Source organism: Halomonas qinghailakensis (assembly GCF_025820815.1).
GTDB classification, from domain to species: Bacteria; Pseudomonadota; Gammaproteobacteria; order Pseudomonadales; family Halomonadaceae; genus Vreelandella; species Vreelandella qaidamensis.
This window is the reverse complement of record NZ_CP096973.1, coordinates 2,876,416-2,934,086: the sequence shown is the minus strand read 5'-3', so window position 1 is coordinate 2,934,086 and position 57,671 is coordinate 2,876,416. Positions and strand designations below refer to the sequence as shown.

Below are 57,671 nucleotides of genomic sequence, written 5' to 3'. Positions count from 1 at the left end.
CACCACTCCCATTAGTTATTTCTTCATGAAAATTTACTGCATGAACACCAATAAAGGCTTTTCTTTTTAATTTCTCAATCCATGAAATCATATTTTTTATATAATCAGGTGGATAAAGAATGTCATCATCTAAAATAAATATGTAACCTTCTTTTTTTAACCACCTAAATTTACCACTTGCTTTAGGCTGGCCGTCATAATCCAATATATAATGTAAAGCATTAGAAGTATCTTTCTCAAAGAGAAGATCATTTATTACTTTAGGTGGCTTTTCATATCTATTCAGATAAACACAAAAATTGTCAACTTGATGAAACACAGAGTCAATTAGATCTTTTAAACAATTTTCTCTAGGAGGGTATGTTGCTAACGAGGCATGAACTACAGTGTCACCTTCTATCAATTCACGTGGTGTCGAATTAGAAAACAACTTTTCTGTCTCTAAAGAGATACTGTCAGCATCAGGAGATTCGACTTTTATACTAACAGAATTATGAAGCGCAGCATTTATTGTAAAAGCAGTACCCTCGCCCGAAAAACCTCTATAAAGTATCTTTTTATTTGACAAAAGACTTTCAACTTGCAACTCTTTTTTTTGCCCCGAAGCGGCAGAGTCGCATTTTATTAGAACTCTATATGTGCCTTCATCAGGAAATATCAAATTAGAGACAAATTTATCTTCATTTAGGTTTTTTACCAAGTCAAAACTATTTTTGGATGATTCTAAAACATAGCAATTTTTATTTATAATGTTTTCACGAATTGATTCTAGTCCCCAGCACTCAGTTCCTAGTTCGTGCAGAGCAGCAGTATGGGATGAAGCCTTTTCTTTAACTAATTTTTCCCAAATAGATGATGTATCGCCTTTAATTTCTTTACTTAAGTCAGTCAGCCATGATGGGGGTCTAGCAACACACTGAACAGGAATATTATTACGTCTGCATACTTTAGCAAGGGAAATATCCACCATATGTGGATAAACATCTTCTTTTAAAAACTTACCATGCAACAGACTTGCTTTAAAAGCAGATGTACCTGACCCAATTACATCTACATATTCATCATGATCTAACGCCTTCTTAAAATGATAAAGAACTCTATCTTCTTTGTAGTTATTAAATTTTCTCTGGAGTAGAGTGCCATGTACTCCAATAACACTCAGGAAATTATTTTCTTCAAGTTTCTTAGAAAGGCAATGTACATAATCAGGTGGATATTTTATATCGTCGTCAAATGTAAAGTATAATGCTTTATCGATATAATCATCTATTTCTCCAGAGAACAATGGTAAAAATTTCCCTCCAGCACCTAAGCCAGGAAATTTTTCTGTAGATAGTATCCTTACTTTCTTGTGCTCTAAAACACATATAGGAAGGCTATCTTGTGGACCATATTTATCAGGGTAAATATAGAGCTTATCTACTTGATTAATAATAGACTCAAAGGATTTTTTTAAGACATCAACTCTAGAAGGGATTGTACACATGCAGCCAATTATAGTTAAATCATTTACATTAGATACTTTTAGCTTATTGGGAAGACGATAAGGGCTTCTTAACATTGGAAAGTCAAAACTTTCTTTGCAACCTTCTAAATTATTAAAAAACCTTTGCTGAACGTCAAAATGCGATAAGTACCTTTTTCTTGGATATGACAATGATTTAGACTTATCTTGTACCGAATGATTTATTTCATTATGAGTTAATGAACCTGTCATTTGTGCCGCATAATAAGTGGGACACTGCAAGTGACTCATCACTTCCTTACTGATAAACTTTTTTAGCCTTAGTGCAAACTCTACATCACCAGCTCTACTTGTTAAATCAAAGTAACCAATTTTTTCAAAAATTTCTTTCTTAATAAAACTGGTAATAAAACCATAATGCTCAAGCTTTCCGTGTGTTTTAATTTCTTTGCCTGAACTTGGATTAAAACGTATATAATTTGACGTCACAACAGACTTAATATCTGCAGCTTTTTTTCTATGAAGCTCTATGCGTAAATGATGAGAAAAATCATCAGAATCGTTAAAGGTTATAAAATTTCCTTGTGCAGCTTTAACCCCATACGATCTAGCGAAATAAGTACCCATATTTACATTTAATCTATAAAGCTTTATCCTATCGTCATTTTTGCTTAGCTTTAAAACTTCTTCTGCGGTCGAATCGTCACTTGCATCATCAACTACAATTATTTCAATATTTTCATAGCTTTGGTTAGTCAATGAAAGCAATGTCTCCTTTATATACTTTGCACAGTTTCTTGCAGGCATAATTATTGAAACAAGGTCATTAAAAATAACACCCTCATCTACTAGTTGATTTTTAAGCTCCTCTGTAACATTTAAATACAGCTCTGTTTTCAAAAAATCTTTATATGTTATTACTTCACACTTTTCTTCTTGTATATTTTTTAGTTTATAAGAACGCCCTAAGCATTTACCATATTTAACATAATGATCGAAAGGCTCCATATCTGATTTCATAACATCAGGGTATTTTTCAACATAGTATAAACTATCAAATGTATTTTTATCCATCTCAAACCTTTAATTATAAATAAAACTTTTAGTAGAATTTACATATAAAATCATAGACTACGAAGCTGCTAAAAAAATCAAAAAATTATAATCTAACCACATCAGAGTCTTTATCTGAAAGAATATTTTTCATATCTAATAATGTGCAACCATTTTTCCCAAATTTGTACACATCATCTCCAAGCTGCTTAAAACTCTCATGTGCCACAGCCAAAATTATTGCATCATACTCTAGCTCAGATATATTTTTTATTAAGTTTAATCCATATTCAAGAACAACCTCTTCGGGATCTGCATATGGATCATAAATATCAACTGTCATACCATAGTTTTTTAACTCAGTTATAAGATCTATAACTTTAGTGTTTCGAATATCTGGGCAGTTTTCTTTAAACGTCATACCCATAACCAGTACTTTTGCTCCCTTTATTAACTGACCTTTATGAATCATGGCCTTTATCAATTTGGAGGCGACAAAGCGAGCCATGCCATCGTTGATTTCACGCGCTTTGCGGATCATATCGGGAATGTGCCCCACCGACATAGATTTGTGTACCAAATAGTATGGGTCCACCCCAATGCAGTGGCCACCGACCAACCCTGGTTGCAGTTTAATAAAGTTCCACTTTGTCGCTGCGGCTTCAATCACATCGTGGGTATCTATCCCCAAGAGGCTAAAGATCATGGAAAGCTCGTTGATAAGCGCTATGTTGACATCGCGCTGAGTGTTTTCAATGATCTTAGAAGCTTCCGCTACTTTAATGCTGCTGGCCTTGTGGGTGCCTGCTTCAATAATGGTGCCGTACAGTTGATCTACAAAATCGGCGATGTCTGGCGTAGAACCAGAGGTGACTTTCATGATTTTGGTCACCGGTCGTTCTTTGTCACCTGGGTTGATGCGTTCCGGGCTGTAGCCTGCATAGAAATCCTGGTTGAACACAAGGCCTGAGACCTTTTCAACCACCGGTATGCACTCTTCTTCTGTTGCCCCTGGGTAAACTGTGGATTCGTAAATCACCACGTCGCCTTTGTTGACAACACGCCCCAGCATTTCAGATGCTTTGACGAGAGGTGTTAAGTCGGGTTGGCGATGGTCATCGATAGGTGTTGGAACCGTCACAATCAGGACGTTTGCCGCTTTTAGATCATCTTCATTACAGCTGAAGGTAAGATTGGGGGCGGCAGCCAGCTCGGCTTCACTCACTTCACGCGTGTTATCCTTACCTTGTTTTAACTCTTCAATACGGCCCGTTTTGATATCAAAACCAAGGGTTGGGAAGTACTTGCTGAACGCGACTGCCAAAGGTAACCCAACGTAACCTAAGCCTAAAATAGCAATTTTGGTGTTTTCCATTTGCATGGTGCTTCGTTCTCCTGAATAAGTTTGCAATGCGTTAAATTATATTAGTGCTGATAAGTTAGGCAGAAACAGCGCTATCTTTTTCTTCTAACATACGGGTAAGAATGGCTAGCTCTTCAAAGCGCTCGTTGATGTTGGCGTCTTTTTCACGTAGCTGACGTTCCATATCGCGCATTTGATCTTGTAATTTTTTAACTTCTTTACTTTCAAATAGCATTTGAAACGGAGGTACCTGTTTTCCCTCTGCTATTTGCAAATATTTTTCACATAAAACGATATTTGCGTGAAAAATTGATTCACCGTAATGATTTGCTGCTTTTTGATATAGCTCTTTAGACGCCGCGTAATCACCTTGACGAAAAGCATCATGGGCGCGTTTAACGAGATCTTTTTCCATGGTCGGCTCGTGGTTAAGTTTTAAGTTGATATTCGCTACTACTCATGTTTTGTTTACCCAGTGCCCCTACTTCCGTCATTGCCGACAAAAACACTCATGTCACTCCCATGCGGGGTTATCGGGATTCCACCTTGCTCTTATCCGCAGAGGCCGGGGTACTAACAACAAACTGGGTTCCCGCTAAGGGCATGCGGGAATGACAAGAAGGTGGCATGCGGATATAACGGTTCTAAATTCTGCAATAAATATTAGTAAGAACGCATCACCTAGCCTTCCACTCTTAGGCTGTAAGCGTTGGGGAGCGTTAGCCATTGACAGGGGCGCTGACGGGTTTCAAGCAGTTTATCCCAGCTTTCTTTCAAACTGGTTTCCTGCGGGTGCTGGTTACCTTCCAGCACCATATCCAGCCGCTGGGTGGGCAGTTGTTGTAGCAATAGGGCTAGTGCTATTTCGCGGCTGTGGCCGGCCTGCGGCAGGTCTTCGCCTACTATCACCAGTACCCGGCCGTTTTCAGATAGCCATTGATTAAGCCGCTGCAGCGTAGGCTCTACTGCGTAGAACAGCGCGGTTTGCCCATTCGCTTGGCACTCTACCCAGGGGGCATACACTGTATTAACGGCCCTGGCCGTGCCTTTGTTGTGTAGACGTTGCTTTAAGGCTTCGCTGGCCGCGTTTTGATGCTCAATGCTGACAATGGCTTGTGGTAGGTCCGCATGAGAGAGCGTGACTTCGTTCTCTGTTGATTCGTGCGGGCTACTTTGGAGCCTAGGCGCTTGTGAACGGATGTTGAACATTCCTTGCGCCATCAACTCTGTGGTGTGCGCACTACCCAACACGACGACAGCATCATGTTGGGTGGCGTCGTAGTGCTCTAGCAATGCTACCGCGTAACCGGGGGGGAGCTGAGTACTTACCGGGCGCTGGCCATGCTGTAGGTAGTGCGTTAGTGCGTGTTCATCGCGCTGCTGGCGGGCACTGCGCGTGACATGTTGGCCAAGGGCGTTGGTGGTTTGCTGAATGTAGCTGCGCTGTTCGCCGAACAGGGACTCCAGCTTGCTTTCCAGTTGCCCAAAGCGTTCATTACTTTGTTGTAACGTGGTGAGCTGTTCGCTGAGCTGGCGGATGGTGATATCTTTTTCTTTTAGCGTTTGCTGGGCTTCTGTTAATTGGGCTTGAGACTCTTCGTGCTGCTTTTTGCGATTGGCAAAATAGTTTATGTATTTTTCGCGCTCTTCTTCACTTGCCTTTAGCTTTTCTTCCAGACTGGCCGCCTGCTCTGCCTTAACTGCCAGTTCATTTTGCAGGCTTTTTAGCTTTTCAGCGCGCTCTTCTGCTTGCTGTTTGCGGCCTACAAACCAGCCGTGGGTTTCTTCAAATTTGTGCTGCAGTTCTTGATGGGCTGTTTTTTCCGCCTGACGCTGCTCTTCTACTTGTTTTAGCTTGCTTTCGGTAGCCGCCAGCGTTTGTTGCGTATTGGCCTGTTGCTGTTGAGCCTGTTTCAGCTGCTTTGCCGTTTCACTCTGTGTTTGCTGATGCTGTTGGCTAGCTTTCTGCGCTTGGTTTAGCTGTATTTGCAGCGTTTCGGTTTCTTCTTTTAGTTGCTGACACTGTGCATGAGCTTCAGCCAGCTGGTTCGCTTTCTCTTTCAGCTGCGCTTGTGCTTGCTGCGCCGCTTCTTCCGCTTTTTGCTGGTGTTTTTTGCTTTGCTGTTGACTGGCTTCTAGCTGTTGCTGACGTTCTTGCAGCTGTTGTTTTAGGGCGGCTACTTCTTCTTGCTGCTGCTTGAGCTGAGTATGTAGTTGCGCTAGCTGGTCGGTTTTTTCTTTCAGCTGCGCTTGTGCTTGCTCCGCCGTCTCTTCCGCTTTTTGCTGGTGTTTTTTGCTTTGCTGTTGACTGGCTTCTAGCTGTTGCTGGCGTTCTTGCAGCTGTTGTTTTAGGGCGGCTACTTCTTCTTGCTGCTGCTTGAACTGAGGGTGCAGTCTCGCTAGCTGGTCAGTTTTTTCTTTCAGCTGCGCTTGTGCTTGCTGCGCCGCTTCTTCCGCTTTTTGCTGGTGTTTTTTGCTTTGCTGTTGATTGGTTTCTAGCTGTTGCTGGCGTTCTTGCAGCTGCTGTTTCAGAGCTGCTGTTTCTTCTTGCAGGCTTAGCAGCTGATCTTTCAGGGGATGACGGGTGAGTTGCCAATGCGGCCAGTCTGGGTCTTGCTGATTGACGTCAGTGATATCGAACCCTGCTTCTGCCAGTTGCTGCAGAATGTCTTTTGCCGCAATGCTACCCTGGTAATAGGGTTCTGGGTTGGCATATAGGTGCAATTGCTGAAACTGGTTGAGCTGGCCTGTTTCAATCAGTTCTTTAAGAATAGCCCCCTCTTCCCCGGGTGTTTGCAGCACAAGCTGGGCCCGTTCACCTTGCGCTGGCCCGTAATCGGCTAGCAGCTGGGTTGGGGTAAGGGTAGCCACACTGTGCGTTGCCGTAGTTTTCAACCCAGGGAACAGGCTCTTAAGCCCTGTGGCTGGGCGCAGGCTATTTGCTTCGGGCAGGTTATATTCATACAGCTGAGTGTTGGCCGAGCTTGGCGTGACAGCGGCTTCCACAATGGTAAGGGTGGCATCATCTGCTGCTTTATGACGTAGCTGCTGTGCCAACATGGGGTTTGGTTCTACCAGTACAATGCGCGTGGCACCACTCTTGCGCCACTGGGGGAGTTCACTTGCCTGGCCAGCCCCTATATGAAGAATCATCGACATGGTGTTGGTTTACCCCTTTTCAACCGGTTGCTGTGTTGGAGCGGGTAGTGAGGCCAAGGCACCCGGTCGGGTCGCTCTGTTTTCCTTCTGGCCATAGCGGATATAGTGAACCAGGGGGTTCAGGCCACTGTTTGTTACATCTTGGTAGTACAGCAGGTACCAGCTAGTATCAAATACTTCGCTGGGATTACGACCTTCGTACGCGCCCATCTTGAGATAGTGCTCGATGGGATCTATGGCAGCTTCAGCAATATCGGGATAGGCCTGCAGGTACCATTCCGCATCGAACAGGCCAGAGTTCGCCACTTGTTTTTTCTGCTGCTGAAGCTGTTCAGCACGCACTTTCTTATTCTTTTTGCCATGGCTATTAAGCGGGCTGACCAGCTTCCAGCGGGGGCTTTTGGTAATGCTATTAAGCTCTTTGTTTAGGTCGTAAATACGCCGGTTGGCTGACGCTAGGGCCAAGGCGCCTTCACGCTCGGCCTGCTGGTATTTGTACTCCCAGTCTGACTGGTGTTTTCTGGCCGCTGCCAGCTGGTTTTTGACTTCTGACATGTTGCCGTTCAGTACTTTGTTACTGCGTTCTAGGCCTTCCATTATTTCTCGCAGCTTAGCGAGGCGGCGTTGTAACAGCAGGTTCTCTTTCTGGCTGGCATGATGGGCGTTAACGCTGTGCTGGTGCTGTTGTTCGCTGTATTTAAGCTGGGATTCTCTTCTGGCCAGTTCTTTTTCTTGCTCTTTCGCTTGCAGGAACTTGGCCTCGAACGCTTCCTGCACCAAATGCAGCTGCTGTAGAAGTAGTTGGTTTTCGTGTTCTACATTTGACAGGCTGGCTTCCGCTTCCTGCTGTGCTTTTCTATGCTGGCCTTCCAGTGCTAACTTTTCGGCTTTCGTTTGTGCATGATCAGTTTGCTCCTTTTGCAGCATTACTTTTTGCTTTTCAGCGGCTTCACACTGTTTTAAAAGCTCAGTTTTTTGGGCCTGGAGGTCTGCTAGCTGTTTTGCTTGGTCTTTATGGGTGGCATTTAACGCCTTTAGCTGATGCTCTAGGGTAGATTTTTCAGCGTTAATCTTGGTAAGCGCCAGCTGCCCTTTTTTTAGGGCGCTCTGGAGCTTTTCTTGCTCAGCGTTAACTTCTTTGATGATAGATTGGTCTTTTTGCTGCGCTTGCTTGAGAGATGCATGCTCTTTTTCAAGTTGCTGATGGGCTTTTTGGCGAGCTTCTAACTGATGTTGCAGGCTTGCCTTTTCGGAGGTGGCTTCTTTACCTGCCGTTATGTGGCGCTCAAGCTCTTCTTGGACTAGATGCAGCTGCTCAAGCAACAGCTGATGCTCTTCACTGGCATTATTGAGTACGATTTCCTGCGCTTTTTTGGCCGACTGCAGCGTGGTGTGTTCTTTTTCCAGCGTAGCGTTTAATGCTTTGAGTGCAGCGTGATCGGCCTGTTCTTTTTTCAGTTGGCGCTGAAGCGCTTCACGTTCGGCTTGAGCGCTGTTGATGGCCGTTTGGTCTTTTTGCTGTGTTTGCAGCACGTTAGCGTGCTGCGCTTCAAACGTTTGGTACTCTTCTTTAAGCGCTTTATGTGCTTGTGCTAGCACTTGGCTGCTTTCACACTGTTGGAAAAGTGCCGTTAATTCTGAGTAAAGGTGATCAATCTCTTGTACTGGTGCAGTTGCTGACTCACCAATGGGCAAGGTACATGCTTCCAGCTGAGCCAGTAACAGGGGTAGTTCATGGCTTTGATGAACCGCCAGGGTAGCCAGCATCCAATAGTAAGGGTTAGCTTCTGCTGGCGGGTGTTGGCTATCTGACACTTGGCCTTCAGGCAATTCAATCTGCTGCTGCCAGTGGTTCCCTAACGTGATGGCACTTTGCGACATGCTTTGGCGGGCAGCATCGATATTGATGAGCACCACTCGCTTTCGGTTAGCTTTGAAGCACTCTATCATCGCCTTTGTGTGAGCCACCCATTGTGACAGCACTTCTGTGGGTGCGGCTCCCTGCTCCATGGCGTTTGCCAGCGTTTGTTGGGGGCTGGCATACGCTAACAACAACATTCCTTCTGCAGGCATCTCGCTTGTTAGGTCAATGCTGTGTGGCTTTGACGACTCAATCGATGTTGGAGTTACACAACCTAGGGCTTTCAGCAAAGGGGCCAGGCATTGCCAGTTGCTATAGGGGGTTGTGCCGAAAGTCACTGTCATTCAAGAAAGCTCCGTTTTTCACTTATCACGACGTAAAGAGAGTGGTTCAGTCAAATGTTCTAGCATCTTTGAAGCGCGCACCTAGGGCATCTTTTTCTGAGACCCCTGGCTGTTTGTTGTCCACCAACGGCCAGTCTATTGCTAACGTGGGATCATCCCAGCGAATACAGTATTCATCACCAGGGTTGTAGTAATCGGTACACTTATACTGAAATTCGGCTTCTTTACTGGTCACGTAGAAGGCGTGGGCAAAACCTGGTGGCACCCAGAGTAACTGCTTGTTCTCTGCGCTCAGCATGGCGCCTACCCACTGGCCAAAGGTGGGGCTGCTTTTGCGTAAGTCTACCGCTACATCAAACACTTCCCCCCGGGTCACGCGTACTAGCTTGCCTTGGGGCTTTTCAAGCTGGTAGTGCAGGCCACGTAAAATGCCGTGACTAGAAAGGCTGTGGTTATCCTGAACGAAGGTGTGGTTGCCGCAGTGCTGTTCAAATTCAGATTGGCGGAAGGTTTCCATGAAGAAGCCACGCTCATCGCCGAACACTTGGGGGGTGAGCAGTACCACATCCGGTATGGCAAGTTTTTCGTAATGCATAGCTGGTAGACCACCTAAATTAGCAGCGTTTTAATTGGCCACGGAAAACACGGACAAGGTCAAAACCAAAAACTAATAAATTAAAAAACCAAAAAAGAATTTAAAGTTTTGTCCGTGCCGTCCGTGAGTGTCCGTGACGAAATAGGTTTCCCGTGAGGGTCCGTGGCTAGATATTATCGTTTGGTTACCAAAAGGCGCTGTAGATACTGGCCGTATTGGGTTTTAGAGAGCGGTTTTGCCAACGTTGCAAGGTGTTCATCACTTACCCAGCCTTGCTGCCAAGCAATCTCTTCTAGGCAGGCAATTTTGAGGCCTTGACGGTGTTCGATGGTTTGCACGTATTGGCTGGCATCTAGCAAGCTGTCGTGGGTGCCGGTGTCTAGCCAGGCAAAACCACGGCCCAGGCGCTCTACGCGTAGATCGTCACGCTCAAGGTAGGCGTTATTAACGCTGGTGATTTCCAGCTCTCCGCGCTCGGAAGGCTTGACGTTTTTGGCAATTTCCACAACGTCGTTGTCGTAGAAGTAAAGACCCGTGACGGCGTGCGCTGATTTCGGCTTGGCCGGTTTTTCTTCAATGGAAATCGCTTTGCCGTCTGCGCAGAACTCCACCACGCCAAAGCGTTCGGGGTCTTTTACCAGGTAACCAAATACGGTGGCACCGCTGGCTTGCTGGTCTGCACGCTTTAGCTGCTCGGAAAAGTGCTGGCCGTGGAAGATGTTGTCGCCCAGCACTAAGCACACGGGGCTGTCGCCAATAAATTCTTCACCAATAATAAAGGCTTGAGCTAAGCCATCAGGGCTTGGCTGTTCGGCATACTGTAGGTGGATACCAAAGTCTTCCCCAGTACCCAGTAAGTTCTGGTATTGGGGTAGATCTTCAGGTGTAGAAATAATAAGGATATCGCGGATACCCGCCAGCATAAGTACTGAAATCGGATAGTAAATCATTGGTTTGTCGTAGACAGGCAAAAGCTGTTTGGAGACACCGCGGGTAATGGGATGCAGACGAGTGCCTGAACCACCGGCGAGAATGATGCCTTTACGCTGTGTTGATTGGCTCATATTGGCCCCTTGCTGTGTTACAGAATATAAGTTTAGCCACGGCTCCTTGCGGAAGACATGGACAAGGTCAAGGTAGATTCCCGATTCCCCACTCGGGAATGACGGTGGTGGGGTTGTCGGGAATGGCGACTACTGACTGCCATTCCCGTGTGCCCGCTGCCTTGTCATTCCCGCGTGCCTGCCGTCTTGTCATTCCCGCGTGCTTTTAGCGGGAATCCAGTTTGATGTTAGTACGCTGGCCTCGGCGGGTAAGGTCAAGTTGGATTCCCGATTACCCCACTCGGGAATGACGGGGGGGTGGAGTTGTCGGGAATGGCGGCTACTGACTGCCATTCCCGTATGCCCGCCGTCCTGTCATTCCCGCATGCCCGCCGTCCTGTCATTCCCGCGTGCTTGCCGCTCTGTCATTCCCGCGTGCTTTTAGCGGGAATCCAGTTTGATGTTAGTACGCTGGCCTCGGCGGGTAAGGTCAAGGTCAAGGTGGATTCCCGATTACCCCACTCGGGAATGACGGGGGTGGGGTTGTCGGGAATGACGGTGGTGGGGTTGTCGGGAATGACGGTGCCCTGCTGTCCTGTCATTCCCACGTGCCTGCCGTCTTGTCATTCCCGCGTGCTTTTAGCGGGAATCCAGTTTGATGTTAGTACGCTGGCCTCGGCGGGTAAGGTCAAGGTGGATTCCCGATTACCCCACTCGGGAATGACGGTGCCTTGCTGTCCTGTCGTTCCCGCATGCCCTTAGCGGGAATCCAGTTTGATGTTGGTACGCTGGCCTCGGCGGGTAAGGTCAAGGTGGATTCCCGATTACCCCACTCGGGAATGACGGGGGTGGGGTTGTCGGGAATGACGGAGCCCTGCTGTCCTGTCATTCCCGCGTGCTTGCCGTCTTGTCATTCCCGCATGCCCTTAGCGGGAATCCATTGTGGTTCTGCTAGCTAAGTTAAAGTATGTCAGGGTAGAGGTCTTTCCAATGTGGGTTGTGATTTTCGATTAATTGGATTTTCCACGCCCTGTTCCATTTTTTGAGTTGCTTCTCGCGCTTTATAGCCGCTTCCATATCACTTGCTTGTTCAACGTATACGAGTTGGTTGATTACATACTTTGCTGTGAAACCTTCGTATAACTGTTGCTTGTGCTGCCATACTCGCTGGGCCAGGTTGCTGGTCACACCGATATAGAGTGTGCCGCGTTTTCCGCTGGCCATTATGTATACACAAGGCTGTTTTTGCATGACGTGTTAACGATCAGGCTATTGATCCAGATATTCACGCAATGTCAGCCCCAGCTGGCTTTGCCAGGTGGGCATGGTGATGCCTAGTGCGCTTTCTAATTTACCTAGCGCCATGCGTGAGTTCAGCGGGCGTTGGGCGGGGGTTGGGTAATCAACCGTGGGGATGCCTGCGGTGCCTTCGGGGGTAATCGCGAGAATTTCCCCTGCCTCGCGGGTTTGGTTGAAAATTTCGCTGGCGAAGCCTTGCCAGCTGGTTTCACCTCTGGGGACGAGATGATAGATCCCAGAAGGAATGTGCAGTGTGAGGATTGAATCGTTAAGCGCACACCCTAATGCTGTTACCTGAGCGATTAGCCGGGCGGGGGTTGGCGCGCCGATTTGATCGTTGACAATGCTTAGCGCTTCCCGCTCGCGGCCCAGGCGTAGCATGGTTTTCATAAAGTTGTTGCCACGGGCGGCGTATACCCAACTGGTGCGAAAAACCAGGTGGCTGGCACCGCTGTTAACCACTGCTTCATCCCCTTCTAGCTTAGTTTGGCCGTATACGCTTAACGGGCCAGTGGGGCTGTCTTCTTGCCAGGGGTTTTCACCGTTGCCTGGGTAAACGTAGTCCGTTGAGTAGTGCACCAGGGGGATGCCCTGCTTGGCTGCATATTCCGCTAACTGCGCGGGTAGCTCGGCATTTAGGTGCCTGGCCTGCTGTGGCTCGCTTTCGGCTTTATCCACTGCTGTGTAGGCCGCCGCGTTGAGTATTAAGCCAGGCTGGTGTTTGGCAAGGTAAGTACCTACTGCTTCGGCGTTGGTTAAATCGAGTTCTTGGCGTGTCGGGGCCAGGATAGTGCCGAAAGGGGCAAATTGGCGCTGTAGTTCAAAGCCTACTTGGCCGTTACCACCGGTGATGAAGATATTCATGAAATACTCCCCAGTCGTTGGCCTTGGTAACTGCCGTCTTGCACGCGTTTCCACCAGGTTTCGTTGGCGAGGTACCACTGCACGGTTTTGCGTAGGCCGGTTTCGAAGGTTTCTTCTGGTGTCCAGCCGAGTTCTCGTTCAATTTTGCTGGCATCAATAGCGTAGCGTACGTCGTGGCCGGGGCGGTCGGTGACGAAGGTAATGAGCTCACGGTATGACTGTTCTTGTGGCACTAGCTCTTGGAGCAGGTCACACAACGTTTCAACAACGGTGAGGTTGGCTTTTTCGTTATGCCCGCCGATGTTGTAGGTTTCGCCAATTTCGCCTTCTGTGGCCACTTTGATTAAAGCGCGGGCGTGGTCTTCCACATATAACCAATCGCGGATTTGCTGGCCATTGCCGTAAACCGGCAGCGGCTTACCTGCTAGGGCGTTGAGGATCATCAGCGGGATTAGTTTTTCTGGGAAGTGATATGGCCCGTAGTTGTTGGAGCAATTGGTCACCAGTGTGGGCAGGCCGTAGGTGCGTTGCCATGCGCGCACTAGGTGATCAGAACTGGCTTTGCTCGCCGAGTACGGCGAACTAGGTGCATAAGGCGTGGTTTCGGTAAAGAGGTCGTCAGTGCCTTCCAAATCGCCATACACTTCATCTGTACTAATGTGATGAAAGCGAAAGGCTTCTGCCTTAGCTGCATCCTGCTGTTGTAGGGTTTTCCAGTACCCGCGGGCCGCTTCTAGCAATACGGCCGTGCCTACCACGTTAGTTTGAATAAACTCAGCGGGGCCGTCGATGGAGCGGTCTACATGACTTTCTGCGGCTAGGTGCATCACTACATCGGGCTGGTGCTGTTCAAACAGCTGCTGCATGGCCGAGGCGTCGCAAATATCTGCTTGCACAAAGGTGTAGCGTTCGTTGTCTTCCACACTTGTCAGCGACTCAAGGTTACCCGCGTAGGTCAGCTTATCGAGGTTAATCACCCGGTGCTGGGTGTTATTGATCAATTCACGTACTACTGCTGAGCCAATAAAACCGGCACCGCCGGTGACAAGAAAGGTTTTAGACATCCGTATTTCCTTTACTATTTTGCTGATTTGGTATGGTTGGCGGCTCGTCTTGTTGAGCAGCTTCTAAAGCTTCTAAATGTTCGCGGGCACTTATAATTTCTTTCTGTCGCAGAACCACGTCTTTTTCGATTAGGTGCAGTAGCCTGGGCAAGAATTGCTGCTCTTTTGCGGTGACAAGATTCGCTTTTGCCTTTTGAAGTTTTTGTCGGCACTGTTGAAGGTGTTTTTTTGCACCAGGAATATCACTTGGTAAATGTTGAGCGTTGACAGCTGCCGTTTTATTCGCAGCATTAGTTGGTATTGATTGACCTGTTTGCCGAGTGGATTTTTTGGCATCCGAGTCTTTGTGGTAATCACTAATGGCTGTTTTTACATCGTCGTACCAAAAGGCTTCACCCTCCTTTAGGTACACGCCTGCTTGGCAGAGATCTTTTAAAATCCCTTCGGAGTGAGAGACCATAATAATAGACGCTTGGCCTACTTTAGATTCAAAAAGTGCTTTGGCTTTTTCTTTGAAAGCTCGGTCGCCTACTGCGGTTGCTTCGTCGGAAATATACACGTCAAAATCGAATGAAAGTGACAGCCCAAATGAAAGCCTCGCGCGCATTCCCGAGGAGTACGTACGGACAGGTTCATCGAAGGCATCGCCTATTTCAGCGAACTCTTCTACAAAGGCAATCACGTGTTTTACTTCATCAGGCTTGCAACCTTGTGCGCGGGCAACGAACTTTACGTTTTGCCGCCCAGTCATGTTGTTTTGCATACCACCGGCTAACCCCACTGGCCAGGAAACGCGGCTATGGCGTATCACTTCACCGCGCTCTGGGGAGTCCATACCGGCAATCAAGCGCAGCAATGTGGATTTACCCGCGCCGTTGGAGCCAATCAACCCAACACTTACCCCTTGTGGAATAGTCAGGTTGATGTTTTTCAGTACCCAATCACTGCCATGATGGTTGTGGTAGCGCTTATAGAGATTTTTAACTTCTATCATGTGATTTGCTTTTAGAAGTGCCGAGTGGGGAGGTTAGTCACTGCCGAACAAATCGCGGGTATACACTTTTTCTGCTACGTCTGCTAATTCGCTGGCCATGCGATTGCTTAAGATTAAGTCAGCTTCCTGCTTGAACGTGTCTAGCTCCTTAATCACTCGGGAGTTGTAGAAGTGATCTTCCTCTAGGGCTGGTTCATAAACGATAACGTCAACCCCTTTTGCTTTAAGGCGTTTCATAACGCCTTGCATGGCGCTGGCGCGAAAGTTATCAGAACCCGTTTTCATAATTAGCCGGTACACACCTACCACACGTGGGTTGCGCTTTAGCACCGCTTCGGCAATGAAGTCTTTGCGAGTGCGGTTGGCATCCACAATGGCTTGAATCATGTTGCTGGGTACGTCTTGGTAGTTGGCGAGTAGCTGCTTGGTGTCTTTGGGCAGGCAGTAGCCACCATAGCCAAAACTGGGGTTGTTGTAGTGCTTGCCAATGCGTGGGTCTAGCCCCACCCCTTCAATGATTTGCCGCGTGTCTAGGTTGTGGGTTTCGGCATAGGTGTCTAGCTCATTAAAATACGCGACACGCATGGCTAAGTAGGTATTCGCAAACAGCTTGATGGCTTCTGCTTCGGTGCTGTTGGTTAGCAGAATAGGCGCATCTTTTTTAATCGCCCCTTGCTTTAACAGGTTGGCGAATTGCTCTGCTCGCTCGGAACGCTCACCTACAATAATTCGTGAAGGATAGAGGTTGTCGTAAAGAGCTTTGCCTTCACGAAGAAATTCGGGTGAGAAAATTAGGTTCTCTGTCTTGAATTTTTTGCTGGCGCTCGCCGTATAGCCCACCGGCACGGTCGACTTGATTATCATGACCGCGTGGGGGTTTACGTTGATCACTTGCTGTATCACGGCCTCCACGCTTTGGGTGTTAAACGTGTTGGTACTGGGGTCGTAGTCCGTGGGTGTGGCAATAATGACAATATCGGCATTGGCGTAGGCGTGTTCAGCGTTGGTGGTGGCCTTGAAGTGAAGGACTTCACGCTGAAGAAATTGGCTGATCTCGGTGTCTTCAATAGGTGATTGTTTTAGGTTTAGCTGGTCTACTTTTTCTTTAACGATATCTACCGCAGTCACGCTATTGTACTGAGCTAGCAGCATGGCGTTTGAAAGGCCTACGTACCCTGTTCCTGCTACAGCAATATTTTTCATAGGATCTCAAGCATTAACATTGTGTGACTGATTTTGGGCGGCTGCGCCGCCATTGCTGTACCACCCAGGGTTTTGTAGCGCGTGGTCAGCGAAGCGCACCCATAACCGATTAAATGCACAACTTTTGTAGCGCGGCGTAAGCGTTAGCGCACCCGCGGGTGCAGCGCGAAGCGGTGCTGTTTTGCAGCCACCGGCTTTACAGGGCGGCTGCGCCGCAGAATGTGGGAAGCTGCTTTAGCGAGCGATGGCGGTGCCGCTAGTCTAATTGTAGGAGGCCGCTTCAGCGGGCGATGGCGGCGCAGCCGCCCTTGAGACGCCCAGGCATAGTAGCTTGTATCATCGCGAGCTGAAGCTCCCTCCCACACAACACCGTGCCGCTAGTCTATTGTAGGAGGCCGCTTCAGCGGGCGATGGCGGCGCAGCCGCCCTTGAGACGCCCAGGCATAGTAGCTTGTATCATCGCGAGCTGAAGCTCCCTCCCACACAACACCGTGCCGCTAGTCTATTGTAGGAGGCCGCTTCAGCGGGCGATGGCGGTGCTGGTTACTTTCAATTGATAACCGTCAGCGGCTTGTTTTTACGTGCGTACATTGCTTCTAGCTCATCTTTTAGCGCATTTTTTGCAGTTTGATCGCCGTGTACCAAACGAATGGTGTGGGGCCAGCGGCGCATGCGTTTTACGAAATTGAGCAGGTCTTTTTGATCGGCGTGGGCTGAGTAACCGCTGATGGTGGTAACCCCTGCTTTGATGTCGATACGTTGGCCGTCTATTTCTACCCAGCCACCCTGTGGGCCGTAGTGCTGGATGGCTCGCCCTGGTGTGCCAGCACCTTGGTAGCCAACAAACAGTACTTGGTGGCGTTCATCGCTTAGCATGGCTTTTAGGTAGTTCATAATGCGCCCGCCTGCACACATACCGCTGGCGGCAATCACTACCGCTGGGCGGCCCGTTTTTGCTAGGTATTGAACCGTTTGTTCGTGGGCTTCGTGGCTTTCTACCGTATAGAGATTTTCAAAATTGAGCGGGTGGCGGCCACTGCGCAGGCGGCGATGGGCTTCTTTGTCCCAGTAGGGTTTTAACTGGCGGTAAATACGGGTAAAGCGGGCGGCCAAGGGGGAATCGACGATAATTTCTAGCTGTTGCCACTGGCTGTTCTTGCTGCGCTTGGCTTCATAAATAATACCTTCCAGCTCGTAGAGCAGCTCTTGAGTTCGGCCGATGCTGAAAGCGGGCACCATCACTGTACCGCCGTTGATGAGCGCTTGTTCTATGGCGTTTTTGAGCGTGGCACGGCGTTTGCGGCGGCCTGCATGCTGCCGGTCGCCGTAGGTGCTTTCTAGTACTAGCTGGTCGCAGCTGTAGGGCGATGTTGGTGCAGGTAGCAAAGGTGCATAGGGTGCACCGAGATCGCCACTGAAGACAACGCGCTCTTTGCGGCCATTGGCGTGCTGGTGAGCCACTTCAACATAGCTTGAGCCGAGTATGTGCCCTGCCCGCTTCAGCTTGATGCGCGTGGTGATGCCTTGATTGGTTTCTTTACGTTCATCTACCACGGTGTGCCACTTGCCGTAAGGCACGCTGACAATTTGTGATTGAAGCTGCGCTTGGAAGCGCTGGATTAGCTGGGCATTGCGGGTGAAGCCGATTTTTAGGGCGTCTTCAATCACCAGCGGTAGCAGTATGGCCGAAGGGATGGAACAGAGGATGGGGCCTTTGAACCCTGCGGCCAATAGGTAAGGCAGCCGCCCGACGTGGTCGATATGTACGTGGGTAATGACCAGCGCTTTAAGGGTGCTGATATCAAATTCAATTTGCAGCTGTTGGAAGCTGTCTTCTCGCGCGTCTTCGCCTTGAAACAGGCCGCAATCTACCAGCAGTGAGTGGTGTGTATTAAGAATAAGCTGGTGGCAGCTGCCGGTAACCCCCGTAGCACCACCATGGTGGATGATATCTAACATCGAAAATTCCTTTTTCGGTGGTGCTGTTGGGGGCTTTGCTGGTGTTGGTACGGTGCCGTTGGGCGGCTTCGCCGCCATTGCGGGTGCCTCGGTTTCGCTCGTTCCTCGCGACCTCGTTACACCGCACTACGTGTGCATTGACTTTGTAGCGCGTGGTCAGCGAAGTGCACCCATAACCGATTGAATGCACAACTTTTGTAGCGCGGCGTAAGCGTCAGCGCACCCGCGGGTGCAGCGCGAAGCGATGCTGCTTTGGAGCCACCAACCTTACAGGGCGGCTGCGCCGCCGTTGCGGGTGCCTCGGTTTCGCTCGTTCCTCGCGACCTCGTTACACCGCTCTACAAGTACAGATACAACCGCTGTTACGTCAGCGCACCCGCGGTGCAGTGTTCAATATAAATACAACGTTAGATTTTAGGCGGCTTGATTTTTCAAAAGTGGCCACGCCCCTTGCTTGGAGGCATCTAAAATAACGATTTCTGTGATTGTCCCGTCTTCTGCATAGCTAATATGCGTATTCCAGTTTTGAGACACTTCTTTGACGGTCGTTTTTTCTGACAAATGCAGCACTAAAATATCGTCAGCCTCATCGTAAGTAGTACGCATTACTTTTCCTCCCACTCAAAATGATGCATTACCGTTTTCACTACCATTTTGTCTTCTAGGACGGCTGCAAACCATAAAAGATTGTCTTGCCTATTAACAAAATGTTTTGCCACCCAGACTCGTACAGCATCTTTATGCTTAACCATACCTGCTTCTATCAATTCGATTAACTCGTCATCACTTATGTTTCTAGCAGCCATTCTTTCGCTGGCATGACGCGTAATGTGTACTTCTGAGTTAAATCGGTGGCTGTACATTGTTAAGGCTAGCTCACTTTCACATCAGGCGATGTAGCACGAAGTGGTGCTGGTGTTAGTTCGGTGCTTTTGGGCGGCTTCGCCGCCATTGCGGGTGCCTCGGTTTTGCTCGTTCCTCGCGACCTCGTTACACCGCACTACAAGTACAGATACGACCGTGTTACGTCATTGCAACCAGGCTACAAAACCTATCCTTTAATCTCGGTGGTCTTTCACGATCATGATGATCATGCTGAGAATGAAGGCTAGGAAGATGGTGATGATGGCGAAAACGCTGCTGTTATAAAGCCGGTTAGGCTCTGTTGGGTACTCTGGGAATAGCGGGCTTTGCAATACGCTAACCTGTTTGAGTTGGCGAGCGGCTTCTAAGCGGGTGTTTTCTAGTGCAGCTAGAGCACTGGAGTAAGTTTCCTGGGCGAACTGGGCCTGCAATTCCAAGGTTTCATACTCAGCAGAGATGCGGTTAAGCGAATTGCCCGCCGCTTGCGCTAGGCGGTCGCGCTGTTCAACAATTTGGTCGCGGAGCGCGGCGATGCTGCGCTCTACCTGGCGGAGCTCTGAAGATTGCGAGCTTTGGAAACTTGCTAGCGCGTTGCGCTGAGCCTGGAGGCGGGCTAGGTCACCTTCAAGCGTAGCGACTACTTGATTGATGCTTTCCACCGTTGATGTTGGCGATACTAAGCCATATTCGTTTTGGAAATCGAGTAGTTCAGAACGCGTATCGCGAAAGCGCTCTTCCAGGCGCACCATTTGCTGCTCTAAGAAACGAACCTGCTCTTCTGCTAGCCGATGACCCATTGCATTCATATGGTCCTCACCCGCTTCCAGTAGCAGTGAAGCCATATCGTGGGCGAACTCCGGCGTATAACCTTGAACATGGATATTGAGTACGCCTGCATATTCGTCTAGTTCGACGTTTACCCGGCGTAGATAGTATTTGTGCAGGTCTTCAATAGGCACATTAGGATCACGCAGTTTGGCAAAAATATCGCCATGCTCGTTGTAATGCTGACGAATGCCTAACTGTTCATCTAGCAAACGCAACATATCTACCGACAGCAAATGTTCACGTAGCAGTAACAGGTCGTGTGTGTTACCGCTTCCTCCGCCCATCAATGAGGAGAGGCTAAATTCTGGCGTCGCTATTTGAGGACTTTCTAGCACCACCGTTGCCCGGGATACATAACGCTCTTCCGCCCATACAAACCAATAAAAACTGACAAGTGCAATGGCAATAAAGGCTACCGCCCACTGAGGCGACTTTTTGACAAACCGAGTGATTGAAACGCGCATGAATTATTTAGCCTTTAACCGATCAACAAAACGAAGGTGCATTACTAGCCCTAGGGCATTTAATGAAAGTGTGACTAACCAAAAGTAGAGCATGCTGGTACCGTGCACTACTTCATAGTTTTCAAAAAAGCCTAAGCGAAGCGTTTCTAGCCCATGGGGAATAGGGTTAAGCATTAAGTATTCCAGCAACCAATGAGGCATTTGATTCAAAGGTAAAATAACGCCTGAAATAATTAATAGCGGCAGCGATAGCATACGAATTACTTTGCCGACTTCAGGCACCATGGTGGCCACTACCGAAGTGACAAGCCCTAACCCAAGACCTAAAAACCATAGCGATAACCACGCTGCCATAGCACGAATTGCGTTATCTGGATAAAGTTCCAGGCCAAGCATTAAGCCGCCACAGATAAAAATCAGAAACACAAAGGTACGCAGCATTCCTTCTAGAAAATTGCGCACCAACACTGGGTCTATTGGCTGTACCTGCCGATAAGCAAATAGTGCGCTATTACCCTCAATCGCGCCCATACCGCGAATCATGCCTTCACGTACTAAGAAAAAGCCCATCAAACCCGCAATCATCCAAGGAATGAATGGAGCATTTACAATTAGTCGATCACCGCGTATGAAACTGCGAATCGCCACCATAATGCCCACCATCGCGACTGGTTCAAAAATCATCCAGAACCAGCCCATACGGTCAGCCATGGTGCGGGAAATGGCTTCGCGCATAAACATGGCGTACCACACGCTACGGGTTACTTGCCAAGGCGTGCGGGCACCTTTCGGTGCACCTTTTACATTTGCCATAGCTCTACTTTTTAATGTGGAATAATTTAAGTGGCGGTTAATACTTGCCACGGATACTCACGGAGGACACGGACAAGATCAACAGCACACAAAAACTTCTTGGTTTTTGTCCGTGGCAACATGCGACTTCCGTGGCTCACGCTATTACAGATCGACTGCGACACGGGTGGCGACGGCGATTTGGAACAGTATTTGTGTCAGCGTGGAAGCTAGCTGCAGGTTGTGGGTAGGAGCAGCGGGCATGACAAGAATTTCATCACCCGGGCGTAGGTTAACGTTGCGGGCGTTTTCTACCGCGCCGTTCTGGCGAACAATGAGAATATGATCTTCATCGGCGCGGTTAGTGAAGCCACCGGCACTTTCAATGTAGTCGATCACGTTCATGCCCGGGCGAAACACTGCGGCTTGAGGCACCAGCACTTCTCCGCTAATCAGCATGGAATCACTGATTTCAGGAATAGTGATAATGTCGCCATCCTGTAACCGAATATCAGAGATTCTATCGTTGTAGGCGACTACTAAACGTCCACTAGGCTCTAACTCTCGGGCACGTTCAACGAAGTCTTGAATAAGTTCGGCTTCTTGGGCACGAATTTTCGCTTCTTCGTTGGTGCTAGATTCAGCGCTTAAATACGTGGTTTCTAAACGGCGTAAGCTATCTTCCATAGATTGCTTTTGCTGCTGCCTGACGCTTTCACGCTGTAGTGAAATGCTTTCCACCGCGGTCATGTTCTCTGGCACGGGGATGGCGTCTAGCAGTTCACTTAGGCGTGCATCGCGAGGTAAGGCAAATCTAGAGGGGCCGTAATAGCTGCCTTCCACCTCGACCACGATGGTTTCACTGCGCTTGTCAGCGCTAAACAGTACTTCATCGCCACTGCGGATGGTTTGTCCGTAGAACATATCTAGGGGGAAGTATTGGGCAAACGGGCCATCATCACGGTTACCGCGTAACAGCACATGAGAAACACCGCTTCTTAGGCGTGCCAGGTTTACTAGCTCAGCACCGCTTAGCTGGTTACCCAGCAGCTCGTAGCGGTGTTCACGATGAACATCGCCGCCTACGGCAATGGCTGGACCGCGCTCTTCTACAACAATGGTGTCGCCATCTTGAAACTGCGGGCGGGCAATAGAGCCATTAATAAGGAAGTCATACAGATCGACTGTAGCTACGGTACGGTCGTTACGCATCACGCGAATTTGTCGGTAGCTACCTAGGTCTTGGTCGATGCCGCCTGCTTGATCCAAAAAGTACAGTACTGAATCATTCGGGGTGCCTGCAAAGCGGCCTGGATTTTCTACATAGCCAGTCACGAACACGGCAACAGGCTGCACGCCTTGTACGTTGGTATAAACTTGAACATTTTCTGGATAAACCGAGGTAATGGCACCGCGCACGCTGCTTTCTACCTGCTGGCTATTTTGGCCTTCTACATTTAATGGGCCTGAGCCGGGAATAAAGATATTACCTTGAGCATCTACCGGTAGCACTCGTTCAAATTCAAGCGCGCCCCAAACTCGCACGGTAATTTGGTCGCCGGGCTTAACTTGGTAACCGGCATTTAGGCCATCTCCCATCGCACCGCGAAACCCACCGGTAAACAGGTTGGCACCGAACGGCGGAAGAACATCAGGGTTTTGCGGTTGCGCTGACACAGGGCCATACGTTCCGCTACGCCAATCAGCCCGGGGGGTGTCGTTTACTTGTTCTACCTGCTGCTGGCTAGCTTGTTCTTCCGGCAGAATGGTGTTGGGCAGGCTGATACTTTGCGCCCAACTCGTACTGCTTATTAGGCTACTGACAAGCAACAGTGACACAGCGGCTAAAGGGCGTTTCAACGAAAGCCGCTTGATAAGACGAGTAGCATTCATTAGTAGCGCCCTTGTGCTGCAGTAGTTGAAGAAGACATGCTTTGATTTAGCACGCGCTGGTTAACCCAACCATTGGGCGTTTCACAGGTAAGAGCCGTGCGAGCTGCGCCACTTCCTGCTTCTACTACCCGTAGCTGACGGCACTCTCTACCGCTGGCGGCTAAATAAGGCGCATCGGCGATAATTTCGACGTTATCACCCCATGGGCTGCGCGCTACGTTTATTACTGCCCCGGCAGGCGCTTGGGATAAAAAGCCATTGAGGTTGTCATCTGCCAGTAGTTTGGCTGAATCTGTGTTTAGCACGTACTGCGCTTGCTGCTGTGTGCTATTGGGATAAGTAGCGCAACCGCTTACTACGGCAACACTTAACGCAGCCAGCAGCATGCGAGCTGGCCGCGCTAGAGAAACGGGGATATTTGACATGATAATTTTCCAGTAAAAAGGCACGCTACCGCCCAGGGATTCATACGGGCGCATTCCCTTGCCCTACGCTGTGCGGCTAAAAATGTGGTTAACCTGTGCTATTGATGCGAATTCATTGTAAGGGATTAAAACGCAAGGCTCTACGTTGACAAACGTTATACAAGCAGTTCAGTAAATTTTGCCTTCCTGATTTTTAGCTAAATAAAAAAGCCGACTATATTTTAGTCGGCTTTTTTTATCAATAAATCATAGACTTAAAATTCACACACAAGGTTCAGCAATGGCTTTTATTCTGGGTTACGTTTGCATAAATTCCCCACAGGGCAGCCAGTAAAAAAGCATACATCATGACCCCACTGTTATGTGTTAGAAACACTTGGGATAAGCCAAAATCAATATAGGTAACAGGGAGTAACACACCCGCTGTGGCGATAGAGCGCGTTGTTAAATCGTCAGCCGCTATTTGTTTGCCAAATAGCCGCATAGGAATGATGTACAACGCTAGTAACGCTAGCAAGCCAAGCAACCCCCGCTTAGCAAAAGCATCAACAAACTCGTTATGGGCATGGCCATACTGAGATGCTTCTTTATTAATGACGCCCTGCTCTCCTAGCTGGGCCATTGCCTGTTTATAGCCATTGCTGCCCCAGCCTGTTAGCGGCTTTTCTTGGATCAGTAGTGCAGCGCCTCTCCACATTTCAAACCGGGACCCCAGTGAAGTAGCGCGATCCTCTCCTGATACATAAAGGCGTATATCTTGCACCGCTTGTTGCACCCTAACTTCAACACCTGTTTTGGGGATTGAGTACATCGCTATTCCCCCGGCTAACATTACCCCTAACGTCAACGCTTTAAAGATAATAGGCAAGTTAGTTCCATACGCGCGGTACAGCACCAACAGTACGATGGGTATTCCAACCCACCCCCCACGACTACCTGAGAGCAGAGAAGCTATAATGCCTCCAAAAGCACCAAGTAACAGAAGCGCTACCCACCAATAGCGTTGACGCTGGACAACTGCCCAACCTAAACCGGCTAAACACAGCACGCCCAGCAACATACTAAGGTTGCCAAACTGAATAACATGGGTGTGACCTTGAGCACGCCATACGCCATCGACTTCTTTCTGCCATATGGCCCACCCGCCCGCCGCTAACGCGCCTAGCGCCATACCACTCCATAAATATGCCAGACGGGGGGGATATGCAATGACCCACCACATAGCGGGCACAGCGAAAATAAAACGGATAGGCTTATCGATACCTCTACTGCCTTGAGCATCCCACCAGACCTCGGCAAGGCTAACAAGCGCGTAAGCTAATAGCGCGGCAATTACCCAACGATCTTGGTTTGTGAGCGTTGGCAAACGTCTGGCTAATAGCAGCCCAGTCCCTGATAAAAATAGAACTACCGCGCCTAGCGAGTAACCGCTAGGTACCACCAACGCCATAGCCCCTAACAAAAAAACTGCCACACTGGTTAACCAATGTGGCGTAACATTTTCAGCCAATTTTTTAGACATCATCAATGCAAGTTTCCTGATGACTATTGAACAAACGAATCAACACTCAATATAGCAAAGCAACTATGTCCGCTTTAAATTAATAAGCATTTTTATTGATAAAGCCTTTAAAAACAGTCATCACAATGATTTTCAAATCTAGCCATAATGACCAGTTATCAATGTACCAAAGATCGTATTCGACGCGCCGCTCCATTTTTTGCAGCGTATCAGTTTCACCCCGCAAGCCATTCACCTGTGCCCAGCCAGTAATACCTGGCTTCACTTTATGGCGTCGCATGTAAGATTCGACTAGTTCTTTATATTGCTCATTATGGGCCAGAGCGTGTGGGCGTGGGCCTACTATCGACATTCTTCCCTGAAGTACATTATAAAATTGCGGTAGTTCATCTAGGGAAGTACGACGTAGGAAGGCACCTACTTTGGTGATACGGCTATCATTCTTTTTCGCCTGCGTTACTTTTCCATCGTTTTCATCGTGCACATACATAGAGCGAAATTTATAGACTTTAAAACGACGTCCGTTAGATCCCTCTCGGTACTGCTTAAATAGAATAGGACCAGGAGACGTCACTTTAATTGCCAAGGCAATCATGATACATACCGGCAAAATTAGCAGTGAGATCAACGCGCCGATCAAAATATCTTCCGAACGCTTAATGAATCGCGACATACCGCTCATAGGAGAAACGCTAAGATCTATAGCGTAATGTCCCGCTACTTCTGACATACGATGATTAAGAAGGTGCATATCCTGAAATGCAGGAATAAAGCGAACTTCTGCGGTGTGATTGCGTAGCGCGTAAAATAATGTACGTACAGTATTGCCCATTTCTAGTGGAACACAAATCCATACTTCCCGGGCATGAGACTCATCGATACGGCGTGCTATACGTTCGATACAAGCTTCATTTATAGGCGTTTTAATGCGTTCAACACCAGCGATAGTATGCCCTTCCCAGGAAGCACTGCGAATGCCCTTAGCCACATCAAGCACATTCTGGCTTGGCCCCACTAAAAATACCGGACGCCTAGCGCCGCCGCGCAAGCGCACATGCTGTAATCCAAGCTGAACTAGCGAGCGAATTCCGCCAGCCATTAAAAATGAGAGCGCTAACGTTAAACCAACCCAAAATCGAGAGTAACGTTCTGCAGCATGGGCAAAGTAAATAAGCGATGCAGCCGTAATACCCACTGCCACCCACACTATCAATAAGTTACCGATCATTTGCAGTATAGACGTAACACGCCAAGCACGATAACTATTGGCCATGCTGTTAATAACAAGCACTAACAACGCCATACAGATCAGTGCCAACATGTAGCGTTCGTGCAACACAAATGTATTAAAACGAGCGTAGTAGGCAATAAATCCGCTTAAAAATATTGATAGAACATCCAACCCTGGAAGCACTATTTGCGGGGGATAACGGTCAGAAAAAATCATTGATAGTTGTTTTTTCTTCACACTTCTAACTCCACTATAAAACCGTCATATTTAATTATAAGCCAATCTAAAAAAACTACTCAGCTAAACTTTTTTAAACTTAAAAGAAAGAAGATCATATATGAAAACTACAAAAAAAAGAGGATAGTAAATAAAATACCGCTTTATCAATTTAGGTTCATCGTACATTCGATATAGCCAACGTAAATTCAAACGATCTGCCCATGCAGGGTAATAATTTACACCACTGCTGGCTGTTTGATGAAGAAAGCCACCGCAAGTGAACGCTGTGCCCTTCCAGCCAGTTGCTTTTAGATCAGCAATAAAACGCTCCTGGGCAGGAGCGCCCATTCCAACCACCACAATGTCAGGCGCTAATTCATAAAGCTCGCATAAAAAATTTTCTCGTTCAACTGGCGTGTCAAAAAAGCCATGCCGAAGTCCTGCAAATTTTAAGCCTGGATATAACGCTTTAAATGATAAACTTGCTTTCTCTACGACTCCTGGTTCTGAGCCAATGATATAAATTGATAGTTTTTTTTGCTGAGCATAATGAAATATACGAGGCGCAAGTGAAGTCATATCAAAACTAACACGTTCAAATTTCTTACCTGTTAGCTGCATTGCTTTAGCAAACAAAATACCATCACAGTAGAAACTGTCTATCTTATTATATAACTCTAGCTCTTTACGCATGATAAGATACGAGTAGGGGTTTAGAAAGCTAACCAAGCGAGCAGCTTCTTTTCTTTCCAGTACATCGTCTGAAAAATGGTTTTTTACTTTATTTATTAACATAAAACTACTCACAATAGGTACACTTAGCCACAAACTCTCTTGTCACAACAACTGCACTGACAAAAAAGAGCAGCGTAGAAAAATCATTATACTGAAAAAATGTATTAATAAAAAACGACGATACCAACAGCAGTGTCAAACTAGCTAGCAGCGGTAAAAAACTATCAAATTTAGCATAACAATTAAAATTAAATGCGGTTTTCGATGATAAAATATAGAGCCTTGCTAGAACAACGAAATAAACAGCTAAATAGAGCATTAACCCTAGAATACCTAATTCAACAAAGATCTGAATATAGGCATTATGAAAATGTGGAACATTATAGTTGACAAATTGAGGAATTGTTTGAGCATAATCTGCAGCATGCTCCGTTCCCATATATCCCTGATACCCCCAACCTAACAAAACATTTTGCAGTGCGACCTCTATACCCCAGCCCCATAGCAATGTCCTACCTGTAAGGGTCGGATCACGCCCCAATAGAGACAACAACTGCTCGCCTGCTAAGATAAACGTCAACACTGCTGTCAGAGGTACTAACAATACAATTGCAATAAATACCCCTAAACTGAATCGATAATAAAGCATCGATTTAATACAGCTGTAGATAACAACACCTATAACAAGTAAACCAATAGCAGCCGAAGAACCTGATAATATAGAAAAAATAGCAAACATAGTACAACCTGCTATGCGTCCTACTCTCCGCTTTAGCGACATGCAAAGCAAAAACCCAAACACAGCATATAATCCAGCCGTTATTTTATGGTTAAACAAACCGCGCAGAGGCTGGGTCCCCAATAACGTTTCACGTCCATGCGGATCATAATACAGAACACCAGAATACCCCATTATATATAACACGACACTACACGCTACCATTATAAAAATAGCGCGATAAATGATAGTTACTACACGAGATATCGGGTATTCATTTACTAACCAAACACAAAATAAAAAATTAAGTGCTAATACGCCAGCATAAGAAAGTGTATTAACAGCATCACTACTCCACAAAAAAGAAACTATACTTAACAACACTAACGCCAATATGCTTATAAATAGAATATTCCATTTTTTTAACACTGCTCCAGGCCTTAGCACTAAGAAAAAAAGTGTCAAGAGGTATAGTGCTAACCATGAGAAAAGGAATGAACTAGATATTTCGTCAGCATACTCTAACCTAGGGTATGGGATAAGCAAGTTCGCTAAAAGCCCCATTGTAGAGGCAATATACACAAGTGCAAAAATAGCTTTAAACAATTCAAAAAATTTATGTAACGACAACATCAGCTATTACCAGCTCGTTTACTAGCAAATGTTGTTAATAATTTTTTATATACTCTATAAACGCTATTCATCAAAAACGAGGGTATTATAAAAAGAATTAAAAACATTAGCTTCTTTTTTATAGAAATATTTGATAAATCACTTATTGCTTTAATCTCTTTAACTGCTTTTAGCTTTTCTCCCGACCTTAGTAATTTCAGCACCACAAAATAAAAGTAAAAATTATCAAATGCCTCAGGCGTTATTCGATATTTATTTTCAATAATCCATTTACTTGAATATTCAGCCGACTCTCCTTTGTCAGTTGGTCTTGTCGATGACCCCCAATAAATTGCCGTGCCTTGCACATCAACCATATTAAATTCAAAACCAGCTTCATAAAGTGATAAACAAAGGTCGTAATCTTGATGACGTTTATAACTTTCATTAAAACCAATATCATCGAAAAAAAACTTTGGTATTGCAAGAGTAGAAGTCTGCATTATCTCAAAATCATTAAATAGATAATTTGATATGTCCTCTTCTTTTCCTAATGGCCTGGAAGGCACAATTTTTTCAAGTTTATCATCAAACCACACTTGCGCTTTATTATAAAAAACAGCTTTTGGATTATTTACTTTCTCAATGCTAGTTTTAATAGCGTTAAGCTTTCCAGCTAGAAAAACATCATCTGAATCTAACAGCAATACCCACTGCGCTTTAGCTGCCTTGCCTCCCTGGTTTCTAGTCTGTGCAGCATTGGACTTAAAATCATTTCTTATAATTGATACTTTATCTGAATCAAGAGCGGCAATAGCATCAGATATTTCTTGGATATTATCACTAAAATCATCAACTATAATCACTTCTTCAACAAGATCTCCTTGTGAAAGTGCACTTCTCACTGCACGAACAAGCTCTTCTACTCTTTTATAATTAGGAATGACCACGGAAAAAAAGCTAATGTTATTCATATTTTTTACTTATCGAAGAAATTTAAAATTTTATTTTTCTGTTGCTCAAACGCCAACTCTAATTTATCTTCAATAATCGTCCTATTTTCCTCTACAAATATTAAATGTTTGACAATATCATCTTTACTATTTACATCAAAAATTAAATCACCTAGATTAGCAGCATCAAAAATACCTGTTATTTTGATGTGTTTATCTTTATCAATTATAGGAATTGGTATTGCGCCTTTCGAGGCAGCAAAAAGAAGAACATGCAACCTGTTACTTAACACGTAACTTGCTTTGCTATATGTATCAAAAATTTTAGAACCATCATCAAGGCTATCAAAAATGACGTGCTTAACATTACTATCAATTTTATCTGCTAGCGCTTGATTATGCGGGGCATCACTAGTCACTTGTGAAACCGCTAACATAGGCTTGCCTTTGAAGTGGCTAGCAGCAGCAATTAAAGTAGGAGCTAGTTCTAGGTTTTCAGTATCATCTGATAACGTTTTTTCCCGAAAACTAATAATAACCGGACCTTCATGATGACTTGCTGGTGATTTATCCTTATCCAGCAGGAAAGCCATATCAGGACAATATTCTAGATTCTTAATTCCTATTTTTTTAGCATAACTAATTGAGATATATTCACGAGCAGTATAAGCCTTGAAAAAAAGTGACTGGAACCGTTCTATTTTTCCAGATATTGGCCTATAAGGGCCTAGGGAAGCGCCTAACCGTGAAATCTTCACGCCGGAGAACTTCATTAAAATATAGCAGAAAAGAGTTATCGTTTTTTTTACTGCACCGCCATCATTACCGTAAAAATGACCTGGCTTAAGATAGAATGAGACTTTTTCCCCTTTCAAAGATAAAAATAGCATAGACAACACATAAAGCGGATAGGACTTTTCAGTTTTCGAAGAATTAACAGAGTCCAACATGCCACGATAATTGCTAGAGCAGCCTCGAACATTTATATTTAAGCTACCTCTATTTGATAGCTCTTTAAGTAGTAACGTATTGATGACTAAATCCCCTAGATTGTCAGCCTGGGTATTAGCAACATAAAAAATGTGATGAGACATTAAAAGTACCTTAAAAATTATTAACAGCTAGCCTTTTATATAACTATCAAAGTCTGCTAAAAAAACAGTTCTACAACCTTGGTGGCACCCATTGAAAATTAGCCAGCGTCCACATTTGCTCCATGCAGGATGAGGATCAACTCTCCACTCTTGATTACTACCTGAGTATTCAGGCAACACATCAATTTGCACTAAATTCTCAGATTTATTTTTCAAAGTATCAATGACTCTAATCGGCACATGACGCCCATCTTTAGAGAGCACTTCACTTGGATAAGCATCTGTGATGATAAATCGTTGCGAAGGATCCATTGTTGGATGTCCTGAACCTATATGACTCGGTGCAAGCGTCTCTTTATGAATACCATCTGCCGTTATTTTAACAAATTTCAATGCAAACTGAGGAACAAAAAAACGCTGCCCCAGTTTTTGGGCTATTTTCTCTAAAGCTCTAACAGCTTTAGTTAAGTACACATTTTTACGTGGTGATATCAAGTTCATAATCACTGAATTCGAATCTGGACACCATGTTGGGTGGTGGCCACCTGCCCATTCACTCGGCGAAACGACCAAACAAATATCGGACCCATCAGCATTGAATGTTATTAAGTAGTTTTTTGTTCTCGACCGCCCTTCTGCTGATCCGTTAGGCATCCAGCGTAGTATAAACATAATCTTTTTATCATCTGGGCTGTACTTTGCGTGAAAGCCATAACACCCACCATTCTCTAGATCTAGCTCCTTAAAATCTTTCTCTAGCGCAGTATATATATCGTAAAAGCTAAGTAATAGATGTGTCTTCTTGCTTTCAGTAGATGTGACATACAAACCATCATCTTTTGGAAAGCCAACATTATATTTTCTAGATGAGGGGGGAATATGTGTACCGTACCCGGGTTGTACTCTATTAATGCGATTCAAACAGGGAGATATAAAATGCTCACCACTATTCTTTACGAAATAAACTGAGCCTGTATAAGCTTTCTCTGAATCAGTGCTTAACGAATATTTGACTGCATATGGAGACCAATTTTCTGTATTCATTCTATTAAAGAATAGATCATCATCTGTAGCCCCCCACTGTACGTGTGCCCCAACCTGCGTGTCCCATGCCTGAGTCAATGTGCGATATATATACTCGCCACTTGATAACTCAATAATACACACATTAGCATAATCGCCATGCTTAGGCATTGAGGTGTCTGACGTGAACTCTGTCACTGCTAAAAAGCGGCCACTTGGGCTTATTGCAGATGTGTCATAAAAACGATGTATTGAAGGTTTTTTTGTATCAAGCGGTGCGTAAATAGGTACGATTGACTCGACACTTTTATATCTAAATTCAGCGGAAACCATATCAGTCCCTATTCAGTAATTTCACTTTCAAGCCGTTCAACACGTCGCTTCTTTTCACTTGCTTAGTGCCAAAGAGCGAAATAATTGTTGGATCAACGCCGATGCGCTTACGAATAAATATTACTGCAAGTAAGTTCCACATTACTTTTGAAATAATAAAACTAATGGCTGCACCATTGATTCCCATATAGTGAGCAAAAATTGGAAGCAGCATTAAAGAAATAATCAAGCTACCACCCTGAAACGCAATTTGCAGCCAATGCATACCCGATAATTGAAACAATAGTACTGTTGAACCGGTCAAAGCATTAATAAGCATTCCTACAACTAACAATCTCATTAATACATCGTACTCAACATAAGAAGAATCAAAAATCAACATGAAGTATGGTGCGAAAACAAGCATTATCAAGCATGCTACCAATGTCGGTATGCTTAATAAAAAAATGGCAGCATTACATTCTAACTGAAGGTTCTTGATATTTTTTTCTGCAACCGCCTTTGATAATTTAGGTGCTACCACTAACGAAATGGTCATAAGAAAAAGATTGATCAATTCAGCTGTTTTTAACGCTGCGAAAAAAGCCCCTACCACTTCATTTTCAAAAATCCTACCAATAACAATTGTATAAAGGTATAAATCGGCGCCTGATATAACAGCAACTAGTGTTAAACCTGCACTTGTACTCAGCCATGATTTTACTTTAAATTTTGGCTTGAACTGCCTAAGATCACTTGCTCCTTTAGAAATTAACAAGATATGTAACACGACAATAACAAAAAGTATTGATGCCATGACCAAAAACACAGCTAATAGCCTATTATATTCTACATACCAACTTACTATTGCTATAAATAAACAAATAACTAAAACACGCCAAATTAAGTCTCTAGTAGCAATTGCCAACAATGTACGATTTTGAACGCGAAGTGCGCCAATTGTTGATTGACTGAATGAATACAGAAAGCATAAGACGGCACAATAAATCACCACTTCACTAACCGCACTTTTATCTTGATAATATAGTGTTAAAAATAAAACTATTGAAACCAACAGCGCTATAAAAGCAGTAGTCACAAAGGAAAAATAGTAAACTCCTTTCTCAAGACTTTTATCTTTATGAACTTGTGCGGCGGGTATTTCTTTAACTATCAGCATTTGCTGCCCAAAGCCACCCACTAATGCCGCTAACATTGCAGCACTAAAAAAGTAGCTAAAAACACCAAAATCGTTCGCAGTCATATACCTAGCCACTACCGCAAATAGCAAGTAGCTTGAAAATGCTGCTGTTACCTTCACTAGAAAAGCTAGCCCGGAGCTTACTATCGTATTGTTAAGCAATTTTTTTTTGATCACGGTATTCTCGTTAGCTTGTACTTAAGAGTCGTTTTCTAAACTGGTTCGTACGAGCTGGATAAAACTTAGTAAAAAGGCCGCACCGATAGCTAATAGAGCACTAAGTAGACCTCCTACGATGAGAATAAAAAACTTTCCAGGACCGACAGGCTCTATGCTTTTGGAGGCAACATGGACAATGCTGCCAGGGGTTAAGTTTGCCAAATTTGTACGTATTTCATTTTCTTGTATTGAATAGCGAGCTATTAACTCTGCTGTCATAGGATTATTTGAGTTACTTAATGACTCGATAGATTGCTGTATATTTTCCAATTGCGCTTCTAAAATACCACGATGTTTTTCTATCTTTTCGTGCTGATCAGTAGAAACCCTATCTAACAGTTGTTTATGGAACGAGGCAATCTCATCCGCTAGACCTACTTCTGCTTGTGTTGCTAAACGTAATAATATGGTGTCTTTTGGTGCATTTACTTTAATCTCAAAAGGCATCGACGTTAGCTCATGGCCATCTAAATATTCGACCACTAGCGAGTCTAAGTAAACATTGTTAGTTTTTGCTATTAATGACTGCATTGACTCTATAGCAATATTTGGTGCAGTTTCTGCTGACTGGTAAACTGACGTGTACTGATAGCTGCGTGGCATTATCAGAGCGTAGCTTAGCGTGGCTAAGATGGCTAAAATGAAAATACTTATCACTAATACCTTTTTCTTAACTAAGATTTTAATCAAGTCAACCAATGTTATTTCTTGACTTCGATCTTCATATTTAGGCGTTTTAGCGCTCACTTTTCTCTCCATCTTTATTTATATGCTTGCTGTGCTTATCTTTAAGCAAACTTTTTTACAAGTGTAATGTACTGCAGAGGACAACGTTGATAATAATTATCGTTTATAACAACTACTACCAAGTACTTCTTTTAGCCACGCTACCGCCCAGGGATTACCGGACGCCTTCCCTTGCCCAACTCATCAGCTTGTATGGCTACCTATAACATCTGACCTATGAATCGTTTTCACAATTCTTTGCTACGCCACCACTATGTTTTGCTTGTTACCACTATGTTTTGCTTGTTACCACTATGTTTTGCTTGTTACCACTATGTTTTGCTTGCTACCACTATGCTTCCAGCTACGAACCATGACATCACTTACACGCCATTTTGTCACTTGTCCTATGTTCACGCCCTCTAGGCGTCCATTTCTCTTCTACCGGCTTTTACGACTGTTTTTTGTTGATATCACTTATTTTTATTTTGTTCTTTGAACTTGCGGTTACCTAACTAGATTACTTAATCCTCATAATTATTGGGCAACCCTATTTGTTTAAGCCGTTGTTTCACCGAGGGGCAATAAAGTTTGCCTATCATACCTGTTTGATGGCTGCTATGTAACTCAGCTTAGTTAGATCTTTTAACGTGTTCTAACACCCCGTTACCATAAGCACTCTATTCAAAACTCTGTATATTACGCTAAAACGGGGCTTGTTCCTAAAGCTCAGACAAAAGTAACCCAGCCATCAAGTGCTTCATATAGAATTTTGGACATGCGTATTGGGCCGCATATGAAAATAAGTCAGCCACAAAAAAACCGGCCTCAAAGAGGCCGGTTCTATTCTACTTACAGGGGTTACCTGCTAAGCATGGCTAAGGCCAAGCTTAGAAGTGGTAACGTGCGCCTGTCAGGTAGTATACGTCATCGCCGTCAGCACTGATTTCAGAGTCACGGCCATCAAGAGTAACGTTGATGGACTGCTGGTCAGCTTGGTTCAACTCCAGGAACACGTCGAAGTTGCTGGAAACTTTGTAGTAAGAACCCAGAGACCAAGCAGTACGATCGTCGTCTTGGCCATCAGGATCTACGTTGTAGATATCAGCAGCGAATGCCCAAGGACCAGTGGTGTAAGTACCACCTAGACCGACGGTGTCGTAGCCGCCACCAAGAGCATCGCTGTTTTCACGACCTTCATAACCTAAACGAAGAGACAGCTGATCATTTACGGCGTAAGAACCGATCAGACCACCCAGCATTTCGCCGTTACCGCCGCCACGTACTACGTCGTCAACAAAACCCAGACCTACAGTGATCGGGCCTTGCTCGTAGCGTACGCCACCTTGTGCAGCAACTACGTTGCCTTCATCACGAACCGGCTCAAGTTCGCCACGCTCGCTGTAGTGTTTCAGCTGCAGGAAGGCAGTCCAGCCTTGTAGATCAGGCGTGTAGTAACCGATAGAGTCGCCACGCGACTGTTTCGGGTGACCAGAGAACTCTAGACCACGATCGATGTAAACATCGAACGGCAGAGAAACAAACTGGTTGTAGAAGCTGTCGAAGTTACCGGCTTGTACAGTACCGTACTGCTTGCTCTGTACGCCCAGGTAGCTCTGACGAATTTCAGTGAAGCCAGAATCGGTGTAACGCTCGTCGCCTTTAAAGCGCCACTCTAAACGACCGAAAGCGGTCAGGTCAGAGTTAACTTCGTGGCTCATGCGCAGGCCAAGACGAGAGTAGACATCAACGAATTCTTCGCTGTTGTCGATTTTTTCGTCAGCGTCGTTGTACTCGGGGCCGCCACCAGCGATACCCATGGCGATACGGCCATAGACGTCGAGTTTGGTGCCGTCTTGGTCATAGACGGTAGCTGCTTGAGCGGCAGCAGAGGCACCGAGGGCGCCAATGATAGCAGTCGCTAAAAGTGTCTTTTTCATGATGTAGGTTCCTTAACTAGCTTACTGTTTCGATCGTTTCTACAGACTTGTCATAAAATTATTATGAAGCCTGCAGTTGGCTTGTGGGCCATGCTCTTTTTTCCATCCTCCGGTTTTTCCCGGTGGTATGCGGCATGTCCTCAATCAAGCCTTGTTATAGTCCAATGCTCGCAGATCAAACTCTATACTGGGATTCCAGTGAACGCAATAGAAAAAAACAGTGTTTTTTTACGATTTGCCTTATTTTAAGGAACCCACGGGCCGTTGACTGGTCTCAGTGCTCGGTAAATTTTTGTTGCAAGCCTCTTAATTTATCTTCAAGGCTAAGCGGTTTTGTTAATTCGTCTTTTTTGGGGCTTTTTTCATTCCCGCCGTCATTCCCACCATGGCTAGGCGCTGATTGAGGCAAAGATGCTGCTTTGTTAGGCACTTGCGGTGGCTGTCGTTTCGACGGGCGTGCTGCAGGCGTTGGCGTATGTTTACTCTGGCTTTGTTTACCCTGGCTTTGTTTACGCCGCTCATTGGCATGTCGCGCCGCTTCTTTATCAACGGTGCCTGCGGAATTTCCATCTAAATCTATTCGCTCAGCACCTTCCCGCATTGATTTTATATACCGAGGGAGATTTACATAATTCGCAAGCGTGCGACGAATTAATTTTCCTGACCACGGTTCACGCTGAGCAAGGTCTTGATGAATACCTACTTTTAACGGCTTTGTGTGACCGGTAAAAAATGCTTTAGGGTAGCGTTCATACCACTGATTAAGAAGTGACTGGGGGGACGGCGGCGGAGAAGCATCTTTGGCGGCCGATGCTTCATCAACCATCGGCAACTCTAGCTCGTGATGCGTTTCAGATAGCTGCTTAGCGTCAGATAACTGTTTAGCTTCGGGTGACTGCTGGGACAGTTCTTGAGATAGATCTTGAGATAGATCTTGAGACGGCCCTTCCGACGGTACTGAGCGGTGTGTAGGCTGCGAAGGCGGTAAGCACTGCTGTACCTGAGCAGACAATTGCTGTCTAAGCGTATCGTTCTCTTCACGCAGCGTACTCAGCTCGGCTTTAGTCTGTTCAAGTCGCGCTTCCAGTGCTTCTAATAGCTCTAATACACTTGCGGCCATACCCCCTCCTTTGCGTTAATCAGTCGGCGATCCGCTCGTAAACGACAAAGTCGTATTGAGGCTGTCCTTCTGCTGGCGTACCCGCTACGCGCTGAATTTCCTGCCACTCTTTCATAGAGAATTCAGGGAAGACGGCATCACCTTCAACATTCACATCGACTTCAGTAATATAGAGGCGTTGCGCATAAGGAAGCGCTTGTCGGTAGATCTCGCCCCCTCCCATCACCATAATTTCTTCGGCAGCTTCAATAGTAGCTTGTTGGTCAGCCAATGCTAATGCCGCTGGTAATTCATGGCATATTCTCACGCCTTCAGCCGTAAAGCCTGTGTCACGAGTGACAACAATATTGAGCCGATTGGGCAACGGCTTACCTATCGAAGCGTAGGTTTTACGCCCCATGACTAGCGGCTTGGCTTGGGTCATACGTTTGAAGAATTTTAAATCTTCAGGCAGGTACCAGGGTAGTTTACCTTCTACGCCAATTACCCGATTTTTAGCCATTGCCACAATCATGGCGACCGGCACTAACGGTTCATACACACTGTGCTGGTTCATACGGCTACCTGTGCTTTGATGTGTGGGTGCGATTCATATCCATCAATATGGATATCGTCGAAGGTAAAATCGAACAGGTTAGTGACCTGGGGGTTAAGCACTAAACGTGGCGGCGCTTTAGGTGTACGGCCCAATTGTTCTTGGGCCTGCTCTAAATGATTGCTGTAGAGATGTGCATCGCCTAGCGTATGCACAAACTCACCTGGCTCAAGGCCGGTTACCTGGGCAACCATGGCAAGCAGTAGCGCATAGCTTGCAATATTAAACGGCACGCCTAAAAAGATATCGGCACTACGCTGGTAAAGCTGGCACGAGAGACGCCCATTAGCCACGTAAAATTGAAACAAACAGTGGCAAGGCGGCAACTTCATTTCATCGACTTGACCTGGATTCCAGGCTGAAACAATCAGTCGCCGCGACTGGGGAGTGGTGCGAATTTGCGCTAACACGTTGGAAATCTGATCAACGCTTCCACCGCTTGGGGCCGGCCAGCTGCGCCATTGGTAGCCATAAACAGGACCAAGGTCACCATTTTCATCTGCCCATTCATCCCAGATGCGCACGCCATTCTCTTTAAGATACCCAATATTGGTATCGCCTTTAAGGAACCACAGCAGCTCATGAATGATAGAGCGTAGGTGTAGCTTTTTTGTGGTGAGTAGCGGGAAGCCGCGCGAGAGATCGAAGCGCATTTGATGACCAAACACTGAGCGCGTACCAACGCCAGTGCGGTCATTCCGGTCAACGCCCTGCTCCAGCACAGTGCGCATTAAGTCTAGGTACGGCTGTTCAAGCGCGTCTTTCGGCGTGGGCGTTATTGCAGTCACAGAAATTCCAGATTAAAAATCAATTTGGGCACATATTCTATACGCGTAAACATCAGGCGGCCAGGAGCATTCCCCTCACTCCTCACTCCTCACTCCTCACTCCTCACTCCTCACTCCTCACTTTCTACACCTTGGCATCAACGGGTTGGTTGCGTGACCAAACAATAAAGAGTAGACCTAGCGCAATCATCGGGAGCGTGAGCAGCATACCCATCGTGAACCAGCCAAAGGCAAGGTAGCCAATGTGGGCGTCGGGCATGCGTACAAATTCAACCATAAAACGGAAAACGCCATAACCTAGTAGGAATAAACCCGATAAGAACCCTCTGGCACGTGGTTCAGCAGACACCCACCACAGAATGGCAAACAGTATGACCCCTTCCAGGAAAGCTTCATAAAGCGCGGAAGGGTGACGTGGCTCTGGCCCCATACCAGGAAACGGCATTCCCCAAGGTAGCGACGTTACACGCCCCGGGAGTTCATGGTTGATGAAATTACCAATCCGTCCTGCACCTAAACCGATGGGTACCAGAGGGGCAATAAAGTCCGTTAATGTGAAAAATGCCAGCTGTTTACGACGTGCAAATAGCCATGCCGCTAACAGCACCCCTAGTAAGCCACCATGAAAACTCATACCGCCATCCCACACGCGGAATACCCATAATGGGTCAGCGGCCCACTGGCCTAACCCGTAAAACAGCGCATACCCTAGCCGCCCTCCTACTACCACACCAATGGCACAGTAAAACAGTAAATCACCAATATCATCTTTCGTAAGGCCAATACGCGGTGCCCGCTTACACCCTAACCACCATGCCGCAACAAAGCCCACTACATACATTAAGCCGTACCAATGGACCTGCAGCGGGCCTAATGAAATAGCGACAGGGTCAATCGTTGGGTAATTAATCATTGAGCATCTCTAGAGGTAACAGGAGGAAAATAGCAGGTGAAAAAACAGTAAGTGAAAAACAGCAGCATGACATCAGCGAGTTAAGCCGCTATTCAAAATTACGCCAATATAAAGCGTATACCTACGGCGGCCAGCAAAGCTGCAAACGAAAATCTCAGTACATTGGCTGGAAGCACATGGGCTAAGCGAACGCCAATGCGGGCAAAGGGAACGCTTGTGAGCACAATACCAATAAATGCAGGCCACATGACGAATCCAGTCGCCCAGGGCGGTAACAGCGGGTTACCCCACCCCACCACTATAAACGTTATTGCCCCAACGGCTGCTATTGGTAAGCCACAAGCAGCGGAAGTTCCCACTGCCTGGGTCATACTCGCACCACACCGAGAGAGCCAGGGAACCGTCATTGCGCCACCGCCGATGCCAAACAGCGCTGATATGGTGCCTACCACGCCGCCGGCAATGGCCATGGGGGCGTTACCCGGCGGCACACTACCTGGCTTAGGTGAAAGGCCAAGCACCATTTTAGTGGCTAATAGCAACACAAATACGCCGAACAACGTGCCTAGCACAGTGCCGGAAAGGTTGTCTGCGATAAAACCGCCACCAATTGCCCCTAGCATTAGCCCTGGCAACAACGCCATAAACCATGGTTTATGAATACTACCTTTTCGATAATGTCCTAACGCTGACGAAGCACCGGTAATAACAATGGTTGCTAGTGATGTACCCACCGCTAAATGCATGGTGATTTCAGGGGCCACTCCTTGTAGACCGAATGCAAACACCAGCGCAGGAACAATGATTAAACCGCCCCCCACACCAAACAGTCCGGCCATCGTACCTGCCGCTGAGCCCAACAATAAATATCCCGCCCAAATACTCAATGCTGTCATTTTTGTTGCACCTGATTATGCGCGCCAGGCACCCACTTAGTGATCATACTGAGCAGCGTTTCAGGCTTGTAAGGCTTTGCTAATACGTCATCTATTCCTGCAGCGTTATAAGCATCGGCACCCGTGTTATCGACATTAGCGGTCAGCGCGATCAATGCGCTACGCTGTTGGCCGCCACTAAGGTGCTCGAAGGTTCGCCAGCGGCGTGCGGTTTCTAGCCCATCTAATGTCGGCATAAAAATATCCATAAATACGAGGTCATAAAAGGTCGTTTGCTGGCGGTCTAGCGCCTGCTCGCCACTACTAACACCATCCACCTGAAGCCCTTGAGTTTCCAACATTTGACGCGCCAGCATTAAATTAACAGGGCCATCGTCAACGACCAGAATACGTAGCTTGCGCTCTAAAATAGCGTGTGGCTGTTCATAGTCGTCTGTTTCATTGACGCTTTGCTCAGCAAAATTAGCAAGTAATGCCCGTATATCTGCCAATCTCTCACGCACGTAGGTAATATTTTTTTGGCATGCATGCGAATGGACTTCTTCCAACATAGTGCTTAAATAATCAAACAGCGTGTCGGCTTCGCGTTGTAGCAACGTTAAATAGCCTGATTTTAAACGTGACTCCTCACGCGCGCGGTCACGTCCTGCGATAAGATGCTTCAACTGTTTTTGATGGTGATGAAGGTCATCAAGCAAGGTGGGGTCGGGTTTAATGTGGACACCAGAAGTCGCTGGCAACTGCTTATTTCTTAAAGCACGTTCGACGCTGACTAACCATTGATTAACCGACGCTAAGCGCGTTAAAGGCAGCTCCCCCGCGTTTTTTACTGCTGCTGGCTCCTTCACATCAGCCTTTGAAGCTACTAGCATCGTCGCTACTGCATTCGCATGGTGCTCCAGCTCTGCAAGCTCTTGCATAAAGCGGGCATCTTTCTGTTTTGCACGACTTTTAATCAACATCAAAAAAACGCTAACGTTTAAACAACTGCCTAACAGCAGTGCTAATGTTAGCCATAGCGTGGTGCTCCACGATGTTTGTCCTGGTGAAAGCCCCCAAACGACCCATCCGACCAATACACAGAGCAGTACCAATGCCACCTGTACCAGTAAAAGAGGCCATAAAATAGGCCAAACGATGGCGTTCCAGAAGTGCTCTCGCTGATAGCGTTGCATAGTGTGCGCCTTCCTAGGTGGCTTCTTAAATAATGCGCCTTAACATGTTGGCGGCCATAGCATGGCTAAGCATGTTTATATTAATGTTAATTGTATGTCTACGCTTCCATACTGTCATGCCTCACTGGCTGATTGGGTTTCTAATACCGTTTGTGAGCCTCATCTATGTGTTTAATCACTTTTTCTTGGTCTCCTGGCGCAACCATTCCCTTGCGCCTAGCAGGCAATCGAGATGAATTTCATCAGCGGCCTACCGCACCACTCGCACGCTGGGAAGAGCAGCCTACTCTGGTAGGAGGGCGCGACTTGGAAGCTGGCGGAACGTGGTTAGCGGCAAACTCGAAAGGGGTTGTCGCTGCATTAACCAATGTACGCGACCCTCGACTGGCAACACCTGGCAATGCGCCTAGCCGCGGCGAACTGGTGGCGAGCGTTCTACAAAGCGATGATGTGGAAACCTGGCTTACCACCTTAGAAAGCAAAACAGCCCTCCACTATGCTGGATTCAACTTACTAGTAGCCACTCAAGATCGTCTGTGGCATATGCACCGCGGCCTGCACGGGGTCGTACTTACCCGTGTCCCCCCTGGGGTTCATGGCCTATCGAATGCCACTCTGAACACGCCCTGGCCAAAATTGAACCTGGTTCGCAATGCCTTATTAACCAGCACCAACGAACAGTGGCGAAGCGCAACACAACAGGCGCTACACAACCCACAAACGGCACCAGATGATCAGCTACCAGACACCGGAGTGGGGTTAACACTGGAGCGTCAGCTCTCTTCTGCATTTATAGTGGGTGAACACTACGGCACCCGAGCGACTACTTGGCTAACGCTAAATCAGCAGGGGCAAATAAACATAACCGAGCAGCGGTTTGGGCCACTCGGTCGATTTGAGGGGGAGACCACCTTAAAAACTCACTAACACTTCAGCTCTAGACCACCCCTGCCAGGCATGAGTCTCGGCATTAATCTCGTGGGGGCAATAAATGTGAAAGCTGCCACTCATCCATGCGCTTATTGAGATGTTCATGCACCAACGCTGGGGTATCCCGCTCCATGATTTCGCTGAGTAGTGTTTGTGCATCGTGCATAGACACGCGCCGGATAGCCGCTCGTACTTTGGGTAGGCTGGGGGCATTCATGGAAAGGCTGGTAAACCCCATGGCCATTAGTAACAGCGCACCAGCAGGATCGCCCGCTAATTCACCGCATAACGATATGGGCTTTTCTAGTCGTTTCGCATCCTGGGCGAGCTCTTGTAGCGCACCTAATAACGCTGGGTGTAAGGCATCGTACAGGCTAGAGACGCGAGGATTGTTGCGATCTACTGCGAGCAAATATTGGGTGAGGTCATTACTACCCACCGAGAAGAAATCCACCCGCTTCGCCAACGCATCCATTTGATAAATCGTCGCCGGCACTTCAATCATCACACCCACTTTGGGCCGTTCAACCGCAATTCCTTCTTCGCCTAACTCTAAAATGGCACGATCTAGCAGGCGAATGGCTTCATCGACCTCTTCCACATTGGTAATCATCGGGAAGAGTACATAGAGATTGTTCAAATCATGCGATGCTTTCAACATAGCACGCAGCTGAACCATCAATACTTCTGGATGATCAAGGGTTACCCGCATCCCCCGCCAGCCCAAGAACGGATTCGCTTCTTCAATAGGAAAATAGGGAAGGTCTTTGTCACCGCCGATATCCAGCGTTCGCATGACGACTGGCAACGGCGCAAAACCTTCCAGCTGCTCGCGGTACATGCGCATTTGCTCTTTTTCACCGGGGAAGCGCTCGGTAATCATAAAAGGCACTTCAGTACGGTATAGCCCTACGCCACCAATACGGCTTTTTAGCAGCGCAGAGGCATCAACAGCAAGCCCTGTGTTCACCATCAACGGCATTGTATGGCCATCGGGTGTTTCGCTGGGCAAGTCTTGCTCGTGCTCCAGAAGCTCGCTCAGCGCTGCCTCTTCAGCAATCAGGCTTTCGTAGCGAGCTTTTAACTCAGCTGCTGGACGCACAAATAGCCGGCCTCGGTGACCATCCAGCACTACCGGCGCACCGTTCAAACGCGGCAGAGGAAGATCTACCATCCCCAGCACCGTAGGAATCCCCATTGCACGAGCAACAATAGCAACGTGCGAGGTACTTGAGCCGCGCACCGACACTAGGCCTTTGAGTTTGTCTCTTGGCACTTCACCCAGCATGGCAACGCTAATTTCATCGCCGACTAGAATGGCATTTTCCGGGTAGGTTTCTGGGGTAGAGGGTGTGTCCTCCTGAAGATGCGCCAGCACACGGCGGCCAAGATCACGAATATCTGCCGCCCGCTCCCGTAGGTAGTCGTCGTCTACTCGTTCAAGGTATTGAACATGCCGACGCACGACATCGGCCAGCGCTCCCGGCGCCCATTGGCCTTCACGAATGCGTTTTTCAACTTCTTCAGAAAGCGCTGCTTCACCGAGCATTTGTTGATAGACGTCAAATAGCGCCAGCTCTTGAGAAGATATTCGGTTAACTAAGCGCTCTGCTGCCGCACGAATTTCATCGCGGGTTTTGCCAATGGCTTCTTTTAACCGCGCAACTTCGTAGTCTTGATCACTAGGAATAAGATCAGGAACACTGTTCAAGTCAGCGGGTGGCGTAATCACCACCGCCTCCCCCATCGCCATCCCCGGCGACGCTGCCACGCCCTTGAACATGGCTTGACCACCCGGAAGGGCCGGACGGGCTAGGTTACCCGTCGCAAGCGCATGAGCCAGTACTCCCGCTAACTGGGCAGCCATGGTGACAAGAAAAGCTTCATCTTCATCGTCATACTGGCGTTTTTCGGCCTGCTGTACGACCAAAACGCCCAGCATAAGGCGTTGATGAATAATGGGCACACCGAGGAAACTTGAGTAGCGCTCCTCGCCGGTCGCTTCAAAATAACGAAAATGGGAGTGGGACTGGGCGTCTTCTAAATTAAGCGGTTCACTGCGCTTAGCCACTAGCCCCACCAGGCCTTCCCCTAGCGGCAATACCACACGACCTACTGCTTGCGTACGCAGGCCAATGGTTTCCATCAATACGAGTGACTCAAGCTCCTTGTCATACAAATAGAAGGAGCACACGTCAGTCTGCATCGCCTTGCGTATGCGACGTACCATCGTTGACAGCGCGGCGTCGAGGTTTCTAGCGCCATTCACTTCTTGAATAACGCGTCGCAGCACCTCAAGCATGGACGTTTTACTATTCACTATTATTTGCCTCGCTGAGGGATTTTCGGCCAACTCTCACTGTCTCGTAAAAACTATTTTTTTAAAACCAGTTCTTGAAAACCAGTTCTTGGAAACCAGCTTTGAAAACAGTGGAGCACACGTTATCCATCATTATCTTGTTGCGCCAAGCGCTGAACGCGAGGAGAAAGCTCTCTTAGCGCGCGCCGATATACCTCACGTTTAAACGGCACCACCTGCCCCAGTGGATACCAGTAACTGACCCATCGCCAACCATCGAATTCGGGGTTGGGCGTTGCCGTCATGCAAATTCGATTTTCTTGGCAGCGAATTTTAAGTAGAAACCACTTCTGCTTTTGACCGATGCAAACCGGCCGTGAGTGGGTGCGAATCATGCGTCGTGGTAGACGGTAGCGCAGCCATCCCCGAGTACAGGCGACAATATCAACGTCGTCGGCGGTTAGGCCGATCTCCTCAAAAAGCTCACGAAAAAGTGCTTGATGTGGTGTTTCGTTTGCTTTGATGCCTCCCTGGGGAAACTGCCACGCGTTTTGCCCTACACGACGCGCCCAAAGCAGCTGCCCCTGGCTATTGGCAATAATAATGCCAACATTGGGGCGAAAGCCGTCAGCGTCGATCACGGACATCACCTTAATAAATTTTCAGTTATCCCCATTTTTCCACAAGGGAGACAAGCGTATCAATACAATATAACGCTAAGTGGTTAAACCATGGTGACTCTGCGATAATTCGCCGCCTTGCAAACCGTGACTATCGTTAATAACTGACCTAATCATCAGCAACCAACCAACACCATAAGGGGAGCGCCGTGAGTCTGGCCATTTTCGATTTGGATAATACGCTGCTATCCATCGACAGCGATCATGCCTGGGGTGAGTTTTTACTTGAGCAAGGTGCAGTTGACCCCATTGCCTACCGCGAGGCCAATGAGCGTTTCCTAGCTGACTACAATGCCGGCACGCTAGATATGGCAGCATTTCTAGAAATGGCCTTAAAGCCACTGGCGGAAAATACGCCTGAACAACTAGCCGCCTGGCACCAGCAGTTTATGGCCAGCAAGATAGAACCCAACATTCTGCCCAAGGCAGAGGAGTTGCTTGCCCGCCACCGCACCAAAGGCGATACGCTGCTGATTATCACCGCTACAAACCGCTTTATTACTGCCCCTATCGCCGAACGCTTAGGTGTGGACGACCTCATTGCCGTTGACCCTGAAATGGTCGATGGCCGCTACACAGGACGAGTATCAGGCATTCCTAGCTACCGCGAAGGTAAAGTGACTCGCTTGCAGCAGTGGCTTGAGAATCAAGAGCTAACCATGGACGGCGCATGGTTTTACAGCGATTCCCACAATGACCTACCGCTGCTTGAGCAAGTGGAACACCCAGTTGCCGTCGACCCCGACGACACCCTGCGCCAAATCGCCGAAGAACGCCACTGGCGAATTATGAGCCTGCGGGATTGAGTGGTGCACCCCCGTCATTCCCGCGTGCCCTTAGCGGGAATCCATTTGTGCTGCCCCAACTCCGTCATTCCCGCGCGCCCTTAGCGGGAATCCATTTTGACTTTGGTTTTCGGGCTACGGCGGCAAAGGTCAAGGTGGATTCCCGATTACCCCATTCGGGAATGACAGGCCTGGGGGCTATTCGGGAATGACGACTGTGATGAGTAGTGAGGCTCCCCAACCCCGTCATTCCCGCGTGCCCTTAGCGGGAAACCATTTTGACCTTGGTTTTCGGGCTACAGCGACAAAGGTCAAGGTGGATTCCCGATTACCCCATTCGGGAATGACAGGCCTGGGGCTGATTCGGGAATAACGACTGTGATGAGTAGTGAGGCTCCCCAACCCCGTCATTCCCAAGCTCCCTTAGCAGGAATCCATTTTGGGCTGCCCCAACCCCGTCATTCCCAAGCTCCCTTAGCAGGAATCCATTTTGGGCCGCCCCAACTCCGTCATTCCCGCGCTCCCTTAGCAGGAATCCATTTTGGGCCGCCCCAACTCCGTCATTCCCGCGTGCCCTTAGCGGGAATCCATTTTGACTTTGGTTTTCGGGCTACGGCGGCAAAGGCCAAGGTGGATTCCCGATTACCCCATTCGGGAATGACAGGCCTGGGGCTAATTCGGGAATGACAGGGTTGAGACTGAGTCGGGAATGACGGCTGTGGTGAGTGGTGAGTCTTAAGTGACCAAATTGAAAAACCCCGCAAGCATTAAGCTTGCGGGGTTTGGTATTACTAGGCACTGTTCTTAAAACGGTTTTTAGAACAGTTCAAAGAACGCCAGCCAGCGTACTTAGCCGAGCAGGTGCTCAACCGCTGCGCGCTCTTCACGCAGTTCTTTCTCGGTCGCCTGCATCTTCTCTTTGCTGAACGCGTCCAGTTCAAAGCCTTGAACGATTTCATACTTGCCACCCTGGCAACGTACCGGATAGGAGTAGATGATGCCTTCTTCAATGCCGTAGCTGCCGTCAGATGGGATCGCCATGCTGACGATACCATCGCAACCCAGCGCCCAATCGCGCATGTGATCAATGGCTGAAGACGCCGCAGACGCTGCAGAAGACGCGCCGCGTGCTTTGATAATCGCCGCGCCGCGCTGCTGTACGGTCGGAATAAAGTCGTTTTCGTACCAGTCACGCTCAACCAGATCGAAGGCGGCTTTGCCGTCTACTTTGCACTGTGCCAGATCCGGGTACTGGGTAGCACTGTGGTTGCCCCAGATAATCATGCCGTCAACGTCAGTGACGTGCTTGCCGGTTTTCTGAGCTAGCTGCGTCAGCGCACGGTTGTGGTCCAAACGCGTCATTGCAGTGAACTGGCCTGCGTCAAGGTCCGGCGCGTTGCAAGAAGCAATCAACGCATTGGTGTTAGCCGGGTTACCGACAACTAGCACACGCACGTCACGGCTAGCGTGATCGTTCAGTGCTTTACCTTGTACAGAGAAGATCGCGGCGTTGGCTTCCAGCAGATCTTTACGTTCCATACCCGGGCCACGCGGACGTGCACCTACCAGTAGGGCGAAATCGGCATCTTTGAAGGCAACGTTCGGATCATCAGTAGCAACGATGTCTTGTACCAGCGGGAAGGCGCAGTCGTTAACTTCCATGACAACGCCGTTCAGGGCGTCCATGGCTTGGGGGATTTCGAGAAGCTGGAGAATGACTGGCTGATCCGGCCCCAGCATATCGCCAGCGGCGATGCGGAAAATAAGAGAATAGCTGATCTGGCCGGCACCGCCGGTAATCGCAATACGTACTGGATCTTTCATCATTGCTCCTTGATGGTTCGCCTAAAGTGGGTTCTCGCCTGAGAGTGGGTCGACAGAACTCAAGACGACAAGATGGTATGCCCAGATGTGCAAAAACTCAATCATACATGAGACTACTACCCATTCGCGCAGTGGCTTGGTACTCGCTGCTAGACGCCAGTTGCGCTATGGTGTGTTGGTCAATAAGCCGACCTTCTTTTTATCTCTTTTTGGCATGCCTTACCTCTCTGCATGACATACCTTGTGTGATTTTTGGGTTAATACGGATATAACTACCCCATGCGACGAATTCCTTACTCTTACGCGCTTGCTAGCTTACTGGTCCTGGCACTTGTGGTATGGCTAGCAATTGGCGATTTTCAACGTTTTCAAAGCACACCGCCTGAGACAGGCACCATTGAACGCGATTCAACACCTCGTGTAGAGGTGATGACCCAGCAGAGCGCGCCCTATATTCCTAACCATGTGCTGCAAGGCCAGCTAACCGCGGAAAGAGAGACACTGTTACGCGCCAACGTGACGGGTTATGTCGCAGAAAAACCGGTGGCCCAAGGAGAAACCGTCAGCCAAGGCGATACACTGCTGGTACTGGACAACGACGCGCTGCCCCAACGCCTACAACAAGCACGTGATGAGCTGGCGCTAGCTGAAGCGGAATACGCGGGCGCTCAAAATCTACGCCGCCGTGAGTTGATTTCTCAGCCAGAGTTGCTGCGCCTGCAAAGTGCATTAAGCGCCAGCGCAGCCCAGGTCGCTCAGTTGGAAAAGCAGTTAAACGATACCCGACCAACCGCTCCCTTTGAGGGCGTGCTAGACAGAGTCCAGGTAGAACTGGGTGATTTACTGCAACCCGGCGAAGAGTGGGCACGGCTAATCGATGACCGGCGCTTAACCGGCACTGCCTGGGTTGCTCAACAGCATATTGACGAATTGAGCGTTGGCTTACCCGTCACTGCGCGACTGCTCAATGGCCGCTCACTCTCTGGCGAAGTATCTTTCATTAGCAGCCGTGCGGTAGAAGCCACTCGCACATTCTATATGGAAGTAACACTCGACAATCCAGACAGGCAACGCTTAGCCGGGAGCAGCGCTGAATTCACCATAACGCTGCCCCCTCGTCAGGTTCATACCTTGTCTCCGGCACTTTTCAGCCTCAATGATCAGGGCCAATTAGCCATCAAACATGTCGTTGAGAATAACCGCGTTGCCCAAACGGCCATTGAGCTGGTGAGTGCCGATACCGAACGCGCCTACGTTTCCGGCTTGCCCAATCGTATACAGCTGATCACTCTGGGCGCGGGATTAGTTAACCCAGGCGACACCGTGATACCTGTATCACGCGAGGAAAGTGAGCCTGCCCAGGAAGATGGTCATGCGTCAGTTAATTAATGCGGCGCTAACCCACACGCGAACCACCCTGCTGCTCTTGGTTGGCCTTCTGTTGGCGGGTACAACTGCCTGGCAGATGATTCCGAAGGAAGCTAACCCAGACGTTACTATTCCGATTATCTACGTTGCATTGTCGTTGGAAGGCGTTAGCCCAGAAGATGGCGAGCGCCTGCTGATTCGGCCAATGGAGCAAGAGTTGCGCGGTATTGAAGGGCTGCGCAAGTTTACCGCCCAATCTAGCGAAGGCCATGGCTCGGTGACACTGGAGTTTGATCCTGGCTTTGACCCAGACACAGCGCTTTCGGATGTGCGTGAACGGGTAGATATTGCCCGCAGTAGCTTACCGGATGAAGCTGACGAGCCGCGGGTAATGGAGGTGAATGTCTCTGAGTTTCCGGTGCTAAGCATCGGCCTTTCCGGCGAGCTGGACACCCGGGAGCGGGTGACCATTGCACGTCGCTTGAAAGAGGAAATAGAGGGCATTGCCGACATTTTAGAAGTCGACATTGCTGGCGATCGCGAGGACTTACTCGAAATTGTCGTTGATCCGCTGGTGCTGGAAAGCTATGGCGTTGACTTCGATACGCTGTTTAATCAAATCTCACGCAATAATCGCTTGGTGGCTGCAGGCAGCTTGGATACTGGTGCTGGACGGTTAGCATTAAAAGTACCTGGCATTATCGAATCATTAACCGATGTCATGGACATGCCAGTAAAAGTTGATGGCGATCAGGTGGTCACGTTTGGCGACGTTGCCTGGATTTTACCCACCTACAAAGATCCTGAAGGATTTGCCCGCATTGACGGCCAGCCGGCGGTAGTGCTGGAAATTTCCAAACGCGCCGGGGCGAATATTATTGCCACCATTGATGCAGTAAGAGAGCGATTTGCCCAGGCGGATGACCTGCTGCCGGATCAGCTGCGTATCACCACGATTTTGGATGAATCGGTCACCGTTCAAAATATGCTCTCTGAGCTACTTAATAACGTCGTCACCGCCGTGGTACTAGTGTTGATTGTCGTGGTGGCGGTCATGGGATGGCGTATGGCGTTATTGGTAGGATTAACCATTCCTGGTGCGTTTTTAACCGGCATCCTACTAATCTGGGCATTTGGCTTTACCCTTAACATCGTAGTGCTATTTGGGCTCATTTTAGTAGCGGGCATGCTAGTGGATGGTGCAATTGTAGTCAGCGAACTCGCAGACCGACACCTGCATGAGGGACAGTCTCCCCACCAGGCGTGGCTGAATGCGGCGACGCGCATGAGCTGGCCTGTCATAGCTTCTACGGCAACAACGCTTGCGGTATTTGTGCCGCTGCTGTTTTGGCCAGGCGTGGTAGGCCAGTTTATGAAGTATCTCCCTGCCACCGTCATTTTATGCCTTCTTGCATCACTCGCTATGGCGCTGGTTTTCTTGCCTACCCTGGGTCGGCTGTTTACCCGCACATCCCACACAGCTACTGCTGGCGCAGGCCCTATTGATAAAGGCACATCGCTTGGGCGCGGCTATCGCCACGTATTAGGACGCTTGTTGCAGCACCCTGCTTGGGTATTAGTATTTGCGGTGCTTTTCATTGTGCTGCTGTATACCGGCTATGCACGCTTCAATCATGGTGTTGATTTCTTTCCCAATGTAGAACCAGACAGCGCTCAAGTGCTGGTACGTGCCCGCGGCGATTTTTCCGCCGAAGAAACTGATGCCATCCTACAGCGGGTAGAAGCTCGCTTGGGCAGTATGGGAGAAGTTGAAGCCCTTTATGCACGCTCTTTCGCGGTGCCCGACCAGCAAATAGGCAATGATGTCGTGGGGATACTGCAGTTTCAGTTTATCGACTGGTATCAACGTCGTCCGGCCCGCACTATTTTGGCGGATATGGCCGAGCGCACAGAGGACTTGCCAGGCATTACCCTAGAGTTTCGCGAACAGGAGATGGGGCCTGGCGGCGGTAAGCCGATTGTTCTGGAAGTCAGCGCTACTGATCCAGACATTGCCAACGCCGGGGTTGACCAAATTACTGCCCTAATGCGCGAGCTAGGCGGTTTTACCGACATACAGGATAACCGCAGCCTGCCGGGGGTGGAATGGCAAGTAAAGGTTAACCGAGAAGCCGCAGCCCGCATGGGCACCGACATCACCACTATTGGTAGTGCTGTGCAACTGCTAACCACTGGCCTTCAAGTCGCCAACTATCGCCCGCCCACGGTTACCGATGAGGTGGATATTCGCGTGCGCTTGCCTGAGCACTGGCGAACACTGAATCAGCTTGAGCGCCTGACGATTAACACGTCACGTGGTCAAGTGCCAATTGCTCACTTTGTGGAGATTACACCCGCCCCCAAAGTGGGCACCCTAAATCGAATTGATGGACGTCGCGCCATTACCGTTGAGGCAGATTTAGCACCTGGCTATTTAGCAGACGAGCGGTTGCGGGCACTACTGGATGCAGGACAAGGCCAGCTTGCCGATGGATTGATGGTTAATGTGGCGGGTGAACAAGAGGATCAGCAGGAATCCATGCAGTTCTTGATTAGTGCTTTCTTGGTTGCGATTGGATTAATGGCGCTGATTCTGGTGACACAGTTCAATAGCTACTATCAAGCAGCACTAGTGCTATCGGCCATTGTGTTTTCCACCGCGGGCGTTTTGATGGGGCTACTTATTACTGGCCAAGCGTTTGGCATTGTCATGGTCGGCATGGGCGTTATCGCCTTGGCGGGTATTGTGGTGAATAACAATATCGTCTTGATCGACACCTATAACGAACTGCGCGGCCAGGGTATGACCCCAGCAGAAGCAGCATTGGAAGCAGGCACCCTGCGCCTGCGTCCAGTGCTTCTCACCGCCATTACCACCGTGCTGGGATTAATGCCCATGGTGCTGGGCATCAACGTTAACCTCTTTGCCCCCGCATTAGGGTTTAACGCCCCTTCCGCCCAGTGGTGGACACAAATGTCCAGCGCGATTGCAGGCGGCCTTACTTTCGCCACTGCCCTGACACTCTTATTAACCCCCTGCATGCTAGTGATAGGCGGTAAGCTAAGGCGCGAGGTGTGAATTGAATCATCGCGAGCTAAAGCTCCCTCCTACACAACATCGTGCCGCTATTCTATTGTAGGAGGCCGCTTCAGCGGGCGATAGCGGCGCAGCCGCCCTTTAGACGCCCAGCATAGTAGTTTGAATCATCGCGAAGCTCCCTCCTACAAAACACCGTGCCGCTATTCTGTTGTAGGAGGCCGCTTCAGCGGGCGATGGCGGCGCAGCCGCCTTTGGGACGCCCAGGCATAGTAGTTTGAATTATCGCGAGCTAAAGCTCCCTCCTACAAAACACCGTGCCGCTATTCTATTGTAGAAGGCCGCTTCAGCGGGCGATGGCGGCGCAGCCGCCATTGGGACGCCCAGGCATAGTAGTTTGAATCATCGCGAGCTAAAGCTCCCTCCTACAAAACACCGTGCCGCTATTCTATTGTAGAAGGCCGCTTCAGCGGGCGATGGCGGCGCAGCCGCCTTTGGGACGTCCAGGCATAGTAGTTTGAATCATCGCGAGCTAAAGCTCCCTCCTACAAAACACCGTGCCGCTATTCTGTTGTAGGAGGCCGCTTCAGCGGGCGATGGCGGCGCAGCCGCCCTTGAGACGTCCAGGCATAGTAGTTTGAATTATCGCGAGCTAAAGCTCCCTCCTACAAAACACCGTGCCGCTATTCTGTTGCAGGAGGCCGCTTCAGCGGGCGATGGCGGCTCAGCCGCCTTTGGGACGCCCAGGCATAGTAGTTTGAATCATCGCGAAGCTCCCTCCTACAAAACACCGTGCCGCTATTCTGTTGTAGGAGGCCGCTTCAGCGGGCGATGGCGGCGCAGCCGCCTTTGGGACGCCCAGGCATAGTAGTTTGAATTATCGCGAGCTAAAGCTCCCTCCTACAAAACACCGTGCCGCTATTCTATTGTAGAAGGCCGCTTCAGCGGGCGATGGCAGCGCAGCCGCCTTTGGGACGCCCAGGCATAGTAGTTTGAATCATCGCGAGCTAAAGCTCCCTATCATTATGGATATTGAAGAATAATTAAGCAGGCGACTTCATCTGCTGAGGGCTGTGGGCGGCGTGAAGGCGGGCAATTAGCTGATCTTCCAGGGCGAAGCGTTCTGCTAAACCTTTCGCTAAGCGGTCGATCCAAGCAGGCAGACGCACTAGATTCTGTTGACAGCGCACCGGTGAGGCAAAGTCTTCATCAAACTCCAGCACCATGGCCGTTGACATTTCTAAACGCTCGAGAAGTTTTGCAGCAATATGTAATGCGTTCTCGTCGTCAAATGCCTTGGCTTCTTCAGCAAGCTGGGGATAAATTTCGAAGTGCCCAGCGCTGATGTAGTCCATCAGCAGTTCACTAAAGGTATCAATGCGTGCTTTGCTAATCGCTTCTAGTTCGGCATCGCAGGCTTCCTTCAGTTCAATAAAACTGACCAGTAACGAGCGACGCTGATCAAGCCAGCGATCAATCAAACTGTGCACGCCTCCCCAGCGCTCCAGGGCATTTTTGCAATCTTCGAGCATGGGGCCTTCTCCTTGCTTATAGCCGCCTTCAACAGGGTTAGACTCGCGCGTCCTTAGTCACCTGTCAATCCTGGCGGGTACGATTTACTTAATAAAAAGATACCAATCAACCGGCTCTAACCTTAGCACTTTTTTAATATTTCTTTACACCCCATAGAATACGTAGAGGTGCGATAGCAAGCAATAAAAAGCCGATTAAGGTCCAGGCAGGCAGTGACAGTCCCAGGAACATAAAGTCGATTTCAGCGCACTCTCCTGAGCCCGTAAGCACCATAGCAACCACTTCCTGCATGGGTAGTATATCCATCATATACTCAAGACCAGGCCCACACGTCGGCACTTCATCGGCGGGCAACCCCTGAAGCCATACATGCCTACCTGCAATAAAAGCGCCAGTGCCCGCTGCGGCTAGTCCGAGCACACCATAAATAGCTTTGCCTAGTGCACCGTTAGGGTTATGAAGGGCGGCAATAGCTAATACTAACCCAGTAGCTATGACCGCTACCCGCTGAAAAATACACAGCGGACAGGGTTCCAGGCCCATAATATGCTCAAGCCCTAAGGCAACTGCCATCATCAATACACAAAAGACAAACCCCGCTAACGCGATGGGGCGTACAGCTAATGAGGTCATTGACCATCCTCTGGTGAAATAGCCGACAGCACTCTGGATTCACGCGCTTTGGCAAAATAAGTGCTTAGAAACTCACTAAAGCTCTCTTGATCAGCCGCTTCAATATCGTGCTGCTGTTGGTGTGAGGTTTCGATTAACTGAGCAAGTAGTGCCTCACGAGAACGCAGCATGGGCGTAGATTTAAGCTTGTTGGCCTGCTCTTGAGCTAAGTGCAACAGCGTATCGCTAAGTGAGCCATTGCCCGCTTCAAGACGCGTCAGCAATTGTGCTGAGGGAGTCAGCGATGGATCTTTCAGCAGTGGTGCTAACCCAGCCAATGCCGCGGCATGAGGAGCGTCTTCTTCTACCGCGTCTAGCAGACGTGCCACCTCGGCCATTTCAGCAAAAATTTGTTCACCCCACTCGCGAACAGACGTTGCTTTGCCGTTGTGCACTAGGCTTAACGCAGGGTCACGCCCACGCTCTACCACTAAGCGACGATTGTCGTCTAAGCGGTCGCACTCTTCGTCTGAAATCCATGGGCTATCGCTTAATAGACACCACATTAAGAATGTATCCACAAAACGCATTTGGTCTTCAGTGACACCCAACGGATCAAATGGATTGAGATCCAGGCAGCGCACTTCGATGTACTCTACCCCTCGCGCTTCAAGCGCCTGACTGGGCGTTTCGTTATGCTTAGCAACTCGTTTGGGACGGATATCGCTATAGTATTCGTTTTCAATCTGCAAAATATTGGCATTCAGCTGCTGCCACTCATCACCGTTCTTCACGCCCAATTTTTCATAATCTGGCCACGGCGTTGAAATAGCGTGCCGCAACGTATTAACGTAATTAGACAGCGAGTTAAAGCAGATCTTAAGCTGTGACTGCACTTTGTTCTGGTAACCCAAATCCGACATACGCAACGTGGTCGCATAGGGGGCGTAATAAGTGTCATCGCTCAGCGACTGAAGTTTTTCTGGCACGTTGCCTGTCGGTAAAAAGCTTTTATCGATGGCGGGTGATGCACCGAATAGGTAAAGCAGCAGCCAGCTATGCCGACGAAAATGCCGAATCATGCCGAAGTAGCGCGTAGAGCGGTAATCGTTAAAAGGGATGTTGGTGGCTTTTTCAAGCTCACGTAAGGCGTGCCACATATCTTCTGGTAGCGATACGTTGTAATGCACTCCAGCAATAGCCTGCATAATACGGCCATAGCGCACATCTAGCCCTTTACGGTAAACATGCTTCATTGTGCCCACATTGGAGCTACCGTAGTCGGCAATCGGGACGCTATCGTTACCGGAAAGTCGCGACGGCATACTGCCTGGCCAGATCCACTCGTTTTCTAAGTGGTGATAAGTAAATGTGTGCAGGTCGGATAAAAAGGCCAATGCTTCCTTTGGCTCTGAATACACTGGTGTGATGTATTCCAGTAGTGCTTCGGAGTAGTCCGTAGTGATATGTGGGTGGGTTAATTTCGAACCCAGCGCGTACGGATGCGGTGTTTGAGCAATATGGCCGTTAGCGTCAACGCGTAGGCCCTCTTTTTCCAAACCGCGACGCAGGCGGCCTAAACGCCCTAAGCGCGCACTGGGAAGCAAACGGTCTACCTGAGCGGTCAGCGCAGATGGCACAGTGAGAGGTTCAGACAAGGTGAACACTCCTTGTTAGTAAGGCCTGCTTAAAGCAGGCCTTGTTGAATTCAGTTGGCTTCGCCATGTGGTTTATTACGTTTTTTTACCAAGAATAGAAAGCAGGATATGGCGGCAACCGTTAAATATTCAAGACGCGCGACTATTTGCCCTGCTTTGCTTTAAGCAGGGCTGCGCCGAGCGCGCCCATGGCAGCAGGTGCTTCGCTGGGCTTTCCGCCTTGGCGTTGACCGCTCTGTCCGCGACCATTCTGCCCAGCACTAGCCGACCGTTGGCTACTACGCACAGGCTTGCGAGGCTCGTCGTTGGTGGAACTTGATGCTGTTTGCGCCTGCTCTGGCTCATCATCCAAACGCATTGAAAGGCCTACCCGCTTGCGGGGGATATCTACGCTCATCACCTTAACAGTAACGATATCGCCTGCTTTCACGATGCTACGTGGATCATCAATAAAACGATCCGACAGCGCTGAAATATGCACGAGTCCATCTTGGTGAACGCCCACATCGACGAAAGCTCCGAAGTGGGTCACGTTAGTAACCGTTCCTTCCAGCACCATGCCTAACGTCAGATCTTTAAGTGTTTCGACGCCTTCACGGAATTCAGCCGCTTTAAACTCAGGGCGCGGGTCACGGCCAGGCTTATCCAGTTCTTTGAGAATATCGCTGACGGTAGGAACACCAAAACGCTCATCGGCGAAATCGGCGGGTTTCAGTGCTTTTAGCGTCGCACTATCACCAATCAGCCCTTTAATATCACGGCTGTTCTGCTTGGCGATACGCTCTACCAGGGTGTAAGCCTCGGGGTGAACGGCACTGGCATCAAGCGGGTTTTCGGCATTACTGATACGCAAAAAACCAGCACACTGCTCAAATGTTTTTGGCCCAAGACGACTAACTTCCAACAGCTCTTTACGGCTTTTGAAAGCCCCTTGAACGTTACGTTGGGCAACAATATTTTCAGCAATGGCAGCACTTAACCCAGCAACGCGAGAAAGCAGCGCACTAGAGGCAGTGTTGAGATCGACCCCCACCGCGTTAACACAATCTTCTATCACGACTTCTAGACTGCGTGAGAGCTGCACTTGGGAAACATCGTGCTGGTACTGACCAACGCCAATAGATTTCGGCTCAATCTTTACCAGCTCTGCCAGCGGGTCTTGCAGGCGTCGGGCAATAGAGACAGCACCACGTATGGTGACATCAAGATCCGGCAGCTCGCGAGAGGCGTATTCCGACGCTGAATAAACTGACGCCCCTGCCTCAGACACCATCACTTTACTTAACCGGTGCTCGGGTGCTAGTGCTTTCAGCAGATCGCCTGCTAGCTTGTCAGTTTCACGACTGGCCGTGCCATTGCCCACGGCAATCAGCTGAACACCGTGCTGCTTAACCAATTTAGCGAGCACATTAAGCGATTCA

Annotated in this window: 48 protein-coding genes (2 of these 48 only partly in view); 5 read left to right on the top strand and 43 right to left on the bottom strand. The window is 48.2% G+C overall.

All coding sequences use genetic code 11. The annotated features are described in order from the left end of the window. From M0220_RS13500 to M0220_RS13465, 8 genes are all read right to left on the bottom strand, one after another. Window positions 1-2,539 carry the 5' portion of a glycosyltransferase family 2 protein gene (locus M0220_RS13500; protein ID WP_264017914.1) on the bottom strand. The gene continues 356 nt to the left of window position 1, outside the view, so the window shows 2,539 of its 2,895 coding nt (coding positions 1-2,539); it begins with the start codon at window positions 2,537-2,539; its stop codon lies off the left edge, out of view. A gap of 85 nt (window positions 2,540-2,624) precedes the next feature. Further along, window positions 2,625-3,899 carry a nucleotide sugar dehydrogenase gene (locus M0220_RS13495; RefSeq protein WP_264017913.1) on the bottom strand — a complete coding sequence of 425 codons (1,275 nt, stop codon included), beginning with the start codon at window positions 3,897-3,899 and terminating at the stop codon, window positions 2,625-2,627. Window positions 3,900-3,957: 58 nt separating this feature from the next. After that, the gene (locus M0220_RS13490; protein WP_264017912.1) at window positions 3,958-4,296 is read right to left on the bottom strand and encodes a hypothetical protein; all 339 of its coding nucleotides are present in this window, start codon (window positions 4,294-4,296) and stop codon (window positions 3,958-3,960) included. Window positions 4,297-4,562: 266 nt separating this feature from the next. Next, window positions 4,563-7,040 (bottom strand): coiled-coil domain-containing protein, encoded by a 2,478-nt coding sequence (locus M0220_RS13485; protein ID WP_264017911.1) that lies wholly within the window; start codon window positions 7,038-7,040, stop codon window positions 4,563-4,565. Window positions 7,041-7,049: 9 nt separating this feature from the next. Continuing rightward, window positions 7,050-9,245: a coiled-coil domain-containing protein gene (locus M0220_RS13480; RefSeq protein WP_264017910.1), complete on the bottom strand. Its 2,196-nt coding sequence runs from the start codon at window positions 9,243-9,245 to the stop codon at window positions 7,050-7,052. A 46-nt stretch (window positions 9,246-9,291) separates the two neighbouring features. Further along, window positions 9,292-9,840, bottom strand: a complete 549-nt coding sequence (gene rfbC, locus M0220_RS13475; RefSeq protein ID WP_264017909.1) for a dTDP-4-dehydrorhamnose 3,5-epimerase — start codon at window positions 9,838-9,840, stop codon at window positions 9,292-9,294. A gap of 173 nt (window positions 9,841-10,013) precedes the next feature. Continuing rightward, window positions 10,014-10,904: a glucose-1-phosphate thymidylyltransferase RfbA gene (gene rfbA / locus M0220_RS13470; RefSeq protein ID WP_264017908.1), complete on the bottom strand. Its 891-nt coding sequence runs from the start codon at window positions 10,902-10,904 to the stop codon at window positions 10,014-10,016. 67 nt (window positions 10,905-10,971) lie between these two features. Further along, window positions 10,972-11,097: a hypothetical protein gene (locus M0220_RS13465; RefSeq protein WP_264017907.1), complete on the bottom strand. Its 126-nt coding sequence runs from the start codon at window positions 11,095-11,097 to the stop codon at window positions 10,972-10,974. A gap of 119 nt (window positions 11,098-11,216) precedes the next feature. On the opposite strand from M0220_RS13465, the gene M0220_RS13460 reads away from it, so the two are divergent. Continuing rightward, entirely contained in the window at window positions 11,217-11,645 is a 429-nt protein-coding gene (locus M0220_RS13460; RefSeq protein ID WP_264017906.1) for a hypothetical protein, read from the top strand. A gap of 198 nt (window positions 11,646-11,843) precedes the next feature. On the opposite strand, the gene M0220_RS13455 is transcribed toward M0220_RS13460, so the two are convergent. The 28 genes from M0220_RS13455 to M0220_RS13320 all read right to left on the bottom strand — a co-directional run bounded on the left by M0220_RS13455 (window position 11,844) and on the right by M0220_RS13320 (window position 41,524). Continuing rightward, the gene (locus M0220_RS13455; RefSeq protein WP_264017905.1) at window positions 11,844-12,134 is read right to left on the bottom strand and encodes a GIY-YIG nuclease family protein; all 291 of its coding nucleotides are present in this window, start codon (window positions 12,132-12,134) and stop codon (window positions 11,844-11,846) included. Between the two features lie 18 nt (window positions 12,135-12,152). Next, a complete protein-coding gene (gene rfbD, locus M0220_RS13450; protein WP_264017904.1) occupies window positions 12,153-13,046 on the bottom strand; it encodes a dTDP-4-dehydrorhamnose reductase in 894 nt (297 codons plus the stop codon). Then, window positions 13,043-14,110, bottom strand: coding sequence for a dTDP-glucose 4,6-dehydratase (gene rfbB / locus M0220_RS13445; protein WP_264017903.1), 1,068 nt, complete (start codon window positions 14,108-14,110; stop codon window positions 13,043-13,045). Before rfbB ends, rfbD begins: the two co-directional genes overlap by 4 nt. Continuing rightward, window positions 14,103-15,104 (bottom strand): ABC transporter ATP-binding protein, encoded by a 1,002-nt coding sequence (locus M0220_RS13440; RefSeq protein ID WP_264017902.1) that lies wholly within the window; start codon window positions 15,102-15,104, stop codon window positions 14,103-14,105. The genes rfbB and M0220_RS13440 overlap by 8 nt, the downstream gene beginning before the upstream one ends. Window positions 15,105-15,137: 33 nt before the next feature. Further along, a complete protein-coding gene (locus M0220_RS13435; RefSeq protein WP_264017901.1) occupies window positions 15,138-16,307 on the bottom strand; it encodes a nucleotide sugar dehydrogenase in 1,170 nt (389 codons plus the stop codon). A gap of 549 nt (window positions 16,308-16,856) precedes the next feature. After that, window positions 16,857-18,266, bottom strand: coding sequence for an MBL fold metallo-hydrolase RNA specificity domain-containing protein (locus M0220_RS13430; RefSeq protein WP_264017900.1), 1,410 nt, complete (start codon window positions 18,264-18,266; stop codon window positions 16,857-16,859). 414 nt (window positions 18,267-18,680) lie between these two features. Next, window positions 18,681-18,872: a DUF2283 domain-containing protein gene (locus tag M0220_RS13425; RefSeq protein WP_264017899.1), complete on the bottom strand. Its 192-nt coding sequence runs from the start codon at window positions 18,870-18,872 to the stop codon at window positions 18,681-18,683. Beyond that, on the bottom strand, window positions 18,872-19,072 hold the full coding sequence (locus M0220_RS13420; protein ID WP_264017898.1) for a DUF4258 domain-containing protein: 201 nt from the start codon (window positions 19,070-19,072) through the stop codon (window positions 18,872-18,874). The genes M0220_RS13425 and M0220_RS13420 overlap by 1 nt, the downstream gene beginning before the upstream one ends. A 252-nt stretch (window positions 19,073-19,324) precedes the next feature. Further along, complete coding sequence (locus M0220_RS13415; RefSeq protein ID WP_264017897.1) at window positions 19,325-20,422, bottom strand: chain-length determining protein; 1,098 nt, start codon at window positions 20,420-20,422, stop codon at window positions 19,325-19,327. A gap of 3 nt (window positions 20,423-20,425) precedes the next feature. Beyond that, window positions 20,426-21,235, bottom strand: a complete 810-nt coding sequence (locus tag M0220_RS13410) for an ABC transporter permease (protein ID WP_264017896.1) — start codon at window positions 21,233-21,235, stop codon at window positions 20,426-20,428. Between the two features lie 144 nt (window positions 21,236-21,379). Next, complete coding sequence (locus tag M0220_RS13405) at window positions 21,380-23,107, bottom strand: polysaccharide biosynthesis/export family protein (RefSeq protein ID WP_030071893.1); 1,728 nt, start codon at window positions 23,105-23,107, stop codon at window positions 21,380-21,382. Further along, window positions 23,107-23,532, bottom strand: coding sequence for a DVU3141 family protein (locus tag M0220_RS13400; RefSeq protein WP_264017895.1), 426 nt, complete (start codon window positions 23,530-23,532; stop codon window positions 23,107-23,109). Before M0220_RS13400 ends, M0220_RS13405 begins: the two co-directional genes overlap by 1 nt. Before the next feature lie 274 nt (window positions 23,533-23,806). After that, window positions 23,807-25,057: an O-antigen ligase family protein gene (locus M0220_RS13395; protein WP_318784685.1), complete on the bottom strand. Its 1,251-nt coding sequence runs from the start codon at window positions 25,055-25,057 to the stop codon at window positions 23,807-23,809. 76 nt (window positions 25,058-25,133) lie between these two features. After that, a complete protein-coding gene (locus M0220_RS13390) occupies window positions 25,134-26,501 on the bottom strand; it encodes an undecaprenyl-phosphate glucose phosphotransferase (RefSeq protein WP_264019232.1) in 1,368 nt (455 codons plus the stop codon). Between the two features lie 84 nt (window positions 26,502-26,585). Then, window positions 26,586-27,299: a WecB/TagA/CpsF family glycosyltransferase gene (locus tag M0220_RS13385; RefSeq protein WP_264017894.1), complete on the bottom strand. Its 714-nt coding sequence runs from the start codon at window positions 27,297-27,299 to the stop codon at window positions 26,586-26,588. 4 nt (window positions 27,300-27,303) lie between these two features. Next, window positions 27,304-28,590, bottom strand: coding sequence for an O-antigen ligase family protein (locus tag M0220_RS13380; RefSeq protein WP_264017893.1), 1,287 nt, complete (start codon window positions 28,588-28,590; stop codon window positions 27,304-27,306). Beyond that, the gene (locus M0220_RS13375) at window positions 28,590-29,543 is read right to left on the bottom strand and encodes a glycosyltransferase family 2 protein (RefSeq protein WP_264017892.1); all 954 of its coding nucleotides are present in this window, start codon (window positions 29,541-29,543) and stop codon (window positions 28,590-28,592) included. Before M0220_RS13375 ends, M0220_RS13380 begins: the two co-directional genes overlap by 1 nt. A 5-nt stretch (window positions 29,544-29,548) precedes the next feature. Beyond that, window positions 29,549-30,616, bottom strand: a complete 1,068-nt coding sequence (locus M0220_RS13370) for a polysaccharide pyruvyl transferase family protein (RefSeq protein ID WP_264017891.1) — start codon at window positions 30,614-30,616, stop codon at window positions 29,549-29,551. 27 nt (window positions 30,617-30,643) lie between these two features. After that, window positions 30,644-31,972 carry a hypothetical protein gene (locus M0220_RS13365; protein ID WP_264017890.1) on the bottom strand — a complete coding sequence of 443 codons (1,329 nt, stop codon included), beginning with the start codon at window positions 31,970-31,972 and terminating at the stop codon, window positions 30,644-30,646. Window position 31,973: 1 nt separating this feature from the next. Continuing rightward, window positions 31,974-33,329, bottom strand: coding sequence for a lipopolysaccharide biosynthesis protein (locus M0220_RS13360; RefSeq protein WP_264017889.1), 1,356 nt, complete (start codon window positions 33,327-33,329; stop codon window positions 31,974-31,976). Between the two features lie 21 nt (window positions 33,330-33,350). Further along, entirely contained in the window at window positions 33,351-34,118 is a 768-nt protein-coding gene (locus tag M0220_RS13355; RefSeq protein WP_264017888.1) for a Wzz/FepE/Etk N-terminal domain-containing protein, read from the bottom strand. An 869-nt stretch (window positions 34,119-34,987) separates the two neighbouring features. Beyond that, a complete protein-coding gene (locus tag M0220_RS13350; protein ID WP_264017887.1) occupies window positions 34,988-36,037 on the bottom strand; it encodes a porin in 1,050 nt (349 codons plus the stop codon). 274 nt (window positions 36,038-36,311) lie between these two features. Then, window positions 36,312-37,157: a ProQ/FINO family protein gene (locus tag M0220_RS13345; RefSeq protein ID WP_264017886.1), complete on the bottom strand. Its 846-nt coding sequence runs from the start codon at window positions 37,155-37,157 to the stop codon at window positions 36,312-36,314. Between the two features lie 19 nt (window positions 37,158-37,176). Further along, entirely contained in the window at window positions 37,177-37,713 is a 537-nt protein-coding gene (locus M0220_RS13340; protein ID WP_264017885.1) for a dihydrofolate reductase, read from the bottom strand. Then, on the bottom strand, window positions 37,710-38,483 hold the full coding sequence (locus tag M0220_RS13335; protein ID WP_232222377.1) for a thymidylate synthase: 774 nt from the start codon (window positions 38,481-38,483) through the stop codon (window positions 37,710-37,712). The genes M0220_RS13340 and M0220_RS13335 overlap by 4 nt, the downstream gene beginning before the upstream one ends. Before the next feature lie 181 nt (window positions 38,484-38,664). Continuing rightward, window positions 38,665-39,453 (bottom strand): prolipoprotein diacylglyceryl transferase, encoded by a 789-nt coding sequence (gene lgt, locus M0220_RS13330; protein ID WP_264017884.1) that lies wholly within the window; start codon window positions 39,451-39,453, stop codon window positions 38,665-38,667. A gap of 98 nt (window positions 39,454-39,551) precedes the next feature. Next, entirely contained in the window at window positions 39,552-40,349 is a 798-nt protein-coding gene (locus tag M0220_RS13325) for a sulfite exporter TauE/SafE family protein (RefSeq protein ID WP_030071866.1), read from the bottom strand. Next, window positions 40,346-41,524: a response regulator gene (locus tag M0220_RS13320; protein ID WP_264017883.1), complete on the bottom strand. Its 1,179-nt coding sequence runs from the start codon at window positions 41,522-41,524 to the stop codon at window positions 40,346-40,348. The genes M0220_RS13325 and M0220_RS13320 overlap by 4 nt, the downstream gene beginning before the upstream one ends. A gap of 165 nt (window positions 41,525-41,689) precedes the next feature. Here M0220_RS13320 and M0220_RS13315 point away from each other — a divergent pair, with 165 nt between their 5' ends. After that, a complete protein-coding gene (locus M0220_RS13315) occupies window positions 41,690-42,451 on the top strand; it encodes an NRDE family protein (RefSeq protein ID WP_264017882.1) in 762 nt (253 codons plus the stop codon). A 43-nt stretch (window positions 42,452-42,494) separates the two neighbouring features. Here the strand turns inward: M0220_RS13315 and ptsP are convergent, their stop codons facing one another. Further along, window positions 42,495-44,756, bottom strand: a complete 2,262-nt coding sequence (gene ptsP / locus M0220_RS13310) for a phosphoenolpyruvate--protein phosphotransferase (protein ID WP_030071859.1) — start codon at window positions 44,754-44,756, stop codon at window positions 42,495-42,497. Between the two features lie 140 nt (window positions 44,757-44,896). Next, the gene (locus tag M0220_RS13305; RefSeq protein WP_030071856.1) at window positions 44,897-45,394 is read right to left on the bottom strand and encodes an RNA pyrophosphohydrolase; all 498 of its coding nucleotides are present in this window, start codon (window positions 45,392-45,394) and stop codon (window positions 44,897-44,899) included. Between the two features lie 188 nt (window positions 45,395-45,582). Between M0220_RS13305 and M0220_RS13300 the strand changes: the two genes are divergently transcribed. After that, window positions 45,583-46,239, top strand: a complete 657-nt coding sequence (locus tag M0220_RS13300) for a histidinol-phosphatase (RefSeq protein ID WP_030071854.1) — start codon at window positions 45,583-45,585, stop codon at window positions 46,237-46,239. 828 nt (window positions 46,240-47,067) lie between these two features. On the opposite strand, the gene M0220_RS13295 is transcribed toward M0220_RS13300, so the two are convergent. Next, the gene (locus tag M0220_RS13295) at window positions 47,068-48,042 is read right to left on the bottom strand and encodes a malate dehydrogenase (RefSeq protein ID WP_264017881.1); all 975 of its coding nucleotides are present in this window, start codon (window positions 48,040-48,042) and stop codon (window positions 47,068-47,070) included. Between the two features lie 279 nt (window positions 48,043-48,321). Between M0220_RS13295 and M0220_RS13290 the strand changes: the two genes are divergently transcribed. Together M0220_RS13290 and M0220_RS13285 are read left to right on the top strand one after the other, a co-directional pair. Then, complete coding sequence (locus M0220_RS13290) at window positions 48,322-49,431, top strand: efflux RND transporter periplasmic adaptor subunit (RefSeq protein ID WP_264017880.1); 1,110 nt, start codon at window positions 48,322-48,324, stop codon at window positions 49,429-49,431. Further along, window positions 49,415-52,489 (top strand): efflux RND transporter permease subunit, encoded by a 3,075-nt coding sequence (locus tag M0220_RS13285; RefSeq protein WP_264017879.1) that lies wholly within the window; start codon window positions 49,415-49,417, stop codon window positions 52,487-52,489. The genes M0220_RS13290 and M0220_RS13285 overlap by 17 nt, the downstream gene beginning before the upstream one ends. A 1,001-nt stretch (window positions 52,490-53,490) precedes the next feature. On the opposite strand, the gene rsd is transcribed toward M0220_RS13285, so the two are convergent. The 4 genes from rsd to M0220_RS13265 all read right to left on the bottom strand — a co-directional run. Further along, entirely contained in the window at window positions 53,491-53,979 is a 489-nt protein-coding gene (gene rsd / locus M0220_RS13280) for a sigma D regulator (RefSeq protein WP_264017878.1), read from the bottom strand. A 133-nt stretch (window positions 53,980-54,112) separates the two neighbouring features. Then, on the bottom strand, window positions 54,113-54,613 hold the full coding sequence (locus M0220_RS13275; RefSeq protein WP_030071844.1) for a disulfide bond formation protein B: 501 nt from the start codon (window positions 54,611-54,613) through the stop codon (window positions 54,113-54,115). After that, window positions 54,610-56,250, bottom strand: coding sequence for a glutamate--cysteine ligase (gene gshA / locus M0220_RS13270; RefSeq protein ID WP_030071843.1), 1,641 nt, complete (start codon window positions 56,248-56,250; stop codon window positions 54,610-54,612). Before gshA ends, M0220_RS13275 begins: the two co-directional genes overlap by 4 nt. A 142-nt stretch (window positions 56,251-56,392) precedes the next feature. Beyond that, a protein-coding gene (locus tag M0220_RS13265; RefSeq protein WP_030071842.1) for a Tex family protein crosses the window boundary here: on the bottom strand, window positions 56,393-57,671 show its 3' portion. Its footprint extends 1,109 nt past the window's final position; the window shows 1,279 of its 2,388 coding nt (coding positions 1,110-2,388); its start codon lies off the right edge, out of view; the stop codon is at window positions 56,393-56,395.

Bases quoted from the DNA above. Each gene is read 5' to 3' on its own strand.
- rfbC (WP_264017909.1), bottom strand. From the start codon at position 9,840: ATGCATTACGAAAAACTTGCCATACCGGATGTGGTACTGCTCACCCCC.
- M0220_RS13390 (WP_264019232.1), bottom strand. From the start codon at position 26,501: ATGATTTTTTCTGACCGTTATCCCCCGCAAATAGTGCTTCCAGGGTTG.
- rsd (WP_264017878.1), bottom strand. From the start codon at position 53,979: ATGCTCGAAGATTGCAAAAATGCCCTGGAGCGCTGGGGAGGCGTGCAC.
- M0220_RS13415 (WP_264017897.1), bottom strand. From the start codon at position 20,422: ATGCGCGTTTCAATCACTCGGTTTGTCAAAAAGTCGCCTCAGTGGGCG.
- M0220_RS13405 (WP_030071893.1), bottom strand. From the start codon at position 23,107: ATGAATGCTACTCGTCTTATCAAGCGGCTTTCGTTGAAACGCCCTTTA.
- M0220_RS13495 (WP_264017913.1), bottom strand. From the start codon at position 3,899: ATGCAAATGGAAAACACCAAAATTGCTATTTTAGGCTTAGGTTACGTT.
- M0220_RS13465 (WP_264017907.1), bottom strand. From the start codon at position 11,097: ATGACAAGACGGCAGGCACGCGGGAATGACAAGGCAGCGGGCACACGG.
- M0220_RS13320 (WP_264017883.1), bottom strand. From the start codon at position 41,524: ATGCAACGCTATCAGCGAGAGCACTTCTGGAACGCCATCGTTTGGCCT.
- M0220_RS13295 (WP_264017881.1), bottom strand. From the start codon at position 48,042: ATGAAAGATCCAGTACGTATTGCGATTACCGGCGGTGCCGGCCAGATC.
- M0220_RS13460 (WP_264017906.1), top strand. From the start codon at position 11,217: ATGGCGGCTACTGACTGCCATTCCCGTATGCCCGCCGTCCTGTCATTC.
- rfbB (WP_264017903.1), bottom strand. From the start codon at position 14,110: ATGTCTAAAACCTTTCTTGTCACCGGCGGTGCCGGTTTTATTGGCTCA.
- M0220_RS13400 (WP_264017895.1), bottom strand. From the start codon at position 23,532: ATGTCAAATATCCCCGTTTCTCTAGCGCGGCCAGCTCGCATGCTGCTG.
- M0220_RS13420 (WP_264017898.1), bottom strand. From the start codon at position 19,072: ATGGCTGCTAGAAACATAAGTGATGACGAGTTAATCGAATTGATAGAA.
- rfbA (WP_264017908.1), bottom strand. From the start codon at position 10,904: ATGAGCCAATCAACACAGCGTAAAGGCATCATTCTCGCCGGTGGTTCA.
- M0220_RS13370 (WP_264017891.1), bottom strand. From the start codon at position 30,616: ATGTCTCATCACATTTTTTATGTTGCTAATACCCAGGCTGACAATCTA.
- lgt (WP_264017884.1), bottom strand. From the start codon at position 39,453: ATGATTAATTACCCAACGATTGACCCTGTCGCTATTTCATTAGGCCCG.
- M0220_RS13350 (WP_264017887.1), bottom strand. From the start codon at position 36,037: ATGAAAAAGACACTTTTAGCGACTGCTATCATTGGCGCCCTCGGTGCC.
- M0220_RS13485 (WP_264017911.1), bottom strand. From the start codon at position 7,040: ATGTCGATGATTCTTCATATAGGGGCTGGCCAGGCAAGTGAACTCCCC.
- M0220_RS13325 (WP_030071866.1), bottom strand. From the start codon at position 40,349: ATGACAGCATTGAGTATTTGGGCGGGATATTTATTGTTGGGCTCAGCG.
- M0220_RS13480 (WP_264017910.1), bottom strand. From the start codon at position 9,245: ATGACAGTGACTTTCGGCACAACCCCCTATAGCAACTGGCAATGCCTG.
- M0220_RS13490 (WP_264017912.1), bottom strand. From the start codon at position 4,296: ATGGAAAAAGATCTCGTTAAACGCGCCCATGATGCTTTTCGTCAAGGT.
- M0220_RS13375 (WP_264017892.1), bottom strand. From the start codon at position 29,543: ATGAATAACATTAGCTTTTTTTCCGTGGTCATTCCTAATTATAAAAGA.
- M0220_RS13430 (WP_264017900.1), bottom strand. From the start codon at position 18,266: ATGTTAGATATCATCCACCATGGTGGTGCTACGGGGGTTACCGGCAGC.
- ptsP (WP_030071859.1), bottom strand. From the start codon at position 44,756: ATGCTTGAGGTGCTGCGACGCGTTATTCAAGAAGTGAATGGCGCTAGA.
- M0220_RS13440 (WP_264017902.1), bottom strand. From the start codon at position 15,104: ATGATAGAAGTTAAAAATCTCTATAAGCGCTACCACAACCATCATGGC.
- M0220_RS13290 (WP_264017880.1), top strand. From the start codon at position 48,322: ATGCGACGAATTCCTTACTCTTACGCGCTTGCTAGCTTACTGGTCCTG.
- M0220_RS13410 (WP_264017896.1), bottom strand. From the start codon at position 21,235: ATGGCAAATGTAAAAGGTGCACCGAAAGGTGCCCGCACGCCTTGGCAA.
- M0220_RS13365 (WP_264017890.1), bottom strand. From the start codon at position 31,972: ATGGTTTCCGCTGAATTTAGATATAAAAGTGTCGAGTCAATCGTACCT.
- M0220_RS13340 (WP_264017885.1), bottom strand. From the start codon at position 37,713: ATGAACCAGCACAGTGTGTATGAACCGTTAGTGCCGGTCGCCATGATT.
- M0220_RS13285 (WP_264017879.1), top strand. From the start codon at position 49,415: ATGCGTCAGTTAATTAATGCGGCGCTAACCCACACGCGAACCACCCTG.
- M0220_RS13275 (WP_030071844.1), bottom strand. From the start codon at position 54,613: ATGACCTCATTAGCTGTACGCCCCATCGCGTTAGCGGGGTTTGTCTTT.
- M0220_RS13380 (WP_264017893.1), bottom strand. From the start codon at position 28,590: ATGTTGTCGTTACATAAATTTTTTGAATTGTTTAAAGCTATTTTTGCA.
- M0220_RS13435 (WP_264017901.1), bottom strand. From the start codon at position 16,307: ATGAAAAATATTGCTGTAGCAGGAACAGGGTACGTAGGCCTTTCAAAC.
- M0220_RS13395 (WP_318784685.1), bottom strand. From the start codon at position 25,057: ATGATGTCTAAAAAATTGGCTGAAAATGTTACGCCACATTGGTTAACC.
- M0220_RS13335 (WP_232222377.1), bottom strand. From the start codon at position 38,483: ATGCGCACTGTGCTGGAGCAGGGCGTTGACCGGAATGACCGCACTGGC.
- M0220_RS13425 (WP_264017899.1), bottom strand. From the start codon at position 18,872: ATGCGTACTACTTACGATGAGGCTGACGATATTTTAGTGCTGCATTTG.
- M0220_RS13315 (WP_264017882.1), top strand. From the start codon at position 41,690: ATGTGTTTAATCACTTTTTCTTGGTCTCCTGGCGCAACCATTCCCTTG.
- M0220_RS13345 (WP_264017886.1), bottom strand. From the start codon at position 37,157: ATGGCCGCAAGTGTATTAGAGCTATTAGAAGCACTGGAAGCGCGACTT.
- rfbD (WP_264017904.1), bottom strand. From the start codon at position 13,046: ATGAATATCTTCATCACCGGTGGTAACGGCCAAGTAGGCTTTGAACTA.
- M0220_RS13455 (WP_264017905.1), bottom strand. From the start codon at position 12,134: ATGCAAAAACAGCCTTGTGTATACATAATGGCCAGCGGAAAACGCGGC.
- M0220_RS13385 (WP_264017894.1), bottom strand. From the start codon at position 27,299: ATGTTAATAAATAAAGTAAAAAACCATTTTTCAGACGATGTACTGGAA.